This is a genomic window from Desulfonatronum parangueonense (assembly GCF_054656975.1).
This window is the reverse complement of record NZ_BAAHXH010000003.1, coordinates 387,501-444,503: the sequence shown is the minus strand read 5'-3', so window position 1 is coordinate 444,503 and position 57,003 is coordinate 387,501. Positions and strand designations below refer to the sequence as shown.

The 57,003-nt window shown below is 55.0% G+C and carries 54 protein-coding genes, 1 tRNA gene, 2 rRNA genes and 2 pseudogenes (2 of these 59 running past the window's edge); 29 read left to right on the top strand and 30 right to left on the bottom strand.

Going from position 1 to position 57,003, the window contains the following annotated elements:
- Positions 1-576: the end of a ferredoxin reductase family protein gene (locus tag ACYQ15_RS02475; RefSeq protein WP_459935942.1), read on the top strand. It extends 744 nt beyond the left edge of the window; only the last 576 of its 1,320 coding nucleotides appear in the window; its start codon lies beyond the left edge, outside the window; it ends in the stop codon at positions 574-576.
- 9 nt (positions 577-585) lie between these two features.
- Entirely contained in the window at positions 586-963 is a 378-nt protein-coding gene (locus tag ACYQ15_RS02470) for a c-type cytochrome (protein ID WP_459935941.1), read from the top strand.
- A gap of 217 nt (positions 964-1,180) precedes the next feature.
- Here the strand turns inward: ACYQ15_RS02470 and ACYQ15_RS02465 are convergent.
- Positions 1,181-1,275, bottom strand: a tRNA-Ser gene (locus ACYQ15_RS02465).
- A gap of 279 nt (positions 1,276-1,554) precedes the next feature.
- Here ACYQ15_RS02465 and ACYQ15_RS02460 point away from each other — a divergent pair.
- From ACYQ15_RS02460 to ACYQ15_RS02400, 13 genes are all read left to right on the top strand, one after another.
- Positions 1,555-2,745, top strand: coding sequence for an aminotransferase class I/II-fold pyridoxal phosphate-dependent enzyme (locus tag ACYQ15_RS02460; protein ID WP_459935940.1), 1,191 nt, complete (start codon positions 1,555-1,557; stop codon positions 2,743-2,745).
- Complete coding sequence (locus ACYQ15_RS02455; RefSeq protein WP_459935939.1) at positions 2,730-4,034, top strand: homoserine dehydrogenase; 1,305 nt, start codon at positions 2,730-2,732, stop codon at positions 4,032-4,034. Before ACYQ15_RS02460 ends, ACYQ15_RS02455 begins: the two co-directional genes overlap by 16 nt.
- Positions 4,031-4,786: a 3-deoxy-manno-octulosonate cytidylyltransferase gene (kdsB, locus tag ACYQ15_RS02450; RefSeq protein WP_459935938.1), complete on the top strand. Its 756-nt coding sequence runs from the start codon at positions 4,031-4,033 to the stop codon at positions 4,784-4,786. The genes ACYQ15_RS02455 and kdsB overlap by 4 nt, the downstream gene beginning before the upstream one ends.
- 188 nt (positions 4,787-4,974) lie before the next feature.
- The gene (gene carA / locus ACYQ15_RS02445) at positions 4,975-6,108 is read left to right on the top strand and encodes a glutamine-hydrolyzing carbamoyl-phosphate synthase small subunit (protein ID WP_459935937.1); all 1,134 of its coding nucleotides are present in this window, start codon (positions 4,975-4,977) and stop codon (positions 6,106-6,108) included.
- Between the two features lie 11 nt (positions 6,109-6,119).
- Entirely contained in the window at positions 6,120-6,923 is an 804-nt protein-coding gene (locus ACYQ15_RS02440; RefSeq protein ID WP_459935936.1) for a tetratricopeptide repeat protein, read from the top strand.
- 695 nt (positions 6,924-7,618) lie between these two features.
- Positions 7,619-8,269 (top strand): succinate dehydrogenase/fumarate reductase transmembrane subunit, encoded by a 651-nt coding sequence (locus ACYQ15_RS02435; protein ID WP_459935935.1) that lies wholly within the window; start codon positions 7,619-7,621, stop codon positions 8,267-8,269.
- Positions 8,270-8,617: 348 nt separating this feature from the next.
- Positions 8,618-10,456: a fumarate reductase flavoprotein subunit gene (locus ACYQ15_RS02430; RefSeq protein WP_459935934.1), complete on the top strand. Its 1,839-nt coding sequence runs from the start codon at positions 8,618-8,620 to the stop codon at positions 10,454-10,456.
- A gap of 286 nt (positions 10,457-10,742) precedes the next feature.
- On the top strand, positions 10,743-11,489 hold the full coding sequence (locus tag ACYQ15_RS02425) for a fumarate reductase iron-sulfur subunit (protein WP_459935933.1): 747 nt from the start codon (positions 10,743-10,745) through the stop codon (positions 11,487-11,489).
- A gap of 10 nt (positions 11,490-11,499) precedes the next feature.
- Positions 11,500-12,339: a fumarate hydratase gene (locus ACYQ15_RS02420; RefSeq protein ID WP_459935932.1), complete on the top strand. Its 840-nt coding sequence runs from the start codon at positions 11,500-11,502 to the stop codon at positions 12,337-12,339.
- Positions 12,303-12,884: a Fe-S-containing hydro-lyase gene (locus ACYQ15_RS02415; protein WP_459935931.1), complete on the top strand. Its 582-nt coding sequence runs from the start codon at positions 12,303-12,305 to the stop codon at positions 12,882-12,884. The genes ACYQ15_RS02420 and ACYQ15_RS02415 overlap by 37 nt, the downstream gene beginning before the upstream one ends.
- A 10-nt stretch (positions 12,885-12,894) precedes the next feature.
- Positions 12,895-14,508 (top strand): glycosyltransferase family 9 protein, encoded by a 1,614-nt coding sequence (locus tag ACYQ15_RS02410; protein ID WP_459935930.1) that lies wholly within the window; start codon positions 12,895-12,897, stop codon positions 14,506-14,508.
- A 42-nt stretch (positions 14,509-14,550) separates the two neighbouring features.
- Positions 14,551-15,159 (top strand): DUF8043 domain-containing protein, encoded by a 609-nt coding sequence (locus ACYQ15_RS02405; RefSeq protein WP_459935929.1) that lies wholly within the window; start codon positions 14,551-14,553, stop codon positions 15,157-15,159.
- A 1-nt stretch (position 15,160) separates the two neighbouring features.
- Positions 15,161-15,508 (top strand): hypothetical protein, encoded by a 348-nt coding sequence (locus ACYQ15_RS02400; RefSeq protein ID WP_459935928.1) that lies wholly within the window; start codon positions 15,161-15,163, stop codon positions 15,506-15,508.
- Here the strand turns inward: ACYQ15_RS02400 and ACYQ15_RS02395 are convergent.
- From ACYQ15_RS02395 to ACYQ15_RS02365, 7 genes are all read right to left on the bottom strand, one after another.
- Positions 15,492-15,788: a hypothetical protein gene (locus ACYQ15_RS02395; RefSeq protein ID WP_459935927.1), complete on the bottom strand. Its 297-nt coding sequence runs from the start codon at positions 15,786-15,788 to the stop codon at positions 15,492-15,494. The genes ACYQ15_RS02400 and ACYQ15_RS02395 overlap by 17 nt on opposite strands.
- On the bottom strand, positions 15,782-16,648 hold the full coding sequence (gene folD, locus ACYQ15_RS02390; RefSeq protein WP_459935926.1) for a bifunctional methylenetetrahydrofolate dehydrogenase/methenyltetrahydrofolate cyclohydrolase FolD: 867 nt from the start codon (positions 16,646-16,648) through the stop codon (positions 15,782-15,784). Before folD ends, ACYQ15_RS02395 begins: the two co-directional genes overlap by 7 nt.
- Positions 16,648-17,955: a phosphopyruvate hydratase gene (gene eno, locus ACYQ15_RS02385; RefSeq protein ID WP_459935925.1), complete on the bottom strand. Its 1,308-nt coding sequence runs from the start codon at positions 17,953-17,955 to the stop codon at positions 16,648-16,650. Before eno ends, folD begins: the two co-directional genes overlap by 1 nt.
- Positions 17,952-18,755, bottom strand: coding sequence for a type III pantothenate kinase (locus ACYQ15_RS02380; protein WP_459935924.1), 804 nt, complete (start codon positions 18,753-18,755; stop codon positions 17,952-17,954). The genes eno and ACYQ15_RS02380 overlap by 4 nt, the downstream gene beginning before the upstream one ends.
- Before the next feature lie 474 nt (positions 18,756-19,229).
- Positions 19,230-20,549 (bottom strand): hemolysin family protein, encoded by a 1,320-nt coding sequence (locus ACYQ15_RS02375; RefSeq protein WP_459935923.1) that lies wholly within the window; start codon positions 20,547-20,549, stop codon positions 19,230-19,232.
- Positions 20,550-20,606: 57 nt separating this feature from the next.
- Positions 20,607-22,187, bottom strand: a complete 1,581-nt coding sequence (locus ACYQ15_RS02370; RefSeq protein ID WP_459935922.1) for an ATP-binding protein — start codon at positions 22,185-22,187, stop codon at positions 20,607-20,609.
- Positions 22,188-22,618: 431 nt separating this feature from the next.
- Complete coding sequence (locus ACYQ15_RS02365) at positions 22,619-22,903, bottom strand: hypothetical protein (RefSeq protein WP_459935921.1); 285 nt, start codon at positions 22,901-22,903, stop codon at positions 22,619-22,621.
- A gap of 316 nt (positions 22,904-23,219) precedes the next feature.
- Here ACYQ15_RS02365 and ACYQ15_RS02360 point away from each other — a divergent pair, with 316 nt between their 5' ends.
- The gene (locus tag ACYQ15_RS02360) at positions 23,220-23,435 is read left to right on the top strand and encodes a hypothetical protein (protein WP_459935920.1); all 216 of its coding nucleotides are present in this window, start codon (positions 23,220-23,222) and stop codon (positions 23,433-23,435) included.
- Positions 23,436-23,616: 181 nt separating this feature from the next.
- A pseudogene (locus ACYQ15_RS02355) lies at positions 23,617-24,241 on the top strand (ISAzo13-like element transposase-related protein); the annotation flags it as partial.
- 205 nt (positions 24,242-24,446) lie between these two features.
- On the opposite strand, the gene ACYQ15_RS02350 reads toward ACYQ15_RS02355, so the two are convergent.
- A complete protein-coding gene (locus ACYQ15_RS02350; RefSeq protein WP_459935919.1) occupies positions 24,447-25,691 on the bottom strand; it encodes an IS4 family transposase in 1,245 nt (414 codons plus the stop codon).
- A 98-nt stretch (positions 25,692-25,789) separates the two neighbouring features.
- Here ACYQ15_RS02350 and ACYQ15_RS02345 point away from each other — a divergent pair, with 98 nt between their 5' ends.
- Positions 25,790-25,912 carry a hypothetical protein gene (locus ACYQ15_RS02345; RefSeq protein WP_459935918.1) on the top strand — a complete coding sequence of 41 codons (123 nt, stop codon included), beginning with the start codon at positions 25,790-25,792 and terminating at the stop codon, positions 25,910-25,912.
- A 12-nt stretch (positions 25,913-25,924) separates the two neighbouring features.
- Positions 25,925-26,350 (top strand): annotated as a pseudogene (locus ACYQ15_RS02340) (ISAzo13-like element transposase-related protein); the annotation flags it as partial.
- Between the two features lie 181 nt (positions 26,351-26,531).
- Here ACYQ15_RS02340 and ACYQ15_RS02335 read toward each other — a convergent pair.
- The 3 genes from ACYQ15_RS02335 to ACYQ15_RS02325 all read right to left on the bottom strand — a co-directional run bounded on the left by ACYQ15_RS02335 (position 26,532) and on the right by ACYQ15_RS02325 (position 27,970).
- The gene (locus ACYQ15_RS02335; RefSeq protein WP_459935917.1) at positions 26,532-27,041 is read right to left on the bottom strand and encodes a LuxR C-terminal-related transcriptional regulator; all 510 of its coding nucleotides are present in this window, start codon (positions 27,039-27,041) and stop codon (positions 26,532-26,534) included.
- 2 nt (positions 27,042-27,043) lie between these two features.
- On the bottom strand, positions 27,044-27,316 hold the full coding sequence (locus tag ACYQ15_RS02330) for an AAA family ATPase (protein WP_459935916.1): 273 nt from the start codon (positions 27,314-27,316) through the stop codon (positions 27,044-27,046).
- A gap of 447 nt (positions 27,317-27,763) precedes the next feature.
- Positions 27,764-27,970, bottom strand: a complete 207-nt coding sequence (locus tag ACYQ15_RS02325; protein ID WP_459935915.1) for a hypothetical protein — start codon at positions 27,968-27,970, stop codon at positions 27,764-27,766.
- Between the two features lie 586 nt (positions 27,971-28,556).
- Between ACYQ15_RS02325 and ACYQ15_RS02320 the strand changes: the two genes are divergently transcribed.
- The 5 genes from ACYQ15_RS02320 (at position 28,557) to ACYQ15_RS02300 (ending at position 33,745) form a co-directional block, all read left to right on the top strand.
- Positions 28,557-28,694 carry a hypothetical protein gene (locus tag ACYQ15_RS02320; RefSeq protein ID WP_459935914.1) on the top strand — a complete coding sequence of 46 codons (138 nt, stop codon included), beginning with the start codon at positions 28,557-28,559 and terminating at the stop codon, positions 28,692-28,694.
- A gap of 63 nt (positions 28,695-28,757) precedes the next feature.
- On the top strand, positions 28,758-29,021 hold the full coding sequence (locus ACYQ15_RS02315) for a BrnT family toxin (RefSeq protein WP_459935913.1): 264 nt from the start codon (positions 28,758-28,760) through the stop codon (positions 29,019-29,021).
- Positions 29,011-29,268, top strand: coding sequence for a type II toxin-antitoxin system BrnA family antitoxin (brnA, locus tag ACYQ15_RS02310; RefSeq protein ID WP_459935912.1), 258 nt, complete (start codon positions 29,011-29,013; stop codon positions 29,266-29,268). Before ACYQ15_RS02315 ends, brnA begins: the two co-directional genes overlap by 11 nt.
- 761 nt (positions 29,269-30,029) lie before the next feature.
- Positions 30,030-31,103 carry a hypothetical protein gene (locus ACYQ15_RS02305; RefSeq protein WP_459935911.1) on the top strand — a complete coding sequence of 358 codons (1,074 nt, stop codon included), beginning with the start codon at positions 30,030-30,032 and terminating at the stop codon, positions 31,101-31,103.
- A complete protein-coding gene (locus tag ACYQ15_RS02300; protein WP_459935910.1) occupies positions 31,100-33,745 on the top strand; it encodes a cytochrome ubiquinol oxidase subunit I in 2,646 nt (881 codons plus the stop codon). The genes ACYQ15_RS02305 and ACYQ15_RS02300 overlap by 4 nt, the downstream gene beginning before the upstream one ends.
- A 170-nt stretch (positions 33,746-33,915) precedes the next feature.
- On the opposite strand, the gene ACYQ15_RS02295 is transcribed toward ACYQ15_RS02300, so the two are convergent.
- The 5 genes from ACYQ15_RS02295 to pspF all read right to left on the bottom strand — a co-directional run bounded on the left by ACYQ15_RS02295 (position 33,916) and on the right by pspF (position 40,852).
- Positions 33,916-34,593 carry a DUF47 domain-containing protein gene (locus tag ACYQ15_RS02295; protein ID WP_459935909.1) on the bottom strand — a complete coding sequence of 226 codons (678 nt, stop codon included), beginning with the start codon at positions 34,591-34,593 and terminating at the stop codon, positions 33,916-33,918.
- Positions 34,594-34,621: 28 nt separating this feature from the next.
- Positions 34,622-35,857: an inorganic phosphate transporter gene (locus ACYQ15_RS02290; RefSeq protein ID WP_459935908.1), complete on the bottom strand. Its 1,236-nt coding sequence runs from the start codon at positions 35,855-35,857 to the stop codon at positions 34,622-34,624.
- Between the two features lie 133 nt (positions 35,858-35,990).
- Complete coding sequence (locus ACYQ15_RS02285) at positions 35,991-36,215, bottom strand: hypothetical protein (RefSeq protein ID WP_459935907.1); 225 nt, start codon at positions 36,213-36,215, stop codon at positions 35,991-35,993.
- 77 nt (positions 36,216-36,292) lie between these two features.
- Entirely contained in the window at positions 36,293-39,364 is a 3,072-nt protein-coding gene (locus ACYQ15_RS02280; RefSeq protein WP_459935906.1) for a hypothetical protein, read from the bottom strand.
- Positions 39,365-39,793: 429 nt separating this feature from the next.
- Positions 39,794-40,852, bottom strand: coding sequence for a phage shock protein operon transcriptional activator (pspF, locus tag ACYQ15_RS02275; protein ID WP_459935905.1), 1,059 nt, complete (start codon positions 40,850-40,852; stop codon positions 39,794-39,796).
- A 258-nt stretch (positions 40,853-41,110) separates the two neighbouring features.
- On the opposite strand from pspF, the gene ACYQ15_RS02270 reads away from it, so the two are divergent.
- The 3 genes from ACYQ15_RS02270 to pspC all read left to right on the top strand — a co-directional run bounded on the left by ACYQ15_RS02270 (position 41,111) and on the right by pspC (position 42,554).
- Positions 41,111-41,830, top strand: a complete 720-nt coding sequence (locus tag ACYQ15_RS02270; protein ID WP_459935904.1) for a PspA/IM30 family protein — start codon at positions 41,111-41,113, stop codon at positions 41,828-41,830.
- A gap of 95 nt (positions 41,831-41,925) precedes the next feature.
- Positions 41,926-42,174, top strand: a complete 249-nt coding sequence (locus tag ACYQ15_RS02265) for a hypothetical protein (protein ID WP_459935903.1) — start codon at positions 41,926-41,928, stop codon at positions 42,172-42,174.
- Positions 42,171-42,554 carry an envelope stress response membrane protein PspC gene (gene pspC / locus ACYQ15_RS02260; protein WP_459935902.1) on the top strand — a complete coding sequence of 128 codons (384 nt, stop codon included), beginning with the start codon at positions 42,171-42,173 and terminating at the stop codon, positions 42,552-42,554. The genes ACYQ15_RS02265 and pspC overlap by 4 nt, the downstream gene beginning before the upstream one ends.
- A 306-nt stretch (positions 42,555-42,860) precedes the next feature.
- On the opposite strand, the gene gnd is transcribed toward pspC, so the two are convergent.
- Positions 42,861-44,318 (bottom strand): decarboxylating NADP(+)-dependent phosphogluconate dehydrogenase, encoded by a 1,458-nt coding sequence (gnd, locus tag ACYQ15_RS02255; protein ID WP_459935901.1) that lies wholly within the window; start codon positions 44,316-44,318, stop codon positions 42,861-42,863.
- Positions 44,319-44,347: 29 nt separating this feature from the next.
- Positions 44,348-44,737, bottom strand: a complete 390-nt coding sequence (locus ACYQ15_RS02250) for a DUF1622 domain-containing protein (protein ID WP_459935900.1) — start codon at positions 44,735-44,737, stop codon at positions 44,348-44,350.
- Between the two features lie 240 nt (positions 44,738-44,977).
- On the opposite strand from ACYQ15_RS02250, the gene ACYQ15_RS02245 reads away from it, so the two are divergent.
- Positions 44,978-45,451, top strand: coding sequence for a rhodanese-like domain-containing protein (locus ACYQ15_RS02245; protein ID WP_459935899.1), 474 nt, complete (start codon positions 44,978-44,980; stop codon positions 45,449-45,451).
- Positions 45,452-45,470: 19 nt separating this feature from the next.
- On the opposite strand, the gene ACYQ15_RS02240 is transcribed toward ACYQ15_RS02245, so the two are convergent.
- The 9 genes from ACYQ15_RS02240 to ACYQ15_RS02200 all read right to left on the bottom strand — a co-directional run bounded on the left by ACYQ15_RS02240 (position 45,471) and on the right by ACYQ15_RS02200 (position 54,262).
- Positions 45,471-46,319, bottom strand: coding sequence for a flagellin N-terminal helical domain-containing protein (locus tag ACYQ15_RS02240; RefSeq protein WP_459935898.1), 849 nt, complete (start codon positions 46,317-46,319; stop codon positions 45,471-45,473).
- 223 nt (positions 46,320-46,542) lie between these two features.
- Positions 46,543-46,977, bottom strand: coding sequence for a single-stranded DNA-binding protein (locus ACYQ15_RS02235; RefSeq protein ID WP_459935897.1), 435 nt, complete (start codon positions 46,975-46,977; stop codon positions 46,543-46,545).
- Positions 46,978-47,235: 258 nt separating this feature from the next.
- On the bottom strand, positions 47,236-47,580 hold the full coding sequence (locus ACYQ15_RS02230) for a hypothetical protein (protein ID WP_459935896.1): 345 nt from the start codon (positions 47,578-47,580) through the stop codon (positions 47,236-47,238).
- Between the two features lie 36 nt (positions 47,581-47,616).
- Positions 47,617-48,267 (bottom strand): biotin/lipoyl attachment domain-containing protein, encoded by a 651-nt coding sequence (locus ACYQ15_RS02225; RefSeq protein ID WP_459935895.1) that lies wholly within the window; start codon positions 48,265-48,267, stop codon positions 47,617-47,619.
- Between the two features lie 82 nt (positions 48,268-48,349).
- Entirely contained in the window at positions 48,350-50,608 is a 2,259-nt protein-coding gene (locus ACYQ15_RS02220; RefSeq protein WP_459935894.1) for a carboxyl transferase domain-containing protein, read from the bottom strand.
- 342 nt (positions 50,609-50,950) lie between these two features.
- Positions 50,951-52,375: an ATP-binding protein gene (locus ACYQ15_RS02215; protein ID WP_459935893.1), complete on the bottom strand. Its 1,425-nt coding sequence runs from the start codon at positions 52,373-52,375 to the stop codon at positions 50,951-50,953.
- Entirely contained in the window at positions 52,350-52,775 is a 426-nt protein-coding gene (locus ACYQ15_RS02210) for a PilZ domain-containing protein (RefSeq protein WP_459935892.1), read from the bottom strand. Before ACYQ15_RS02210 ends, ACYQ15_RS02215 begins: the two co-directional genes overlap by 26 nt.
- On the bottom strand, positions 52,765-53,517 hold the full coding sequence (locus tag ACYQ15_RS02205; protein ID WP_459939540.1) for an OmpA/MotB family protein: 753 nt from the start codon (positions 53,515-53,517) through the stop codon (positions 52,765-52,767). The genes ACYQ15_RS02210 and ACYQ15_RS02205 overlap by 11 nt, the downstream gene beginning before the upstream one ends.
- On the bottom strand, positions 53,507-54,262 hold the full coding sequence (locus ACYQ15_RS02200) for a motility protein A (protein ID WP_459935891.1): 756 nt from the start codon (positions 54,260-54,262) through the stop codon (positions 53,507-53,509). The genes ACYQ15_RS02205 and ACYQ15_RS02200 overlap by 11 nt, the downstream gene beginning before the upstream one ends.
- Positions 54,263-54,337: 75 nt before the next feature.
- On the opposite strand from ACYQ15_RS02200, the gene ACYQ15_RS02195 reads away from it, so the two are divergent.
- Positions 54,338-55,198 (top strand): purine-nucleoside phosphorylase, encoded by an 861-nt coding sequence (locus ACYQ15_RS02195; protein ID WP_459935890.1) that lies wholly within the window; start codon positions 54,338-54,340, stop codon positions 55,196-55,198.
- 172 nt (positions 55,199-55,370) lie between these two features.
- Here the strand turns inward: ACYQ15_RS02195 and rrf are convergent.
- Positions 55,371-55,485 (bottom strand): 5S ribosomal RNA (rrf, locus tag ACYQ15_RS02190).
- 105 nt (positions 55,486-55,590) lie between these two features.
- Positions 55,591-57,003 (bottom strand): 23S ribosomal RNA (locus ACYQ15_RS02185) (it continues 1,875 nt past the right edge of the window).

The following is a 57,003-nucleotide window of genomic DNA, read 5'->3' as shown; positions in this document are numbered from 1 at the left end:
GTGGAGGAACACCACTGGACCATCTCGTCCAGTCCGGCCCAAAAAGAATACCTCAGCTCCACTATCAAGGCCGTGGGCGATTTCACCTCGACCATCAATTTGACCAAACCTGGGGATACCGCGGCAGTTCATGGTTCTTTTGGACGTTTTTCCTATGTCGTCCACCCTGGAGAACGTGACCTCGTCTTCCTGGCCGGTGGAATCGGCATCACGCCGCTCATGGCCATGCTCCGGCATATGCGGGACACAAACGACTCCCGATCGGTGGTGCTGCTCTACGCAAACAGGAACGCAAAACGGATTATCTTCGGCGAAGAATTGGCTGCCCTGGCCGCCGGAGAACGTCCCCAACTGCGAGTGGTGCATGTCCTCAGCAAGCCTGAAAGCGATTGGGCGGGGGAGACCGGTCACGTGGACCGGGAGAAAATCGAAAAATATTGCGGGCCCAACCTGCAGGGCAAGGCCTTCTATGTCTGCGGCCCGTTTCAGATGTCCGAGGCGATCATCGCGACCCTGCGCAAAATGGGCGTGCAGGACAAGATGATCCGTCACGAAATCTTCACCTTTCTCGATTGAGGAGAAGACATGCGCAAGACAGTGTTGAACAGGACGGTCATCGTCATGACTGGCCTTCTGCTTTTAGCGGCCATCGGTTTCGGCCTTCTCCGGAACCCGGAGATGACGACCCAAAACGATCTCACCACCCAGGCCGAGCGCGGAGCTGAGCTGTTCAGGGCGATGGACTGTTCCGCCTGCCACTCCATCCACACCGCCGGCAATGGCTTCGCCCCCGGCATGAAAGGCCTCTTCGACCGGGATGAACTTCCAAGCAGCGGACGCCCGGCAACCGAGGAGAACGTCCGCACCCAACTCCTGGATCCCATCGGCGAAATGCCCTCCTATGCCGATCGCCTGACCGAGGAGGAAATGGATGAAATAATTTCCTTTCTCAAGACTCTGTAGCCTCAATCCATACCCACATCGAAATCGAAATCGAAATCGAAATCGAAAAAAGCATCACCTCAAAACCGGAAAGTCAAGCAACCCGCAAACTTCGAAGCACGAACGAGCCCAGCACAACCAGGAAGTTGCCACGGATCAAAAAAACAAAAAAAACCGTCCAAGCATCAGCTCGAACGGTTACAGAAATCAGAGTAGGTTTTCAAAACCGGGAATATTTTGGCGGAGAGGGAGGGATTTGAACCCTCGATAGAGGTTTTAGCCCCTATACTCGCTTAGCAGGCGAGCGCCTTCGTCCTGCTCGGCCACCTCTCCCCAAAGACGATGACACCTACTCAAATTCCAAACACAGGTCAAGTTCAGTTACCTTTTGGTCAGACATTTTTCTTCCCAGCTCATCACTTGAATTAAAAATTACTTATCATATTCCGGCTGAAAGGACTATCTGACCGTGACAAGCATGGTTCATCAAGAGGTTTCCCAAACGAAAAAGTAAGCTGCCAGCGCAATACATTGCCTTTGACAGAACCACTCCTCGCAGATACATTCCACGACCGGTTTATCCCTGGACATCTTACCCACAGCAGGCGATTCATGGAACAATTTCCTCGCGTACAAAGACTGCCCCCTTATGTTTTCGCAGTGGTCAACGAACTCAAGGCCCGAATGCGCCACCAAGGAGAGGACATCATCGATCTTGGAATGGGCAACCCGGATCTGGGCACGCCCAAGCATATCGTGGACAAGCTTTGCGAAGCCGCGCAAAAGGCCACCAACCACCGTTATTCCGCTTCCAAAGGCATTCCAAAGCTCCGTCTGGCCATCTGCGACTGGTATTGGCGCAGGTACGGCGTCGAACTCAATCCGGATCAGGAAGCCGTGGCCACCCTTGGCGCCAAGGAGGGCCTCGCCCACCTGGCCATGGTCATGCTCAGTCCCGGCGACGTGGTTTTCGCCCAGGACCCCACATACCCCATCCATCCTTTTTCAGCGATCATCGCGGGGGCGGATGTCCGCAGAATCCCCATCGGACGGGACCGCGACTTTTTTGAGGACTTGATTGTGGCCACCCGGCAAACCTGGCCGCAGCCCAAGGTGCTGATCATCTCCTATCCCCACAACCCCACAACGGAATGCGTGGATCTGGCTTTCTTTGAAAAGATCGTGGACTTTGCCAAGGAACACAAGATGTACGTCATCCACGATCTGGCCTATGCCGACCTGACGTTTGACGGCTACCAGGCGCCCAGCTTTCTGCAGGCCAAGGGCGCCAAGGACGTGGGCGTGGAATTCTTCTCTTTGTCCAAAAGCTATTCCATGGCCGGCTGGCGGGTGGGATTCTGCGTGGGCAACCGGGACATGGTCCAGGCCTTGACCCGCATCAAGAGCTACCTGGACTACGGCATGTTCCAGCCGGTCCAGATCGCCGCGATCATTGCCCTCAACGGCCCCCAGGACTGCGTGCAGGAAATCGTCACCACCTACAAGGATCGTCGTGACGCGCTGATCGAAGGTCTGCACCGCATCGGCTGGGAGGTCCCCTCCCCCAAGGGAACAATGTTCGTCTGGGTTCAGATTCCTGAAGAGTTCCGCAAAATGGGCTCGGTGGAGTTTTCCAAACTTCTGTTACGAGAAGGCAAGGTGGCCGTTTCTCCGGGCCTGGGCTTCGGGAACTACGGCGACGATCACGTCCGGTTCGCCCTGGTGGAAAACCGGCACCGCATCAATCAGGCAATCCGCGGATTGCGCAAGGTCATTACGGGGGAATCATGTCCGGAGAGTTGATCCGTCTGGGGCTTGCTGGCCTGGGCACCGTGGGAACAGGTCTGGCCAAGATTCTTGCCTCCAACGCAGACTGGATCGAACAGCGCCTCGGACGGCGCGTTGAGATCAAAACGGCCCTGGTTCGCGACCCTTCCAAGAAACGCGATCTCCCCGAAAATGCCGCCATCAGGCTGACCGCCGACGTACAGGATCTGCTCGGAGATCCGGAATTGGACATCATCGTGGAATTGATGGGCGGTCAGGATACGGCATACGAAGTAATCACCGGCGCACTGCGTTCCAGGCGGCATGTGGTCACGGCCAACAAAGCCCTGTTGGCCCACCGGGGCAACGAACTCTTTGCCCTGGCCGCGGAGCATCAGGTCGGCCTCGGATTTGAGGCCAGCATCGCCGGTGGCATCCCCATTGTCCAGACGCTCAAGGAAGGACTTGCCGGCAACCGGATCAAGGCTCTGACGGGCATACTCAACGGCACGGCCAACTTCATCCTTTCCGAAATGACCTCCCGGGGCCTGGATTTCCAGTCCGCGCTGCGTCAGGCCCAGGTCAAGGGCTATGCCGAGGCCGATCCGACCCTGGACATTGAGGGTATGGACGCCGCCCACAAGCTGATCCTGCTGATCCGTCTGGCTCACGGCCAGGACTATCCGCTGGCCAGCCTGCCGGTGACGGGCATCACCCACGTTGATCCGCAGGACATCGCATTTGCCGACGAATTCGGCTACCGCATCAAGCTCATTGCCCAGGTTCGGGAAACCAACGGCCTCCTGGAGGCCGGCGTCTTCACCGCCCTTGTCCGTCGGGAATCCATTCTGGGCAAGGTGGACGGCGCTTACAACGCCATTTTGCTGGACGGCGACGCTGTGGGGCCGATCATGCTCTACGGCCAGGGGGCCGGCGATCTGCCCACCGGCAGCGCCGTGCTCGCCGACATCATGAACCTGGCACGCAACGGCCGCACTCCGAACAATACCGGCTTTCGGAACGCATCGCTGCCCATGGCCAGCATTCTCGCTCCGGAACTGGTCAGTTCACGCCATTACTTCCGCTTTTCCGTACTTGACCGTCCCGGGGTCCTGGCAAGCATTGCCGGAGTCCTTGGACAGCGCAACATCAGCATTGCCCAGGTCGTCCAGAAAGGCTCCCCCGCCGGCCGCAGCGTGCCCGTGGTCTTCGTCACCCACAGAGCCCAGTCCCAGGATGTCCAGGCGGCCATCCGCGAAATCGACAACCAGAGCTTTATCGCCGCGCCCACGGTGCATCACAGGATACTTTCATCTCCGGCATGAGCATTCAACCCGACCTGCCGAACTGCCACGGGATCATCCCGGCCCGCTTCGCTTCATCCCGCTTTCCGGGCAAGCCCCTGGCGGACATTCTGGGTCGCCCCATGTTCTGGCATGTCTATCAGCGGGCGCGAAGCTGCCCGGATTTGCAAAGCGTTACCCTGGCCACGGATGATTCCCGAATCCTGGACGCGGCGCGCGCTTTTGACATCCCGGCGCTGATGACCCGTTCGGATCATCCCAGCGGTACGGACCGGGTTCTCGAGGCTGCCGCGGCTCTCGGTCTTTCCGAAGACAGCGTCGTGGTGAACATCCAGGGGGATGAACCGGCCCTGCACCCGGATCTGCTTTCCTGCCTGCTCGCGCCGTTCACGTATCCTGGGACACAGGTCGCCACCTTGGCCAGGGCAGTGGTTGCCGAAGAGGCCCGTAATCCCGACGTGGTCAAGGTGGTGCTGGATTCCCAGGGACGAGCACTCTATTTTTCCCGGGCTCTCATCCCTCACGCCAGGGAAGGCGACGCAGCGTACCTGGGCCACATCGGACTTTACGCCTTTCGGATGCGTGCATTGCGCACGTTCGTCGAACTCGGGCCGGGAAAATTGGAACAAATCGAAAAACTGGAGCAACTGCGTCTGTTGGAAGCAGCCATCCCCATTCACGTCCTGCTCACGGAACATGGCGCCCTCGGGGTGGACCGCCCGGAAGACATTCCCCGGGCTTGTTCCATGCTCCAGGATTTGGGATTTGCCTGAACCAATCCAGCGCCGACAGGATGCTCCACCTTGGGAAGTCCGGCCTTGTCGCACTTGAGGCGTGACACCACGCCATCATTGCTGGATAAACGTAATTCCCACGGCGTCAGTGCCGCGGTTGCTCCGCGACCGCCCGTTTTTCAACGACTCTCAACGATATGATCAACAAGTGACCACGAGGAAACAATATGCGTGCGATATTAGCTCTTGAAGACGGTACCTGGTTTGCCGGCCGGTCTTTTACCGGAGAAGGCGAGGCCGGCGGAGAAGTCATTTTCAACACCGGCATGACCGGATACCAGGAAGTGCTCACTGACCCTTCCTATATCGGACAAATGGTGTGCATGACTTATCCGCTGATCGGAAACTACGGAGTGAATCCCGAGAATGTCGAATCCGACCGCGTGCAGGCGGAAGCCATGATCGTCAAGGAGTGCTGCAAGCAGCCATCCAACTGGCGCGCCACCCAGTCCCTGCCGGACTACCTGCGGGATGCCGGAATCGTCGGATTGGAAGGTATCGACACCCGCGCTCTGACCAGACATATCCGTATTCACGGCGCCAAACGAGGGATCATTTCCACCAGAAACGTCCCGGTGCAGGAACTGATCGACCAGGCCCGCTCCCTGCCGTCCATGGAAGGCGCCAATCTGGTGCAAAACGTGGAGGTGCCGGGCCCATACGTCTGGGACGGCCGCCGGCCTCGTTTTGTAACCCTGGACCAGGGTAAATACGCCTGGCCCGGACCAGGCCACCGGGTGGTGGTTTTCGATTTCGGCATCAAGTGGAGCATTCTGCGGATTCTCCAAGAAAAAGGGCTGGACCTGCTGGTGGTCCCGGCCTCCTTCACGACGGACCAAGTGATGGCCCTGCGGCCGGATGCCGTATTTCTGGGCAACGGACCTGGAGATCCGGCGTCTCTGACCGACATCGTCCAGACCGTCACCGAATTGACGGACAAGCTGCCCATGGCCGGCATCTGCCTTGGCCAGCAAATCATGGGACGCGCGCTGGGCGGCACCACCTACAAGCTGAAATTCGGTCACCACGGGCTGAACCATCCGGTCAAGGAACTGGAAACCGGCCGAGTGGAGATTTCCTCGCAAAACCATGGTTTTTGCGTGGACTTCGGCTCTGCCGATTTCTACCATCCGACCCACGTCAATCTCAATGACAACACCCTCGAAGGATTCCGTCACAAGACCAAACCATTGATGGCCGTTCAACATCACCCTGAGGCCGGACCGGGTCCCCATGACTGCCGCTCGTTTTTTGATCGTTTTGTGACCATGCTGGACGAAACCCTCGGCAAAAAACACTAGGAGGACACATCATGTCCACGGAACTCATCAAGGCCCGCTCCGCATTGTCGGGGATCGGCACTCTTCTCAAACAGGAGAAGGTGTTGCCCGCTGTTTTGGCCTTGCACGACGCCTTGGGTCTCATCACCCGTACGCCTCTGATCAAGAGTGAACGCGCCGAATTTGAACGTTCCGTGGAAGCCTCCGTATACAAGCTCAACAACGACCCGAACCTGCGCAAGGTGTATCCGATCCTGTTGAGCTACACCCCCGGAGCCGAATCCGAGCTCCAGGGAATGCTTCGGGAACTGCTGGGCGAACTGCAGGAAAGTGCCGTGGCCGACGCCCGTAAACTGCTGGCTGATCGTGAACGCCAGAAACAGGAAGGGCTGGCCAAAGGCCGACAAATGATCACTGAAGGTCAAATCGAACAGGCATCGCACCTGTTTGAAAAGATGATAAAATACTATCACGATGACATGGAGTTGAAGGTCGATATCGGGGAGCTCTTCCTCGAAACCGGACATTTCGAAAAGGCCTTTGATTACCTGATCAAGACCTTGGAGCACAATCCCGAATCCGTGCATATCTTGAACCGCATCGGCATGGGGTTGCGCAAACTTCGAAAGTATTCCGAAGCAGAGGAATGCTTTTTACATGCCTTGAAAATGTCTGATGACGACGAGCGTCTTTTTTTCAATCTGGGTCGTGTCCATATCGACTCCTGCCAATGGGACAAGGCCGCGGAAGCGGCCTCCAAGGCATTGAGCATCAATCCCGAGTTGGAACACGCTCAGAAAATGCGGGATTTCGCTTTGCGCAAAAAGCAATCCTGAACACTGCGAGCACATCACGTGCCTGCCCGTACTCCAGACCGCTTGTGAGAGGCATGTATTGCGTCGCCGATAAATCAGTCATGCCCGCGCATGATTTATCCTTATCCTCTTCACCCTTCACTTTTCTCCGCACATTCTGATCCCGGAACAAGAACAGTGCTGTTCCCTGCTTTTGTGGCATTGCTGACCTGACAGGGTCAAAGTTGGTTTATCCTCCTCTACATCTGGCCCCTGCTCTCCCGTTGCGTTCTGTGCACATTGGAATCGGATGACAATGCAACAAAATCCCAAAGTAACTACTCAGCTCAAAAATATTTTCAAAATAATGAACAAAAAGCTTGACAAGGTTTTGGGTTGAAAAATCAAAATTCAGCCGTAACTATTCAGCTCATCCAAGAAAATCGGACTGGATACCGGCTTTCGCCGGTATGACTTAACTTGGAAAGGACGTGGTATGATACGTCATTCCGGCGAAAGCCGGAATCCAGCTCTGGCGAGTGACTACAGAGTGTGTGCTGAATAGTTACATCCCAAAACAACAACTCTGACAGAGCTCAAGATACATTGAGCAACGGATGAGTTGTGAGCTGATTTTTTGGGCATACATTGACAATGGCTCCAAAATCTCATTAGGTGATCGACTTTTTATGCTGAGTCCATCCCGGTCACTCTTTCCCGCCAAAGGATGAAAATCAATGTCCATTGATACCGCCATCCATGTACCAGCGCCTTCACGCAACTCCGCGTACCTTGATTGGTTGCAAATGCTCACCGGAGCGGGGCTGATTCTGTTCATGTGGGCGCATATGATTCTGGTAGCCAGCGTGATCATCGGTCCGGGGGTCATGAATGCCATTGCCCATTTTTTTGAAGCCACCTACATGGCTCAGATCGGCGGTCCGATCATCGGATTGATCTTCCTCCTCCATTTCATGCTCGCCGCGCGCAAGATCCCGTTTCAGGCCGATCAACAGTCCAGAATATGGAAGCATTCGCGAATGCTCGCCCACCGGGATACCTGGCTTTGGCTTGTACAGGTGGTTACGGCGATGATCATCCTGATCATGGGATCCATCCACATGTGGGTGGTGCTTACGGACCTGCCCATCACCGCCGCCAAAAGCGCCGCCCGCATCCAGGGTGGCTTCTGGATGGGGTTCTACCTAGTCCTGCTGCCCCTTGTGGAATTGCATGTGGGCATCGGCCTGTATCGCATCGCGGTAAAATGGGGCTTTATCAGGCGCGACAAGCGGGCCGGAATGCAGCGCTTTGAACTTGTAGTAACAGGTGTGTTCATCTTTATCGGCCTGATGGCGCTGTTGCGTTTCTATTTCCTGGCCATTTAAGAGCTTGTCCCGTCGAGATGGTCCTGTCGGTAAAATCCAGCTTTAGGTGCGCCGTTTGCGATTCCACGGGTTCGGCATTGTCTTGCGATCAAACTCGGGATGCACCACCAGACGAACATGCCTGACCGCCTTTGCAAACTCCAACACCCAGTTTCAGTCATTGATTGCATAAGCGACTTCGTCATCTGATATGAGGCCACTGCAAAAAGTCCGAGGATTGAATCCACAACCTTGTGAACTTCCGGCAACATGTTGATTTACTGACCACTAATCACTGATCACTGACCACTGCTTGGTGCAAAATGGCTTTTTGCACCAAGCTCTGATATCCGCCAAAGGAACACAACCATGCAGACGTTTCAAACAGACCTCCTGTGCATCGGCGCCGGTCTTGCCGGGGAACGCGTGGCCATCGAGGCCGCGGCTGCCGGTTTCGATGTAACCTGCCTGAGTCTCGTACCTGCGCGCCGTTCACACTCTTCCGCGGCCCAGGGCGGCATGCAGGCGGCGCTGGGCAACTGCGCCATGGGAGCAGGAGATTCCCCGGACGTGCATTTTGAAGACACGGTCAAGGGTTCCGACTGGGGGTGCGATCAGGAAGTCGCCCGGCTCTTCGTGGATAATGCGCCCATTGCCATGCGCCAGCTCGCGGCCTGGGGCGTTCCCTGGAACCGGGTCGTTTCCGGCAAGTCCACCTATTTCAAGGGCGGCAAACTTTTCGAGAAGGAAGAGAAAAAAGAGAATGAGGGGCTGATCACGGCCCGCGCCTTTGGTGGAACAGCCAAGTGGCGGACCTGCTACACTTCCGACGGCACCGGCCATACCGTTCTCTACACCATGGATAACCGGGCGGTACAACTGGGCGTGGCCGTGCACGACAAGATCGAGGTTCTCAGCCTGATTCACGACGACGAGAACTGTCTTGGCGCCGTGGCTCGCTGCCTGAAGACCGGAGAACTGCGCATCTATCTGGCCCGGGTCACACTGATCGCCACCGGGGGGTTCGGACGGATATACAGGGAGTCCACCAATGCCGTGATCAACGACGGTGGCGGACTGATCGCCGCCCTGGATACCGGTGTCGTTCCACTGGGCAATATGGAGGCCGTCCAGTTCCATCCCACGGGCATCGTGCCCACGGACATCCTGGTCACCGAAGGATGCCGCGGCGACGGCGGTACGCTGCTGGACAAGGACGGGCATCGCTTCATGCCGGACTATGAGCCGGACAAGGCCGAACTGGCCTCCCGGGATGTCGTATCGCGCTGGATGACGCACCACATGCGCCAGGGCAAGGGGGTCGAAAGCCCCTACGGCGAACATCTCTGGCTGGACATCCGCCACCTGGGTTGCGCGCACCTGGCCACCAAGCTGCGGGAAGTGGATGAAATCTGCAAAAACTTCCTGGGCATCGACCCGGTTCAAAACCTTATCCCTGTCCGCCCCACGCAACACTACAGCATGGGCGGAGTGCGAACCAACAAGGATGGTCTGGCTTATGGCCTGAAGGGACTCTTTTCCGCCGGCGAAGCCGCCTGCTGGGACATGCACGGCTTCAACCGATTGGGGGGAAACTCCCTGGCGGAAACCGTGGTTGCCGGAATGATCATCGGAGCCAAAGTGGTGGAATACCTGCAACACCACCAGGTTTCCTACCCCACCGGCCTGGTGAAGGATTTTGCCGCTCGGCAGCGGGATCGGATCAAGCGGCTGATCATGGGCAGCGATGGCCGGGAAAACACGTTTGATGTCCGCAATGCCATGTATGACGCCTTGATGCAGGGTGCGGGCATTTTCCGCAACGGCAAGGACCTTCAGGTCTGCGTCGAGACCCTTCAGGGCGTCCATGAACGCGCCCGAAAGTTGAAACTGCGCTCCAACGGACTGGGGGCCAACCCGGAACTGGCCATGGCCTTGCGTCTGCCGGGAATGGTCCGGCTGGCGCTTTGCGTGGCCCAAGGGGCGCTGCAACGCACGGAAAGCCGCGGCAGCCATGCCCGGGAGGACTATCCGGAACGCAACGACCGCGACTGGCTGGTGCGCACGCTGGCCACCTGGCAACCGGGCGCCGCACTGCCCACCCTGAACTATGAACCCGCATCCGAGGTCTGGAACATTCCTCCCGGCGAGCGAGGCTACGGCGGCGGCAAGATCATCACTGCCGAGCCCAAGGCCGAAAAGCACTAAGGCGGGCTGTGCCCGCAACCCAGTTATCAGTTATCAGTTATTTGTTATTTGTTATTTGTTATCTGGATTTTCCTGATAACTGATAACAAATAACTGATAACAATTACTTTTTATGACAGGCTTGAAGCAGTAAATCACGAAAGTTGTTCCGCGACAAGCGACCTGATACGGCACGCGGACGAGGAAGAGCACCAGGACGTTCACGATTCGGCTCAGGGCGTTTTGTCGGCTGAGCGCGTTTTTTGTCATTTGTTGGACCGTTCATATCACGCAAAAGAGGAATCGCATGGCCAGGAATCTGACCTTTTCCATTTTCCGGTACAATCCCCAGGATCCCATTTCCACTCCCCACACGGACACGTTCGTACTGGATGAAACCAGCCACATGACCCTGTTCATCGCCCTGAACAGGATTCGAGAGGAACAGGATCCGGGGTTGCAGTTCGATTTCTGCTGCCGGGCCGGCATCTGCGGCGCCTGCGCCATGGTCATCAATGGCCGTCCGGGATTGGCCTGCCACACCAAAACCAAGGACCTTCCGGAAAACATCACCTTGATGCCTCTTCCCTTTTTTACGCTTGTGGGCGATCTCTCCGTGGACACCGGGACGTGGTTCCGGAACATGGCGCAACGGGTCAGGTCCTGGGTGCATACGGACAAGACCTTCGATCCCAAGGCTCAGGAAGAACCCATGGATAATGCTTTGGCCGAAGAAATTTACGAGCTGGAACGGTGCATTGAATGCGGCTGCTGCGTCGCCGCCTGCGGCACGGCAATCATGCGTCCGGATTTTCTCGGAGCTGCAGGCCTCAATCGACTCTCCCGCTTCGTTATTGATCCTCGAGACCAACGAACGGAGCAGGACTACTTTGATATCGTCGGCAACGATCAGGGCATTTTCGGCTGCATGGGCCTTCTGGCCTGCGAAGACGTCTGCCCCAAGCACCTGCCGCTGCAGGACCAACTGGGCATGTTGCGCTGGAAAATGGGTTGGGCCGGAATAATGAATCTTTTGCCGTGGAAGCGGAAATAGGGGAACAATCATGCGCACGGTGAACGCCGCGACAATTGCGGATCAGGTGGCTCAAATGGTCGTGCGGGCGAATCGCATTTTGCCAGAGGATGTCCTTGGAGCCATTGGTCGGGCCAAGGACGTGGAAAGTTCTTCAGCCGGCCGGGAAATTCTGGCCCAGCTGGAGGAGAATGCCGCTTTGGCCAGGGAAAGCGGCCTGCCCCTTTGCCAGGATACCGGCATGGCCGTGTTTTTTGTTGAGTTGGGCGAGGACTGCCGGGTGGAGGGCGCCGGATTGCGTGACGCCATCACGGAAGGCATGATCCGCGGCTACCAGGACGGACTTTTGCGCAAATCCATGTGCCATCCCCTGACCCGCAAGAACACCGGCGACAATTCCCCGGCCGTGATCCATGTCGATCTGGTGCCGGGGGACGGTTTGAAAATCTCGTTCATGGCCAAGGGCGGCGGCAGCGAAAACATGTCCCGGGTGACAATGCTCTCCCCGGCCCAGGGGTGGAAGGGCGTCAAGGACTTCGTTCTGACCCGGGTGGCTGAAGCCGGTCCCAATCCCTGCCCGCCCATCATGCTCGGCATCGGGATCGGCGGCTCTTTTGAACTCGCCCCCAGGCTGGCCAAACAGGCTCTGCTTCGACCGTTGAATCAAGCCCATCCTGAACCGGAAATCGCCAAAATGGAACAGGAGTTGCTAACGGAGATCAATGCCCTCGGCATCGGCCCCATGGGCCTGGGCGGAGATGCCACCTGTCTGGGCGTGCGCATCGCCATGGCCCCCTGCCATATCGCCAGCCTGCCTCTGGCCGTCAACGTTCAATGCCATTCCGCGCGCCACGAGGAGGTGGAACTGTGAACAAGGAATACCGATTGCGGGCGCCTCTGCGCGACGAGGACGTGATTCAGCTCAAGGCCGGAGACCGGGTGCTGCTTTCCGGAATCATCTACACGGCGCGGGATGCCGCGCATAAGAAAATCATCCAGGCCCTGGAGGCCGGTACGGTGTTGCCGTTCCCCTTGAAAGGCGCGGTCATCTATTATGTCGGGCCCTCACCGGCCCCGGAGGGCCGCCCCATCGGCTCAGCCGGTCCCACGACCAGCTATCGCATGGACAGCTATACCCCCCGGCTGCACAGCCTCGGCGTCAAGGCGACCATCGGCAAGGGCAAACGCAACCAGGACGTCAAGGACGCGCTGGTTCGCCATAATGCCGTCTATTTTGCAGCCACCGGCGGCGCCGGAGCCCTGCTCTCCCAGCGCATTGAAACCTCCAAGGTCATCGCCTTTGAAGACCTGGGACCGGAAGCCGTCCACGAACTGGTCGTCCGAGATTTTCCGCTCCTGGTGGTCAATGACGCCTTTGGCGGCGAACTCTACGCCACCCCCAACCTTTCAATATAGTTTTCCCCAGATGAACACCCTGATCCTGAACCTGACCCGCTTCGGCGACCTGCTGCAAACCCAGCCGGTCATCGCGGGGCTTCAGGACCAGGGGCGTTGCGTTGGACTGGTCTGCCTGGACAATTTCGTCGGAGCAGCCCAGTTTGTGAAGGGCACGGACCATGTGTTCGCCCTGCCCGGTGCGGCTCTTTTGTCCAGTCTGGATCGCGGCTGGCCACACGGCCTGGATCGGCTTGTGCGCTGGCGCCAGGCGCTGCAATCAGACTTCCCCCCCCACTCCCTCCTGAACCTGACGCCGATACAAAGTTCCCGGCTCCTTGCCCGCTTCCTGCACGACAATTCAATTGGCGGATTCGGACTGGATGAACAGGGCTTCGGGTATTACGGCAACAGTTGGGCCGCATTTCTTCAGACCTCCACCATGAACCGCGGGTGCAGCCCCTTCAACCTAGTGGACCTGATGCTGCGCAGCGCGGATCTCCCGGTTCGCCGCCGGGATCTCGACCTGGTCCGGCCGGGGCCTGAGGTCATGGAGCGCATCCACGGCATCTTGACGGCAAAGATCCCCGAGGACGCCAAGCCGGAGTGCCGCGGCTTCGTGGCCCTGCAACCCGGCGCCAGCGAACCCCGCAGGCAGTGGCCGTGGGAATATTTTGCCCAGCTCGGCACGATGCTCTGGGATCACTTCCGATTGTGCCCCGTTCTGCTGGGCGCCTCCGGCGAGAGGCCCCTGGCTGAAGGATATGCCAGGCATGCCGCAGCCCCGTTTATCGACCTTGTCGGGCGCACTTCCCTGCCTGAATTGGCCGCCGTGCTCTGCCATGCCGATCTTCTCGTCACCAACGATACCGGCACCATGCATTTGGCAGCCGGCCTGCATCGCCCCATTGCCGCCATTTTTCTGGCCACGGCCCAGCCATGGGATACCGGCCCCTACCATGCGGGAAGCATTTGCCTGGAGCCGAACCTGGCCTGCCATCCCTGCGCATTCGGAGCCACATGCCCGCATCAGGAAAAATGTCGCTGGGAAATCACGCCCGACCACGTTTTCCAAATGATTTGCGACCACCTTCTCATCCCGGATAGGGAACGACTTTCGCCTGCCTCCTCTCCCAGTTCGGATGCAACACGGGTCCGAGCCTGGCTGACCTGTCGCGATGAGCACGGATACCTGGATCTGGAGTCCCTCTCGGGGCAGGAAGAGAACTTGCGCACCCAGTGGATCCGCATCCAGCGTCACTTTTATCGTCAATTTCTTGACCGATGCTCCGTCATCCATCCTCCCAGCGGTTTGCCTGTGCTTCCGGTTGCGCAACGCGACGAAATACGGTCATCCCTGGATCAAGGCATCGCCTTGTTGCGCATCCTGGAAAGCCAGGCCCAGGTCCTGGCCGCCAACCCCATGGAAAAGGTAAAGCAAAAATTTCTGGCATATTGGGAACGCCTCCAGTCCCATTGGCAAAACGATGCATATTTTACCGTACTTGGCCGCCTGTGGCTCACGGAGTCCCAGGACCAGGGCCGCAACCTCGCCGATATCCTCCATCTCACCCGCCGCTACCTCGCCTTGACGCAGGCCTGGAAGACCATGTTCGAAAGCCAAAACAATCGGCATGAAAATTGAATATTGCGAAACAAATCCGCCACCCTCAAGGAGGTTTTCGCAATGATCATTATCGACGGGCAAAAATCTGATTTCAACATCACCAACTTCACCAACCTGGACGAGTTGCTCGTCGGCCTGATGAGCATGGAGCATCTGGACAACCGCATTGTGACCGACGTCCTGGTCAATGACGAGGCGTTCTCGGAAATTTATCCCCATCAGGCTGAAGACGTGGATTGCCGCGACATTCAGAAGGTGGAAATCAAGACCATGGGCGTTCCGGAAATGGGTGTGAACATCGCGCGGGAACTGTACAAGGTCATCCGTCTGATGAGCGAGGGGTCAAAACAGATCGCCGACCTGTTCCGCCGGGCCGACGACGCCGAAGCCTTGGAAATGTACCAGGATCTTTTGGATGTGACCCGGGACTTTTTGAGCATGATCGGCGCCTTGCGGGACGAGTTTTCCCTGACCAGAAATCCTCAGTTCGAAACAGCCATCAATGAGTTGTCCGAACTGTTCACGGAAATGATGGAAGTCCAGGAAAACGAAGACTGGATCCTGCTGTCCGACCTGCTGGAATATGAGTTCCACCCCTTGGTTGAGCGCTGGAAAAGCATCGTCGCCCAACTGCGTGAGGATGTGCGCAAGTCCATTCGGGAGAATTAAGATGCAGTCAATCGAGTCCTGTCTGGATGAGGCCCTGGACCTGGGCAAGATGGAACTGAACATGCTCGTGGAAGGAAATATCGAAGAGGCTGAAGCCCTGGCCAACGACCGGGGCCGCCTCCTGGATATGGCATGGCAGGGCAGGGGACGTGTATCGCCGGAGGTCTTCCTGGACAAGATGGAAAAATTGCGGACCGTTCATTCCATGGTCAACACGGAAGCCCGCCGCCTGCACAAACTGCTCAAGGAAGACCTGATCCGCACCCGCAAGAAAGGCCAGGGTTTCTCGGGCTACCGCGGCGGCATGTCCTCCGCGCAGGAAGCGAGATTCATCAATAAAACAGGTTGACGATCATTCGGGTTGTTCCAGGAAAGATGACTTTTTGAAACGGGAAATGAAATGGAAGCGGCAAGTATTCAGCACATACCTGTGTGGTCACTCGCGAGTACTGGATTCCGGCTTTCACCGGAATGACGTCGGAATGACGCCGAAATTCCGTATCGTATGATACCATGTCCTTTGCAAGTTCAGCCATACCGGCGAGGGCCGGTATCCTGACCAATTTTTCTCGGACACGCTGAAGCAGTTGCTGGAAGCGAACCGATTTCATCCCCCGGATCTTCAACAAGGGACGGCTGCTCGATATGCCTGGACCGTATTGCCCAGCAACTGGGCAATCGTCATTGGACCGACGCCGCCGGGCACGGGCGTGATGGCTGAGACCGTCCCCAGCAGCGAGGAAAAATCCGCATCTCCCACGAGTCCCTGGTCCGTGCGGTTGATGCCCACATCCACCACCACGGCTCCGGGAGCAACCATTTCCGTAGTCGCGAACCGCGGACGGCCAACGGCCAGGAACAGAAAATCCGCCCGGCGCATTTCCGCGGCTAGGTCCGGTGTACGGGAGTGGCACAGCGTCACCGTGGCATTGCCCCGGGAGTCCGGCTGAGCCAGCATCATCGCCAACGGTTTCCCCACGATATTGCTGCGCCCGACGATTACGGCCTTTTTTCCGGCAACGCTCAGGTCATGGCGGGCGAGCAGTTCCAGAATCCCCGCGGGCGTGCAGGGCCGCAGACCGGGCAGTCCCAGGGTCAATCGCCCCATATTCTCGGGGTGAAATCCGTCCACGTCCTTTTGCGGAGCAATCAATTCCAGGCAACGCTGGGCCTTGAGCCCTCCAGGCAAAGGCAATTGCAGCAGGATTCCGTGGATTTGTTCGTCCGCGTTCAGATCCCGAATCAGGCCTTCCAGATGATCCTGGGAGACATCCCCGGGCAGACGCAGACTGCGGGAGGCGATGCCCACCTCGGCACAGGCCCGTTCCTTGTTGCGGACATAGACCTGGGATGCGGGGTCCTCTCCGACGAGAATCACGGCCAACCCGGGAAAAAAACCGCGGGAAGCGGCCAAATCGGCCACTTCCCGCTGCAGCTCCAAACGGATGTCCGCGGCTGTTTTCTTGCCGTCCAGCACCAATACGGCCATCAATTCTCTCCCGGTTCCTCATCCAGCCACTGTGCGATCATGCTCGGGCCGAAGTATGCGCCCTGCTCTTCCAGCACCTCTTCGATGCGCAGCAATTGATTGTACTTGGCCAGCCGATCGCTGCGGCACAAGGAGCCGGTCTTGATCTGTCCGGCATTCAAGCCCACTGCCAGATCCGCGATGAAGGCGTCCTCGGTCTCGCCGGAGCGGTGAGAGATGACCGTACCGTATGAAGCCGCCTTGGCCATTTCTATGGTGTCCAGGGTTTCGGTGACCGTGCCGATCTGGTTCAGCTTGATCAGAATGGCATTGGCAATGCCCTCCTGGATGCCTTCGGCCAGAATGTCCGGGTTGGTCACAAAAATGTCGTCGCCAACAATCTGGATCCGGTCCTCGAAGGCCAGGGTCATTTTCCGCCAGCCGTCCCAGTCGCCTTCGGCATGACCGTCCTCGATGGAGATGAGCGGAAACTCGGCAGTGAACTGGCTGTAATAGTCAATGAGTTCTTCCGAGGACAGCTCGAGATTTTCTCCCGTCAGCCGGTACTTGCCGTCCTTGTAGAATTCCGATGCCGCGGCGTCGATGCTCAGGGCGATCTCGATTCCAGGCTGGTATCCGGCGGCTTCAATGGCCCGGATGATGTACTGAAAAGCCTCCTTGTGGCTCTTCAGGTTCGGAGCAAAGCCGCCTTCGTCGCCCACTGACGTGATGTGTTTGTCCTTGACCAAAATGCTTTTCAGGGCGTGAAACGTTTCCGCGCCCATGCGCAGGGCTTCGGAGAAGGATTGAGCGCCCAGGGGCAGGATCATGAATTCCTGAATGTCCAGATTGTTGGGGGCGTGCGCTCCACCATTGAGAATGTTCATCATCGGAACCGGCAGAATTTTGGCATTCACTCCGCCCAGGTATTGAAACAGCGGCAGTCCGAGATAATTTGCCGAGGCCCGGGCCGTGGCCATGGAAACACCCAGTATCGCATTTGCGCCCAGACGGGACTTGTTTTCGGTTCCATCAAGATCAAGCAGAACCTGATCCACCTTGAGCTGACTCAAGGCATCAAGTCCTACAATCGTGTCCGCTATCTCCTCTCGCACATGCTCCACGGCGGTCATCACACCCTTTCCGGCATAGCGGCGAGCGTCATTGTCCCGCATTTCCAGGGCTTCACGGGAGCCGGTGGACGCACCGGAGGGCACCGCGGAACGGCCGGTGGCTCCAGACTCGAGGGAGACTTCCACCTCAACAGTGGGATTGCCGCGAGAGTCAAGGATCTCTCTGGCCCAAACGCCGACAATAGTGCTGCTCATACTTGTACTCCTTTTCGTAACATGTGTGCGTGATCGCGGTATGTCATCAAGAGGCCCTGCATCAACAAGTCCGGGCAGTGATGATCAATGCCCATAGTGATGCCGGTCATGGCCTTTGCCGGTCCGCCGGTGACCACAACGGCAACGGGCGGGGTCAGCAGCGGCTTCAAACGCCCGCAGAGACCTTCCACCAGGGATGCAAACCCGAAAACCATGCCTTGGCGCAGACTTTCCGAGGTATTTTGGCCAATTTTGGGTTCTGCTTCGACACCATCAACGGAAATGGTGGGCAGTTTGGCGGTTTTTGAGGCCAGGGCCGCGGCGGAAGAATAAATTCCCGGGCAAATCAATCCGCCAAGATAGGCGTTATCCTGAACACAGTCAAAGGTGGTCGCCGTACCAAAGTCCACGACGATCAGCGAAGTACTTGAAAAAAGGCGCCTGGCGGCAAATGCGGCCACCAGACGATCAGCTCCGACTTCATGGGGTCTGGCATAATGATTTTCCAGGGACACAGGCATGTCTTCCGGCACGAAGAGTACGGGGCATCCGCAAAAGCGCTCTCCAGCCGTGCGCACCAGAGCGCTGACCGGCGGGACCACCGAACAGATTATCCATCCGGACAGATCATCCGGATAGAGTCTGTGCAGCTGAAGAATCTGCAGAATTTGCAGTCCCCATGCATCTGCCGTGGACTCGGACCGGGTCGGCAGACTGTAGCTGCCGAGCATCGTCCCTTCCTGAGCAATGCCGATTTTCGTATTTGTATTGCCGATATCAAAAAGGAGAAGTTTTTGCATATTCAGTACTTTGGTTGTTGAGTCGAGTTGCAGGATGAGATTGCCGTTTTCACAAAACACCTGGATTGTCGGATGCTTGACGGGAGATCACGTAACTGCTCGAAAACTTTCGACCAACGGGTTAATCCTGGGGCACCGCATCCCAGTGCTTCAGCGGTGCAACGCACTCAGGACAAAGCCCCGGCTGGAGCGTGGTCCCCCTAGCTGAATCACGAGTAACTGCTCAATAAGGCAGGGCAACCAACCACCGCGGATCCGTGCTGCCTGGATAGCGGAACGCGCCGGCCTGGGCCGGTATGACGGAGTGGAGTATCTCGAAAGCGAGTTCTCTCGGTCGTCACCCCGGCGCAGGCCGGGGTCCAGGTGTTTTTTCTATGGTTCACTGCCCGGAGTTATTGAGTAGTTACAATCACGAAACTTGCGCAGCCGGGAATCCTGGCATGGCAAACCGCATCGGCCGACCTTTTTGAGCAGTTACGAGATCACTTCCCTCCCCTTGTCAAGCGGAACAACCAGTATCCTGTCGATCCGCCTGCCGTCCATATCCACGATTTCAAAACGATGGCCCTCCCAGTCGAAATGCTTGCCCATCATGGGTTCGCCGCCGTGAGCCAGCATGAAGCCGGCCAAGTTGTCGAAAGTCTGTCCCTCTTCGCGCATCGGCCTTTCGATACCCAGCCGGTTCCGCACCTCGTCCAGAGACATGAAACCGTCCAGGAGCCAGGATCCATCCTCCCGTCGCACCGCGGCCGGTTCCGGTTCCGCCTGGACCGTGGGCACGGCCCCGACCATGGCTTCCAGGATGTCGTTGAAGGTGACCACGCCCAGGGGTGCATTGTATTCGTCCACCACCAGGACGAAATGCATCTGTTCTTTCTTGCGGAACAGTTCCAGAAGACGCAGCACGCGCATGGTCGCGGGCACGGATTCCAGCTTGTGCAAATGTGCCTCCAGACCCGTTTCCTTCCCCTGCAAGCGAGCGCCCAGATACTCCTTGGCCTTGATCACGCCGAGAACGTGAAACGGCTCCTTTCGAGCCACGGGAAAACGGGAGTGGGGATGCGTGAGGATTATTTCCAGGTTTGCCTGCTCCGAGTCGTCCGGGTCGAGCCAGACGATCCTGGAGTGGTGCGTCATCAAGGAGCCCACCTGGAGATCGTCCAGTCGGAACACCCGCTCCAGAATTTCCCGCTCGGTATGCTCCACCTCACCGTAGACCACGGCCTCCCGGATCAAAGCCCGGATGTCGTCCTCGGTCACCTTGGGTTCTCTGGGCGGCGAAATGCCCAGCACGCGGACCACGGCCCTGGTGGAGGCGGTCAACACGAACACGGCTGGCATGGCCAGCCGCATCAGCAGATACATCACGGGCGCCGTGAAACCGGACATCTTTTCCGGATAGCTCACGGCCAACTTCTTGGGAACCAGCTCGCCCAGGATCAAGGTCAGGTATGTGATGGGCACGACCACCAGTACCAGCCCCAAAGGTCCGCTGTAGGGTTCCAGGGCTGGAAACCCGGCCAGGAAGTTCTGGACCCTGGCGGCGATGGTCGTTCCGCTCACGGCCCCGGTCAAAATCGCCACCATGGTGATCCCGATCTGGGCCGTGGACAGAAACTTGTCCATTTTGTTCTTCAGCAGCAACGCCACGCGGGCCCTGTGGCGTCCCTTGTCAGCCTGGGCCTCCAGCCGGGCCTTGCGCGCCGCCACCAACGCCATCTCGGACATGGCGAAAAAGCCGTTGACCAGAATCAGGATCAGAATAAAAACGGCTTCAAGTGAGGCGTAGGACACGTGACCTCCTGTTCGGGCAGCACGCTGAAGTCGGTATTGTGCTCCGGAGACAGAAAATCATTCCGGACTGTCCTCCTCCACACTCCACTCGCTCACATTGCGCTTCCCCGTGTCAAAGCTGATCCCCAGCAGGATGATCTGCTTGCCAAGACCTCGATAAGCCAGGGCGTAGCCCTTGTCCTTGATCTGGGCCAAGGCCGCGTCCGCGCTCTGGTTGCACTTGAACTCAATGATGTAGATCCGCTCTGCCACGTGCATCACCAGGTCGATCCGGCCGTCGCTGGTCAGCACCTCGCTGCGGGCGTCCACGCCGGAGGCGCTGACCATCAGGTAGAACACCGTATGGAAATAGGCCTCGTCGCGTTTGGTTTCCAGGGTGTAGGCGAGGTCCTTGAAGATGGCCGCCACCGTGTCCATGAAGGCGGGCAGGTCATCCTGGTGCAAATATTTGGCCAGCATCCTGAACCGGAAAGATTGAGGCAGGCCCTGAGTGAGAGAGTGCAGCAGCATCTCCAGGAAGGCGGTCTTCACTTCCTGGTTGGGATAGTCGAAATAATAGAGGCCGTAGTCGATATCCTTGATGGTCACGTAGCCGGTCTGAAACAACAGGGCTTCGGGCTGGAGGTTCTCCAGATCGTAGGTGCTGAACATGCTCACCGTGGCCTGCATGTTCTCGATCCGCGGCAGATACCAGTTCTCCTCCCGGAGCAGGTTGACCAGGAACGTCGGGGTCCCGGTCTCGAACCAGTAGTTGCGGAAAGCCTGTTCCTGAAGAGCGCCCAGGACGGAAAAGGGATTGTAAACGCGCACATCCCGTTCGGAAAAGCGGTACCCGTTGTACATCAACCGCAGCATGTCCCATATTTCTTGGGTCGTCTGGCCGGTCTCCCGTGCGAAACGGGCCACGTACTCCGCGAAGCGGGTTTCCAATTCCTCCTGGGTGTAGCCGAGCATTTCCGCGTAATGGCGGCTCATGGTCAGGTCCGTGAGATTGTTCAGCTCCGAAAAGATGGACACCCGGCTGAACTTGGAGACCCCGGTGATGAACACGAAACGCAGGACGTCGGCCACGTTGCTTTCCTTGATCACCCCAAAAAACTGTTTCAGTTTGTCACGGTTGCCCTTAGCAATGTTTAGTTCCTTCTCGCCCTTGCCCAAGTGATCGATGAGCGGCTTGTCGTATTCGTCGACAAGGATCACGACTTTCTGGCCGGTCTTTTGATGCAGGGCGATGATCAGTTCCATGAACTGCCCTTTGAGCATCGTGGTCTGAAGCGGTATGTCGTTGGCTTGTGCGATCAGGCCGATGTGCTCGTGCAGGCTGGCCGTCAACATGTCCGGAGTCTCATGGCTGATCCCGTTGAAATCCAGCAGGATCACCGGATGCTCCCGCCAATCCCACTCCCCGTGCTCCGCGATCCACAAGCCCTCAAACAGTTCCCGTCGGCCCTCGAACAGGCAGCGTAGCGTGGACACGGTCAAGGATTTGCCGAAGCGCCGGGGCCGGGACAGAAAGTAGTACTCCCCTTGGCTGGCCATCTGGTGGATCCATCGGGTCTTATCCACGTAGAGATCCTTGTTTTCGCGGATGCTTTCAAAAGAGGATTTGCCGACAGGCAGGTTGGGGAGTCTGGGCATGATGGGCTCCTGTGACGTATCGAGGCAAAAGATGGACGGTTGCCGGTTTGCGCAGCGTACTGAACCATGCCTTTGAAGATTGCCGGTTTTATTGGCCTTGATCAAGTTTCGGTCACGGGGTGCGCGAAGACTGTTTTGAGTTGCCATGAAGTACGAGTTTCATAAGAGCTTGGCTCTTTATGCGTTTCGGACAGGTATATCAACAGGGTACGGTTATGATGACCGGCTCATGCCTCAACGAGGCTATGTAACCCAGCCCAGGGTTGGGCAGCCAAGGGCTGGGCTACCTTGGGCGAAATACGAGGTGTAGGTGTGGTTCTTGTGCCGGAGGTGGGAGGCGTCGTCCACTTTCAATCCCACATCATGCCCGTGACATTGTTCAGGGTGCAGGCCCAGTCATCCGGATCGCTGCCCAATGCGGCGTCTTCAGGCTACGGGTTTCCGCTGTTGGAGATCTTGGTGAAATCAAACCAGGCCATGCCCAAGCCGACCTTGGGCTGCAGGCCGCCCACCCTGGCCAGAGCGTCCCGCCCGGAGTGGGCGTCCTGGCCCGGTGGCTCATTGCCCGTACAGGGTTCGTTGTTGCCCCAGGAGGCTTCGCCGCAAAACTGGATGCCGGTGTCGTTGAGTGGGTACCAGGCGTGGGAGAGGGGGGCGGGGAGCAGGAGCAACAGGGTCAGGGCCAAGGCCAGGGGAATGGATCGGGGGTGTTGCATGATGTGGTCCTTGAATGTTGAGGCACGGGACATTTTTTGAAATATTCGAACGGCTGGTTCCTTCAGATCGCGACCAATCTGCTGCTTGACTTGCTCCTGACGCAGACAGGGCACGAAAATCAGGGCGTGGTTGCCGCTCTCGAATGCAGGAACAAAATTGGGAGCAAGATCAACCCCCTGAAGAATTATCAGCTGTTTTGGGAACTACCGTGAGGGCTTCAATCCGGAGTTTGATTGAAAATAATCTCTAACCATGCAATATTTTTTTTTTTTGCAGCACTTGATGTAACGGAAAAATTTCACCAGGAGTTACGCCATGCAGCACCTTGATGCCGTTATTGATCAGGCTATGTCCTTGCCTTATGAAACAAGGCTGACCCTGATCGATATCATTAGGAAAAGGACCATTGAAGAAGAACGAAGTCGCATTGCGGAGCAGGCCCGCATGGCGGATCAGGAATTCGCTTCCGGAAAAATGATGTGCGGCAGTGCCGAGGATCTGGCTCGTTACCTGGAGAGCGATGATGACTGATGTGAGGGAACTCTTTTGGACCTCAAGCTTCAAGAGGGCTTACAAAAAGGCTCTCAAGAAAAATCCGGAGGTCAAGGGCGCTCTTTTGCCGACATTGCAAACCATGCAAACCGATCTCTTCAGTCCTGATTTGAATACTCAGGGACTTGGAAAATACTAAATTACCGTTTATGATGTTTTCATGCAACCAATCTCAACCAAAGAGGTGCAATGCATGAAGACATCGACGTTGACACAAAACAAGGTTCCTGAACAAGTCGTACCCTTAATCTCTCGCCTGGTTAACTTAATCCCTTGGCCCCTGCGACGGCAAGCAATGGCAGATGTGACCTTATCGCTCCTCAAAGGCAAGCATCGTGCCGCCGAAGAAGCATTTGGCTGGGGACGTTCCGTGGTCGAATTAGGCATGAACGAACTTCGAACGGGGCTTTTATGTTTGAATGACATCTCTACTCGGAAAAGGCCCAAGGCAGAGGAGAGAGAACCTGAATTGCTTGCTGATATTCGTGAAATCATGGAGCCTCACTGCCAATCTGAATCACATTTACGAACAACGCTGTTGTATACGAACATGACGGCAAAAACAGTATATGGCGCTTTGCTGGAAAAGGGCTGGTCTGAAGAGGCATTGCCGACCATGCGGACAATTTCTAACATTTTGGAGCGCCACGGTTATCGGTTACGCACAGTTGAAAAGACAAAGGTTAAAAAAAACGGCAGATACCGATGCGATCTTCGCAAACGTCAGGGAGGTGAATATGATGGCCGATGCGGACCCTGCAACGTTGCGAATCAGTATGGATACGAAAGCGACCGTCCATGTTGGCGAATATTCAAGAAGAGGTCAGTCCCGTGGCCTTAAGGCCAATACTGTTCATTTAAACAATCTCGATACAACTTTTATAACTTGGTACGGGCACAGGCTTAGAATTTCTCGGCCTCACCAAGTAGCTGCTCATCTTACGTTTTACGCCCCGTGGACGTTTACAATTTCGACTCGAGACAACACGTTCATCCAAGATTTCCCTCAGCATTGGTTTGTGAAACTCCATCCACTGTTGAGGGGGGGAAAGCGCCGAAAAGCGGAAGCTTCCGGCGCACAACCTTTACTGAATGAACAAACGACAATTGATCAGGATCAATGTCCTCGCTCAAAGCCGCTTCATGCATCAAGCCACGAATTGCAAAATGAGTCATCAAGAGCCCGTAAAATTCTTGTCTGCACAAATCCGGAGTCTTGCTCCGAAGAACCACCCTGGCTCCTCTCAAATGTGTCTTGAGTTCATCAAGGGCCGTCTCAATCTCCCAACGCTCATGGTACAGTGCTGCCAATTCTTGCGCCGGTGCCTTGGCCGGATCCAAAATCGTGGTCATGAGTCGATACAATGGCTCCGCATCCGTAATTCCGACAAGTTGATATTCAATCACTCTCACCTTCGTTCCAACCCCATGACGGCGGTCCTTGGCGGTTTTGAATACCATGCTGAGGTAGGAACCGTCGGACAAGCGTTCCAAGATGGGCAAATCCAAGTTCTTCTTTACTCGCCACAGCAAGTCAGCCCCGGTGGCATGGGAAGAATTCCAGAGATCATATCCAAAGAAACCACGGTCGGCCAAGCAGAGCATCCCTGGCTGCAAGTGCTCTATCACCTGCGCCGCCAGCTTTCGTTCACTCGTTCCGTAGGAACCCATCTTCGTGCCAAACAACACGTGCGTTCCGTTTTCCACAAGCGAAACAAATCGCATTTGTGGAAAGCCGCTTACGCCTTTCTTCGAGGCAGGACGACCAAACTCCTCAGCATTCACGCTTTCGTCCGCTACGTCCATGCAGCTCCCATCGATGCTGACCACGCGCCACGATCGATACCAAGCCCCGCGGGTCGCTTCGGTTGCAATCGGCTTGACCAGTTCGTCATGCAACCGCATCATTGGCTCCACTCCCAGGCGAGTACGTGCTTGGGATATGCCCGACTTCCCTGTAATCTTCAGGTTGACGTCTTCTCTCCTCAACCATTGAACTCCCTCAAGCAAACACCGAAGAACTTCTCGGTAAGAGGACTGCATATACAAAGCCAGGGCCATGACATAGTAAATAACAACATGAGCCGGAAGCTCCCTTTCGCGGATGCTTTTCTTTCCGGTATCGGAAAGAATCTGCTTGACCTTGTCCAGGGGGAAAGTAGTGGCCAATACTCCAAATCCAATATAATCTGTAATCCGACTCCCCTTGGGAAGTTCTGCAACCGTGCGTGCCATCTCGCCACCTCCTATGGTTGAGATGGCTCATTGTAGACATTTTTTTGATCAAAGTGAACAGTATTGGCCTTAAGGCCGTCAAGGCATTGGATCATGACATGTACACCAAGGAAAAACTTGTTCCTGGCGGCATCCTTGAACCAGTGACTGGCAAAGCCTTCATTTTTTACACCGACAGCAACAAAACTAGCGATTTTATGGTTGATGGGCTTCTGCTTTAGTGGAATGAAAATAAGGCAAAGCAGCATTTTTCAAAAGTGACAAATCTTGTGGTCAATATGGACAACGGTCCGGAGTGCAGTGGGCGCCGCAGTCAGTTTTTGTTACGCATGGTTGAGTTTGCCGACATGACACAACTCACTGTCCGGCTCACTTACTATCCGCCTTATCATAGCAAGTACAATGCAATTGAGCGCTATTGGGCTGGGTTTGAAAAATCATGGAATGGTTACCTGTTGGATACGCCAATAGCTGTTATAAACAGAACCGCTAATTTTGTTTGGAAAGGTTTTCGTGCCACGGTGAATCTGATGAGCAGTATTTATGAAAAAGGTGTCACTCTTTGCAGAAAGGAGAAGGCAGCCCTTGAGCAACGTTTGAAGCGCTCCTCAAAATTCTCACTGTACGATATCCTCATCCAGCCAAAAACGGTAAATTAGTATTTTCTATACCCCTCACAAGCTCAGCGGCAATCTCTCCGGGCTCTATGCCTGCTCCTGCGGTTACGACTGCCGGATCATTTTTTCACTAAAAAAAGGAGAATCGGGTTACGTCATCATGCTCATAACTTTTGGATCGCACGATGCCGTTTACTGATCAGCTCTCACCCCGTCATACCACTCAAAGCGCCAAGTCCGAAGCCATCTCCGCCTTGATCACCTGCAACATGGCTCGCATCTTGATCCGATCATCCGCGCCGAGCCTTCTCATGGCATTATGGCGATGCTTTTCCACGTTCTTGATATGCAGGCCCGGTGCTTGGGCGATTTCCGAATTTTTCAGCCCCTTGACGGCAAGACCCAGTACCTCCTGTTCCCGGTCCGACAATTTGTCGCGCCATGAGGGGGGTGTCCCTTTCGGCAGGTCGGACAGGAGCATGCGCTTGACCAGCACGTGGAGCATGGACGTGCTAATGTAGAACTTGCCCTGCAACACGTTGCGCACGGCAAAAATCATTTCCTCGGCCGGATTCGCCTTCACCACATAGCCATTGGCCCCGACGCGAATGGCCTTGTTCACGTATTCCTCGTCACGATGCACGGTCAAAACCATGATCCAGGCCTGCTCGTCCTTTCTTAGCAGTCTCTGAATCAAAACAATGCCATTCTCTTCCGGTAAAGACAGATCCACGATCACTGCGCCGAACTTTTGGCGCTGGTAGACGTCCAGGGCTTCCCGTACTCCGCGCTCCAGAGCCCTTCGAACAGCTCCCGCCGGCCCTCGAACAGGCAGCGTATGGACACGGTCAAGGATTTTCCGAAACGCCGCGGCCGAGACAGAAAGTAGTACTCACCCTGGCTGGCCATCTGGTGGATCCATCGGGTCTTATCCACGTAGAGATCCTTGTTTTCGCGGATGCTTTCAAAAGAGGATTTGCCGACAGGCAGGTTGGGCAGTCTGGGCATGATGGGCTCCTGTGACGTATCGAGGCAAAGTTGGACGGTTGCCGGTTTGCGCAGCGTACTGAACCATGCCTTTGAAGATTGCCGGTTTTATTGGCCTTGATCAAGTTTCGGTCACGGGGTGCGCGAAGACTGTTTTGAGTTGCCATGAAGTACGAGTTTCATAAGAGCTTGGCTCTTTATGCGTTTCGGACAGGTAGCTCAACAGTGCGGTTATAATGACCGGCTCATGCCCCAACGGGGCTATGTAACCGAGCCCAGCCAGGGTTAGCCAGCCAAAGGCTGGGCTACCCTGGTGTGGTCCTTGGATGTTGGGGTACGGGACATTTTTGAAATGTGCGAACGGCTGGTTCCTTCAGATCGCGACCAATCTGCTATTTCGTTTGCTTCCTGACGCATTTTCAGAAAATACTTCAGGTTTGGATTTGGCATCCGGGATTCGTCACTATTTCAACTTGTCACGTCTTTCGACGTCAGCTTATCACTGAACAAGCTGACCTGCTCCGGGATCACCACGCCGTTACGGGTACAGTAGTCCCGGATCATCACTTCGAGCATGTTCGCCAGGCTGCGGTGTTCCTTGTCCGCGGCTTTTTGCAGGCCGTTTTTTACGGCTGGGGCCATTCGGACCGTGACTGTTTGCGTCTTGATTGCCATTTCCGCCTCTTGAGGAATTTGGTTGTGTGCAAGTGAATGTACTGCACATATGATGTAAAAGGCTTTAGGTCAAGAGCAGGGAAAGGTTGCCTTCAAAATCTTGTGCAAGCTTTGCCTGGATCCCGCCTTTGCGAAACCGACTTGTTACTGAATGCCGTTTCCGGTTCAGTCATTGCACAAGAAGTGAGTATCCAGTCGCTTATGTCAGATGCGCCGATGGTTACGAAAAATCGGCCTTTACCAGGATATTTCATAACTGCTCAAAAAGGTCGGGCGATGAGATTTCCTGTTCCCATCGACGCGGAGTTTCGTGACCAAGCTACAGGGGCCAGATTCCAGCCGGAACTTAACTCTATGTGCGTTACACCGTTGCCGCACTGGGGTGCGGCGCTCCCAGAATTAATCCTGTTGATTGCCACAAGTTTTTTGAGCAGTTACGGTTTTCCAGTGCAAAGGTTCGCACCATCGCGGAGTTTCGTGATGCAGCCATCGGGGCCATGCTCCTGCCGAAATTTGGTCCTAAATACGATACCGTTGCCGCAAGGTGTACGAGGAATTCCGGGTTTCAAAGGGATTTATCAGCTGCATGCGCAGCCTTGGAGGCATGTTGGAGCTGATGATCCATTGCCATTTTGTCGTAACCGTCGAAGGGGTGGAACTGGACATGCCCGAAGTTACCCTGCCGGCTCCCGGGCATGGAAGGCTGCCATTGACCCTTTCGTAGAAGCCGGGATCAGCAATTCTTGACTAATTGCAATGCCCACCTAAAAGGTATAAATTCTATACCATGAATCGGTTTGAATATGATCTCTCCAAGAGCCAGGCTAACCTGAAGAAGCATGGCATCGACTTTGAGGATGCTCAGGAGCTTTGGAAGGACCCGGATTTTGTGGAAATTGACGCCAAAACGATCGATGAGCCCCGAGCGTTGGTTATTGGCACCATTGGGACGAAGGTATGGTCGGCAATAATCACCTATCGGAACGGCACGATCCGCATTATTTCGGTCAGAAAGGCGCGTAAATCAGAGGTAGCATTGTATGAAAGCTGAAGAGCTGGATAAAAGGTTCGACGATAACGAGGAAGACCTGCTGGAACACCTTGATCTAAAGACCGCTAAGCGTCCGAATCTGGTGCAGAAGCGGGTCAACGTAGACTTTCCCACTTGGATGATCGAGTCGCTCGACCGGGAAGCGAGCCGCTTAGGTGTAACCAGGCAGTCAATCATAAAGGTATGGCTTGCCGAACGCTTGGAAGAAGCGGCTGCCAACAGGGCATTACAGCGGACAAGCCGCTGAAACGGACATTCCCGAAGAGAAAGGAGGATCAAGATTGAAAGCGTAAGTCGCAAGTCATTAATAGCACAATAAGAACACCATCCATACCCGATGACGTGGCGCGTCGGTTCCTGGCGGCCGTACCCTCCCGACCACGGTCGCGTCTTGTCACTCGTCTCCTGGAATAGGAGCCACCCGAACGTGATGATTCGCCGGCGGTAGCTTGCCGAGCCGCAAATCGCGACCAGCCGCTGGTGCGCAAGATCGGCGAATGGCAAGCCTTTCCGCTCCCGATATGTGCTACGCCAAGACTTCATCCAACGCCCGACATAAATCCTTCATCACCGGCAGCTGCACAAGGCTGACCCCGATCCAGCCGGGGAAGCGGAACCTGGTCATGGTCTAAATCAGGATGCCTTTGTGGGCCGGCTTGCGGTAAGCAGGGTATCCGGAACCGGGGTGCGGATCATCATGAAGTTGCCTTCTTGGCAGACGAATTCCCCCACGTGCATTAGCAGATCGATCCAGCTGTCGCAGGTTGCACTTCGCTACGAACGTCAATGCCGGAGTTGCCGATCATCAGATAGAACACGGTATAAGGTTTGCTTTGCCGGCCAGACTTTGCCGGAAAAGCAACATTCTTTCGTTGCGCTATTGATCCATTCGATGCAACACGCTATCACGAACCACATTTCATGCCGTGTTAAATACTTGTCCACTGTTCCGGGTCGAGTACATCTATCCGGCTTGCCTCCACCAAAACGCCAACCTTGGAGCGACACATGGATCCCGCCGCGTTGATCCCCGAGGCCCTGCCCATTCCCGTGGAATGGGGCTGGTTTTATGCATTCCTGCTGCTGACGTTCGTTCTTCATCTGCTCTTCATGAACGTCATGCTCGGTTCCTCCGTCATTGCGCTGGTTCATCATTTGCGCGGCAAGGAGGAGAGTGAACCGCTGACTGTGGACATTTCCCGCAAGCTGCCCTTGATCGTTGCTTTTACCGTGAACTTCGGCGTGGCCCCACTACTGTTTCTGCAGGTTCTGTACGGACAATTTTTGTATACCAGCAGCGTGCTGATGGCGGTGTACTGGCTGGCTGTGGTCGGTCTGGTCATGGCTGCCTACCTCAGTGCATATATCTATGATTTCAGCTACGTCTCTCTGGGCAGGTTTCGCACGGTTTTCATTGCCGTCACTGCTCTGTGCCTGCTCTTTACGGCCTTCATCTACACCAACAACATGACCTTGATGCTTCGTCCCGAGGCGTGGCCGACCTATTTCGATAATCCCGGAGGCACCCTGCTCAACCTGGAGGACAGAACCCTGATTCCCCGCTACCTGCACTTCGTCGTGGCATCCCTTGCCGTTTCCGGCCTTTTTCTGGCCTTGCTCTGGCAACGCAAGGCCGCACGAGGCGAGGAGGGTGCCGGGCGCTGGGTGGATCACGGAATGAAATGGTTCGCCTACGCAACCATGGCCCAGATCCCCGTGGGAATCTGGTTCCTGGTCGCCCTGCCTCAGCCCATTCTGCTGCTGTTCATGGGCGGCTCCGGAGTGCATACCCTGATCCTGCTGGCCGGGATCACCCTGGGCGTGGTCAGCATCGCCACGGCTTTCCAACGCCGCGTTTACCTGACAACGGCCTTGCTGCTGGCAACCGTTATCCTGATGGTCTACCTGCGCGACCTGGTCAGGGAAGCCTATCTCCATCCGTATTTCCACGTCAGCGAGCGAATCGTGACCGATGATCATCTGCCGCTCTACCTGTTCATCGGGACCCTGGTACTGGGCCTGGGCGCCATTGCCTGGATGCTCAACCAGGCAGCCGTGGCCTTCAGGGAGGTGCGCTCATGAACTATCCAGTCTGGGAACTCTACTGGGCCGGCGGTGGCCTGCTGATTGCCGTCATCGCCATCATCCACGTCTTCATCGCCCATTTCGCCATTGGCGGAGGGCTGTTTCTGGTCCTGACCGAACGGAAGGGACTGCGGGAGAACAACCCCGGCATCCTGAACTATGTCCACCGTCACGCCAAGTTTTTTCTGATCGTGACCCTGGTCTTCGGAGCCCTGACCGGAGTGGGCATCTGGTTCACCATCTCCCTGGTCGCTCCGGCCGCCACCTCCCAGTTGATCCACACCTTCGTCTTTGCCTGGGCCATAGAATGGGTCTTTTTCCTGGCCGAGATCATCGCCATTTTCGTCTACTTCTACACCTTCGGCAAAATGGAGCCCCGTCGGCACATGCTCATCGGCTGGCTCTACTTCTTCTTTGCCTGGATGTCCCTGTTCATGATCAACGGGATCATCGGCTTCATGCTCACGCCGGGGGAATGGCTGACCACCCGGGATTTCTGGGACGGGTTCTTCAACCCCTCTTTCTGGCCGGCCCTGGCTTTCCGAACCTTCATTGCCCTGATCCTGGCCGGATTGTACGGGTTCGTCACCGCTACCTGGGAAAAGGATCCCGTTTTGCGCGAAACCCTGGTCCGGCACTGCGCCGGATGGCTGCTGGCGCCGTTTGCTTTCCTGCTTCTTTCCGGCTGGTGGTACTTCTCCGTCCTGCCCGAGGGGCCGGCGGAAATGATCCTGGGCCGCAACCCTGAAATCGTCTTCTTCTTCCAGGGATTCATCTGGATCTCGGCCCTGCTCTTCGCCGGCGGACTGATCATGGCCGTGCGCATGCCCGCCGCGATCAAGCGGCCCATGGCCCTGGTGCTCCTGATCATCGGCCTGTTCTACATGGGCAGCTTTGAAATGATCCGCGAGGCCGGCCGCCGGCCCTACGTGATCCACGGCTTCATGTATTCCAATGCCATGCTCAAGGGGACGGAGGAGGCGATCACCGAGGCCGGATACCTCCAATTTGCCAGATGGTTCCAGCACCGGGAGATCACGGCCGAGAATCAGGATGCCGTTGGGCGCGAACTGTTTCGCAACCAGTGCTCTTCCTGCCACTCCGTCGGCGGCCCCCTGAACGACATCCGCCCGCTGACGGCCAAATTCAACGTCTTCGGCATGGACGCCGCGCTCTCGGGCATCGGCCGGGTCTATGAATACATGCCCCGCTTTGCCGGAACAGCCCAGGAACGCGGTGTCCTTGCGAACTATCTGGTCAATGTCCTGCATGAACCACGGAACAACCCAGACACGCCTCGCCCGCCCCAGCACGCCGACGTGGAGATTCCGCCCTTTGATCCTGACCGGGATGAATACGTGCTCCTGGCTTGGTGCAACCTGGGCGAGAAATGCATCACGGACTGCGATGCCCACTGGTCCCTTCTGCCCCCCGGCAGCACCCTCTACGCCCAACTGGTACGCCGCGGCTTTCAACCGGAAATCGTGACCCAGAACGTGGAAATCACTTACACTCCGCCCCCGGAATCGGTGAATCCGGCTTCCCAGGTTCGGTTCTGGGACTTTGCCCATTCCCTGGTGGGCAAGGAACTGCCGCTGAACATCGGCATGAGCGGACTTGGCCTGAAAGGCGTCATGACGCTGAACGTGGCCCTGGGCACCTTCATGGCCGGCGGCATTCCGGTTCTGCCATATGCCGACGACGGCACCCTGAATCCCTATCCGATCTTCACCATCGAGGCCAAGGATACCGTCACCGGCGAGGTTCTGGCCATGACCCGGGTGGTGGCTCCGGTCTCCACGGAAGTGGGATGCCACAACTGCCACGGCGGCACATGGCGGCGGGACGGGGCCATGGGCATTGCGGCGGACACGGCCACGGACATCCTGGCCGTGCACGACCGGAGGCACAAGACCACGCTGCTGGCCCAGGCCGAGCAGGGCAATCCCGTGCTGTGCCAAAGCTGCCACCCGGATCCGCTGCTCAATGCCGAGGGCAACCCGGCACTGCTCAACCTGCCCGCGGCCATCCACGGGTTCCATGTTCATTACCTGTCCGACCGACCCGGCCCGGAACCCTGCCATTCCTGTCACCCTACCGGGCCGGACAGCTTTACCTACTGCGCCCGGGGCGTCCATGCCAGCTCGCTGGGCCTGACCTGCACCAATTGCCACGGCACCCTGGAAGATCACGCCTTGACCCTGCTCCGCGCCGAGCAGCTGGCAGGCAAGCCCAAGGCGGAACGCCTGATGCGGGGGATTCAGCCGCGACTTGTCAACGCGGTGGACGAAGTCAATCCGCGTACTCCATGGAACGATCAGCCGGACTGCCTCTCCTGTCACGTGGATTTTGAGCGCCCAGCCAGCAGGGATGTCTCCGCCTTCAACAAGTGGGTTCGCGGTCCGGCCGCCCTTTACCGGTTGCGGACCGACGAAGCCGGGCTGATGTGCCAGTCCTGCCATGGCCCCACCCATGCGGAATATCCTGCCGTGAACAAGTTCCACCCGGATTTGGACGCCATCCAGCCCCTGCAATACCAAAGCGATCGTAATGTGATCGGGGCCAAAGGCAATTGCGGAGTCTGCCACATCGGAGACATGCACTACGACTTCCATCACCCGAACACGGTGAAGTTTTGATATTGATAACAACCCGTCAATGCCCAACCAAAACCATGAAGGCAGCCTGTAAGGCTGCCTTCATGGTTTTCATGGCGGCCATATGCCGCCTGAACTTGTTATTTTTTTCGCAAATATAATGGGAGTAATGGAAAAATTATCCACCTCATCCTCGCCTGCATCTTCCCCAATTACCTCGCAATCATTGCCCGCAGAATATCCGCGCAGCCTTCTGCGTTGTGACTCATTTCATGCATGTATTCGAAAAAGTGCAGAAGCTGGAAGACGTCCTTGAATTCCATTTCCGCGGTGAACAGCTCCCGGAACAGCAGGGATTTCATTTTGCGCACGTCATTGTGCTGGCTGCGAACTACCCGGTAGCTTTCCTTGACCGCTTGCCGATCCGTAAAATCCGTGTGCAACAGGCGAATGGTCCCTTCCAGGGCCGGCTTGAGCAGTTCCACGGTCCGGATGGCGCCCTCGACGATGGTCAGGCCGCCGGTACGCAGGGTTCCGGGGATTTTCACCGTATGAATGTTCAGCCAATCCAGGGCGTCTTGGGCCGAATCCAGAATGTTGTCCTGGGCCCGGGTGTAGTTCAGAAACAAGGTCTTATCCACGGACATGAACAGGCCGCGGGGCAGGTGGTTGCGGGTGTTGCGCTTGATCTTGTCCGCCTTTTCCTCCAACTGATCGAGTTCCTGCTTCAGGATTTGAAAATCCTTGCACGAGCTGCCTCCTCCAATATAGCACAGCAACGACTCGTTGATGATCGTCATGGAGGCTTCCACCTGACTGTAATGCTCCAGTAGACCGTCCATGGGCGAGCGCCCGCCGATCATGCTCAAAAAAGGAATCCGAACCCGCATGTGTCACCTCGTTTGCGCGCCGTCGAGCCTAAAGCACGAACCAGCGCAATAATTGAAAAATTACCACGGACGTAAAGGCCGCCACGGGCACTGTCAGCAACCAGTACATCACGATTTTCCCCAGAACGCGAAAATCCACCGCGGCGAAACCACGGGCCAATCCTACCCCGACCACGCCGCCCACCGTTGCATGGGTGGTGGACACGGGCATGCCCAGGTTCGAGGCCATCAAGACCGTTGTGGCCGCGCCAAAGCCAACGGAAAAACCGCGGGTGTTGGTGAGCAAAGTGATCCGCTCGCCCACCGTGGCCATGACCCGTCTCCCAAGCACCATGACTCCCACGGCGATGCCCATGCCGCCAAACAGCAAGAGCCATATCGGCACCTCGGCCGTGGCCGCCAAGCCTCCGGTCCGGGCAATGAGCCAGATGGCCGTCACTGGACCGATGGCATTGGCCACGTCGTTGGCCCCAAGAGACAGCGCCATATAGCAGGCCATGCCGATCTGCATCCGTCGAAACAGCTCCTCCATGCTTTCCGGCCCCTGTTCCACGCCATGCAACAACCGTCCCACCACCAGGTAGCCAATGCCCCAGATCACCACCGCCACGGCGCAGACCATGGCAAAAATGAGGTATATGCTGACTCCCAGGGCCCGCCCCATGGGCATCTTCAGAAAAAAGGACATCATCACCAGGATCACGGTCATGGCCAGCCAAAAAGGAGCCCACAACTTGGCACTGCGAACGAAGTCCCGGGCGCTGAGCACCTTTTTGCGGATGTGAATGAAGACCAGATAAGCCAGCAGTGCGCCGAAAAAGGGCGAAACGATCCAGGACAGGACGATGCCGAACATCGTCCCCCAACGGACCACCTCCGGTCCGCCGGCTACGAATCCGAACCCGAGAATGCTGCCGACGATGGAATGGGTGGTGGAGACGGGAAAACCGAACACCGTAGCCAGAAGCACCCACAAACCGGCCGAAAGCAATGCTCCCAGCATGCCCAGCATGAGCAGGTTCTGATCCTCGATCATCTCCGGGTTGATAATGCCCCGGGAAATGGTCGCGGCCACGTTCGCCCCGAGAAAAACAGCCCCGGCGAAGGCCAGGACGGAGGCGATCACCACGGCTTGGCGTACTGTAATGGCCCGGGAACCTACGGAGGCGGCCATGGCGTTGGCGGCATCGTTGGCGCCGATGCTGAAAGCCATCAACAAACCGCCGAAAACCGCCAGGATGAGGACAATGGTTACAATATCCATTGATTTTTCATTTGATTGAGTGATGTGAGATGAGTTGAAGGGCGGCCAGAAAAGTGCCCTGAATTGCCGAATAGCTGACGAAGGACGGTTTCGCTTATCAGTCAAGGCGCATTACTGAAAAATTGTTGCAGTGTCAAAAACTATGACCAGCCTGAGAAGAATAGGAGCAAAAACGTATCATTTCAGCATGTTCAAAAACCATATAACTGCTCAATGAGACCGGAGAATAAACCACCGTGGTTTCCGTGCTGCCTGGATTCCGGCCTTCGCCGGAATGACGCAATGGTGTACCGTGTTGAAGAATCTCTTCGCCCGTCACCCGGCGCAGGCCGGGATTCAGGTGTTTTGTGTAGTCCATTTGTCCGGAGTTGTTGAGCAGTCACAATGCCATGCATCAACGAGGGATTGCTTAACACTTTTAATTGCTCATCGCCGTCACCCGCGGCACTGCGTGCGTCTTGGTTTGGGAAGAGACATGCTGAACGACGGCAGACGCAGGGCCATTCGCTGAATGTCTTCCAGGTATCTTCGCCAGTTATGAAGATAAAACGCCAAGGCTCCTGAAAAATTCTTGCCTACCAGCCCGTCAAGAAACAACTGGGATATGTCACGCTCCCGTTGCAGGACATATTGCGACAGCAGGAAAACCCGACGCTCTTCCGTGCTCATCTGACGCATCATCTGTTCCAGAACATGCCTTGCCCGCGGTTGATACATCCAGAAATACATCAGATCGAGGGCGTTGACGATGGCAGTCAGGTTCAAGCTCTCCTCCTCCAGGCTGACCGAGCAGACGAATCGCTCCGGCGTTTCGAGTACGCTCAACACCGCGGAATCGGGATGCTGCAACTCAAGCCTGGCATAAACATCAAATACCTGCCGCATTTTTTGGGCGTAATCCAGTGTTCGCTCCCGGAAATTGACGCCCCGATCCGCGAGTCCTTCAATGAATCCGGCAACAATGTCCGACGCCAGTTTGGAAATGATGGCAGCCCAGACCTGCAACACCGACTCCACGGCCGGAACTCCCGCTGACGACAACGCCATTCCGAACAGAAAGTTCAGGGCCAAAGCCACGGGAATGGAGAGGATTGTCCGAAAAAGATTGCCGACAGCCGCGGCCTTGGGCAAGCCTCTAAAAAGATTGTGCCCCGCGAGATACAGGCCGTTGACTACGGCCATGACGGTAAACAGAAGAACAGGAGCTGTGGCGACAGTAATGCCCATGCCCTGCTCCAGGGCCAGCGTCTTGACCAGAAAGTCCAGAAGAGGGACGGAAAAACCCGTGTACATCAAGGAGTCGGAGATGCGATTCCACTTGACGTACTCGCTCCAGTGCAAGAACGGCGTTCGCCGTAATCCGCCTGCTCCAAGTACGGATTGAATGATGTTTCTAACCCCGGTGATTCCAAACCAGATCAGGGCGCCGAAATACGCCAGAAGCCACCAGTCCTTGGTGAGAGCGAAGGTGGCGAAGGCGGGAATAAAACCAATCAGTATTTTCAGCCAGTTTTTGATGTTCGTGTTCAAATACCTGGGATGGAGACGTTTTTTGGCCTTGGGCACGGCACTGCAGTCCAGTTCCAGGCGACTGTCATTGATGTCGGTAAAACCGCCAAGGATACGAATATTGCTGTGCTCCGGCGGAACGTTCTCGTAGTGCTCGACCTGCCATTCATCCTTGTACGGGCAAATGAATGGAATAATCCGGCTCCAGCCGCAACGCTGCCCGGTGCCGGCCAGGAGCCCCTTTTTGCCATGGGGGCGCAAGGACTCGTAAGTTCTGCGCAATACCACGTTGACCTGGATCGGTATCCCTCCCCTGGAGCCCTTCAATCTGTTCATCTGCCGTCGACATCGCCGCGGCAGCGTATCCACGACAACCATGCCCATGCCCGGAACCTTGGCCGATCCTCCAGTGGAATCCGTTCCAATACGTGATTCCAGATTTATATTTTGATAATCATCCCGAAACGTTTCCAAATCATTGAGTATCGATCGCAGGCTGGCTTTTTGGTCGTCGCTGCGATCCGGGTCAGCGAGAACCTTCAGGACGATGTCCATTACCACCCGTTTCAGGTGGACGGCATTTCCTGAATTCAATGCGGATTGCAATTCCAGAATTCGGCTGTTGTCCGGACAACGATTGTATGCGAAATCCTTGAAGTTGAACGCTTCCAGCCGGGTGATACGGCCCTGGCTCTGATAGAGAATCTCGAGCACGTCCTCAGCCCACAATCCGCTCAGCCCCAGGGTGATGCGATATCGTGGATGCAGGCGATCCAGCTTGGCGAGCATCTCCTGCAGGGAGGCCCGCAACAGTGCGGGTGCATCGTCGTCCTCGGAAGGAACAGCGAGATTGGGAAGATCCGGATTCCTGTTCGGTCGCAGATACTCTTCGATGATGGTTTCGGTATCGAACCGACTCATGCTTTCCGCCAGTTGCATGCCTGCCTGACGCTGCTCCTCGCCGCCGTACGCACAGCATTCATGAAGATCGTCAAGCCGTTCGCGAAACAGCGGCAGGATCTTGTCGTAAATCAATTTCGCCAAGTGATGCAGTGAAGGTTGCCCGGTTCCGACAAGATCCAGCAGTTCATCCTTGGACAGCAGGGGTGTGAGAATGCCGAAGCGGCGATTGATTTCCAGCCGGTGCTTCTGATTGAATGCCTCCATTACCGCGAAAACATACGCCTGCTTGTATTCGGACGCGGCTCGTCCCTCATCCATGAACTGCTGGACCTCAGGCCGGTTTCCGAAAACCAGAAAGTCGCTGGGTTCGTTGAACCCGCGGGGGGTCCAGATCAACCGAATGTACCGGCCCCGATATCGCGGCGTGAATTCAAGACCGACCCGAACATCGACTTCCATGATCGCGGCCGCACGCAGCAATTCATCCACGACTTCCTGGGTCAGATAGTTGTAGTAGATGACCCGTAACCGGCGGATGCCCTTGATCCAGGCATCCATGATCAGGTGAGTCGCGGTTTTGCGACCTTTGGTGTTGGCGTCGTGAACATGATCGTCAAAGGCAATCTGATTCCACTCCTCGGGCATTTCCACAAGATGATACTTCTTCAACTGGCGGGCGATGGCCCGGGGACGTCCCGTGGCCGCTTCACGAAAATCACGCGCCAGTTTCAGCTTCTGTTCCTCATCCTTGGCCCGAACCAGCTCCTTCATGATCTGCAGCAGGACTCTCGCCGTGTTCTTTCGCATCCCCACACCGGACGAAGAAAACACTTCTTCCCGCAGAGCGCTCAATGTGCGCAGACGCTCATTGACATTGCTGCGCTCAAGGGAACGAAACAACCGCACCACGGCGTAAGCAATCCGCAAACCCTTGGAAGCGGCCATCCCCTTGATGCCATGGGGATGCAAGTACGGCTTCAGCAGGCTTTTCAAACTGGGCGCATCCTCGCCCTCGAGAACATCATTGACGATGCTCAGCAGCTCATGATCCTTCTGGTCGAAATACAAACGATCTTGAATGTCTTGAAATTTCATGGATATTATCTCGAATAATTATCGAATTTTTAACTACTCAGCTGATCCGAGTAAAAAGCGGACTGGATACCCGCCTTCGCGGGCATGACTGACCTGGAGGCGGCATGAAAAACTAAGTCATTCCCGCGAAGGCGGGAATCCAGGTCATGCTTGCCACAGATTTTTGTGAAACCACCCTCTTCCTCTCTGAAGCTGAGTAGTTACATCCGCGCACTGGTTCGATTTACGAAGCCGACAAAAGAGTTTGCGAGGCCGCAAAACGGCCCTCGGCTGAGTGGTTACCGAATCTTGTGCTCTATCAAACGAGTAGGCCTGCGTGACCAGTCAACCACGATACTTCGATAGTTTCCCGGATACACAAGCCTCTCCACCGTGGAAGATGCGCGGGGGCGACTTCGAAAAGGTCGTTCGCAGCGGGAACAATATGCATCATTTCCCTGCATCTTGAGCTTTGTTGCCCCCCGCGTGTTTTCGGTACAGCCCCCGGAACTGGTGGTAGCGCAGGCCCAGGATTTCAGCGGCCTTGCGCTGATTGAAGCGGGCTTGGCGCAGAGCGTGTTCCAGATACCGACGCTCAAGATCAGCCAGGGCATCAGAAAGGGTCAAGGATTCCGGGATCTCGTCCCCTGCCGCCCTGCTTGCATCATCTGGCTGTTCGGCAACGGAGGTCATCGGTGACGTGATGTTTCTTTCCCGTCCATCCCAGGAAAAGGGATCAATCACCACCTCTTTGATTACCTCCGAGCCTTGGGATCGAAATACGGCTCGCTCGACAACGCTTTTCAATTCCCGAACATTGCCCGGCCAGGAATAACTTACCAGCAACTCCGTCATGGCCTTGCTGAACCGCGGCGGGTTGCCCAGCCCCAATTCAACGGCCATACGCGAGGCAAAGTGCTCGGCAAGAAGCAGCACGTCCCCCTCCCGCTCGCGCAAAGGAGGCACATGCAGCACTTCAAAGGCCAAGCGGTCCAGCAGATCACTCTTGAAGCGTCCATCCTCAGCCATGGCCTTCAGATTGGCATTGGTCGCCGCGATAATTCGGACATCCACCTCGATGGGACGGTTTCCGCCAAGGCGCTCCACAACCTGATACTCCACGACCCGCAAGATCTTTTCCTGCATGGTCAAGGACATTGTCCCAATTTCATCCAGAAAAAGTGTCCCTTGATGCGCGGACTCGAATCGGCCCTGACGCAAACGCACGGCCCCGGTGAATGCTCCTGGCTCATGCCCGAAAAGCTCCGACTCCAGGAGAGCTTCGGACAAGGCGGCACAGTTTACCGTCACCAGTGGAGCTTGCCAACGTCTGGAATGATAGTGCAGTCGCACAGCGGCCAGTTCCTTGCCCGATCCACGCTCACCAATGATGATCACCGGTCGATCCACCCTGGCCACCGCGCCAAGCTGCTCTTGAAACGAAAGAAAGGCGTCCGAACCTCCCAAAGCCTCGTTGAACAGCGCATGTGTTTTGGTATTTCTTGCCATATGTTAAATCAGCATGCCAACCTCTGGCACTGAATGTCAAGCAAGATTGCACCCTCAACTCCAACCATTTCAAATATTGAGCAAAATATATTGGCACAAAGGATGCTTAGTGTCCTCAAATTAATTGATCACGCAAAACCAGAGACCAGTTACTCGACTCGCGGACTTTCCGCGATATGGAGTTGACGAACAACTCGCCACTGCTTTGTGGTTCAAGATTTTTGGCATCAGATCAATAACATCTTTAAGGAGATAATCATGGGTATTTTCAGTCGTTTTCGCGATATTATCAGTTCCAACATCAATTCCATGCTGGAGCGGGCCGAGGATCCGGAAAAGTTGTTGCGCTTGATGATCCAGGAAATGGAGGAGACCCTTGTGGAACTCAAGGCCTCCTGTGCCGGGGCCATGGCTTCCACGGTGAAAATCCGCCGGGAATGGGAAATGCTGGAGTCAAAGGCTGCCGGATGGCAGGAGAGAGCCGCTCTGGCTGTGGAGAAAGGGCATGAAGATCTGGCGCGGGAAGCATTGATGGAACGCCGGCGCCTTGAATCCAAAAAGGAATTGCTTTCTCGAGAACTTATCGAAAATGAGGGAATCATCGATGGGTACAAGGCCGATCTTGCCGCGCTGGAGGAAAAACTCCTTTCCGCCAAGGAGAAGCAACGTCTGCTGGTTCAGCGTCACATCCGGGCCAAGGATCGCAAGCGGGTCGGAAGCGATCTGCGCAAAGCCGATTCCCAGGCCGCGATGATGCGGTTTGAGGAATTCGAGCAGCGTATTGACCGCATGGAAGCCGAAGCCGAAATGGCGGGACCGTGGGTAAAGGACGACTTGTACCGAAAAGATCGCAAGGCAGAGTCCTTTACGCTTGAGGAAAAATTCGCCATGCTGGAAGTTGATGAGGACATTGAACGAGAAATCGCCGCCCTGCGGACACGAACTGCTCCGAAAAAACAGGATGACTCATCGGCTTAAAGGGGGGGGGACTCCTTTCTTCTGTTCACAACAGGGCGAGGAAATCAGCCGACCACGCTTCCACCGCATAAACACGAAACATTGAGGAACAACGTATGATGGGTTTTTTATCAACCCTTGTTCTTGTCGGCGGCGCAATGATCATTGTCTTTTTTCTGGGCACCATCGCATTGATGGCGTTCCGATTCTATCGGCCAGGTTCTGAATCGCGTCTTTCTCCCGAAGAAGAGAACGAAGCCAGGATGATCCAGGAAATTTACCAGAGCCTCGAAAAACTGGATTCCCGGGTGGAAAATCTGGAATCCATCCTGATGCGCCAGGGAAAGAAAGGTGACACACCATGAAAGAATACGTAAACACTCCGCAAGATAGACTCTACCGCTCCAGAAGCGGGATCATCCTTGGCGTCTGCAAGGGATTGGCGAGGTATCTGAACATCTCGGTTTTCTGGACGCGATTCATCGCCGTCATGCTGCTCTTCTTCACGGGCTTCTGGCCGGTGGTGGGCATTTATCTGCTGGTTGGCTTTCTTCTCAAACCCGAACCTGTGTTGCCGCTGAACACCGACGAGGAAAACGATTTCTACCAGGTCTACGCTCGCTCCAGAAATGAAGGATTTTCCAGGATAAAAAGCAAGTTTGACCGCCTGGACAAAAGAATCCGGCGTCTTGAGGATGTGGTTACGTCTAGGGAATTCGACTGGGATCGTCGTTTCAAGAGATAGCTTGATCTGAAGTAACTACTCAACCGCCGTTCCGGCTTGTATCGATTTTTTGGCCTCGCAACTCCTTCGACGGCTTCGTAACATCGACCCATTGCTCGAATAAACATCAAATGGTGCTTCAGGCGTTTTGCAATGGTTCGATGAACGAATCCTGTCTCAGTCAGACAGGCGAGGACAAAAAATCGAGACAAGCCGGAACATTCCGAGTCTGATCATGAAAAGTGCTGAATAGTTACGGATCTGAATTTCGAAATTCTCCGCAGAGGCGGCTCCATGCCGCCTCTGCTTTTTTTTGTCGAATCATCTTTACACGTTGTATGTTGTCGAGGAGGTTGCTCCTCCCTTCCCGGTCCAGTTGGTATGAAAAAACTCCCCGCGAGGCCGATCGATTCGCTCGTACATGTGCGCGCCGAAGTAGTCTCGTTGCGCCTGGAGCAAGTTAGCGGGCAGGCGGGCGCAACGGTATCCGTCATAATAGCTCAGGGACGAAGCCATCACCGGCATGGGGATTCCGAGATCCAGGGCGGTTTTCAAGACATTGCGCCAGGCTGGCTGCGCATTGCCCAAAACGTCCCGAAATACAGGAGCCAGCAGCAGATTGGGCAGGGAAACATCGGCATCGTACGCCTTTTTGATGTCTTCCAAAAACCGCGCTCGAATAATGCATCCTTCCCGCCAGATCTGGGCAATCTCGCCGTACTTCAAATTCCACTGAAACTCCTGGGAAGCAGCGCGCAGCAACTGGAACCCTTGGGCGTAGGAGCAAATTTTTGCCGCATAGACTGCCTGCTCCAACTGTCCCACAAGCAGATCGGCATTGCCGTTGAATTTTGGATCAGGACCGCTGAGCTTTGAATGCGCAACCGTCCGCTCATCCTTGGCGGCGGAAAGGCTCCGGGCAAAGACGGCTTCGGCAATCTGGGGTATGGCCACCCCCAGATCCAGGCCGACCTGGGACGTCCACTTGCCGGTCCCTTTTTGTCCCGCCGCATCCAGAATCACGTCCACTACCGGCTTTTGACTGTCAGGATCAACCTGCGACAAAATATCCGCCGTGATCTGGATCAGGTATGAATCCAGCACTCCCTCATTCCAGCGGGCGAAAATGGGCTGCATTTGAGCCGCGCTCATGCCCAGCCCCTGCGACATGAGGTGATAGGCTTCGCATATGATCTGCATGTCGCCGTATTCGATCCCATTATGGACGGTCTTCACAAAGTGACCGGAACCGTCAGGACCGATCCACTCACAACACGGCGTCCCATCCGCCACCTTGGCGGCGATGGCCTGAAAAATCGGCTGTAATGCAGGCCAAGCCTCAAGGTTTCCGCCAGGCATGATGGAGGGTCCATGCAAGGCCCCCTCTTCGCCTCCGGAAACACCGGCACCGACATGGAATACCGCCTTGGTCGCCAGTTCGCTGCACCGCCGCGTAGTGTCCATGTATGCGCTGTTCCCCCCATCGACAATTATGTCACCGGGATCAAGCAGGGGAACAAGCATATCAATCAAGACGTCCACGGCATCTCCGGCACGGACCATGAGCATGATCTTGCGGGGTCTGGCCAGATTCGCCGCCAACTGCTCCAGAGTGTGGCAACCGACCAGGTTTTTGCCGGCGCCACGGCCATTTACAAAGGCATCAACCTTGTCCACTGTCCGATTGTAGCAGGCGACCCGGAATCCTTTGCTCTCCATGTTCAGGATCAAGTTTTCGCCCATCACCGCCAAACCGACAACTCCGATGTCCGCAAGTCTGTTCATGTCGTTCCTTCCTGTCTTTTCCCTCCGCATCAAACATAATCTTCATCCCGTTCCTGTGCGCGAGGTCGTTTCCAGGGCAGGTGCCCGTTCAATTCAATTTCCAGGGAAAAACTGAGAAATGTTCGAATCAGAACCAGCAGCCCCAGCAAGGCAACATGCTGAAAATTGAAATTATGCGTTGCCGTGAGAATGATATCCCCGGCAACCAGCAACTCCAGCCCCAGTAAAATGGCCTTGCCCATGCCCCGCCGGTACGTTTTGTAAAAAGGATCCGTACTCTTGTGCTTCCAGGAGCGGTATAAGAAAAACGCCGTGGAGGCCACCACCCCCGTACAGATCACCACCACTCCCAAAGCTTCAATGCTCCGAGCGGCATAGAACATGAAATCAAGGAAGAGACCGCCTGGTTCATCGACCATGCCAACCTCGTATATGCTTACCGGTTCGTAAAAGGACTACAAAAAGCTTTGATCCAAAGGAACTCCAACCTGCCTTCATCAATCGCCAAAAATACTTGACCCTATCCAGAAACAGCTTACCCTGCTCCTGGAGCACGGCAGTGTGCCGTTCATGGCATGTCCAAATGTTCGGGCCACGTATGAACTCAACGACTCCCCAGGCACCTCATTGATCACCTTTCGCATGAAAACAGGATGAATATGCCCTCGCTTTCCAGAACACATCTGCTTCTCATTTTCGCGTTCATTGCCACGGCGATCTTCATCGTTGCGGCATTCTATCAGCCGGCCCAAAGCCCTGCCACCCCGAACCACTCCAGAAATATTTCTGCTGAACAGGCCTGGACTCTGCTGCAAAACGCGGAAATCAAAATCATCGACATCCGGCGACCCGAAGAGTGGCAGCAGACGGGAACTCCTCAAGGATCCTTGCGCCTTTCATTCGAGCAGCACCCTGGCGGCTCTGAAGGATTTCTCCGTGACCTGCAACTTGCCTTGGATGGAGACAAGACGAAACCGTTCGCCATCATCTGCCGCACCGGAAACCGGACTGCAATGCTGCTGTCCTTTTTGCATGCCAATGGCTTTACGGCAGCCATGGCCATTCCGGAAGGCATAGTCGGAAGCAGCCATGGTATAGGATGGATACGCAGTGATTTGCCTTTGGATCGCTGAAAAACTCGGTATCGATGGGTTATCCCATCTGGTCCACTATTGTTCCCGAGTTCCGAAACAGCAATTGAAGCAGGATTTCTTCCAGGGAAAGCGTGGGAGTTTGTCGCCTGGCCTCCACGGCCTGATCCAGCAGATCGGCTTGTGATTCCAGGGCTGCACCCTGATACTCCAGTCCGTCTCTACGCCTGGAGTAAATGTCCTCCACAATGGCCATGTCCCCAACGTATCCTGACAAGAGGTTTAATTGCTCCTGAAGATTACCGGGCGAATCATCGTCGCCCAGTTCAGCCCCGTCGAGTTTGTTCCAGTCGACGCTGTCCAGGTCACGAAAAACCACACTGAATCCACCGTCTAAAAACGATTGGATATGGACCTTGCCCTCGTCATCGATTTGATCATTGCCCCAATTCCTGCTGTCCAGCAATGAAATTCCATTATACCGGGTGTTCTCGACAATGCTCTTGATTTTATCACGCAAGGCATTGTATTCGTTGGAAACGTTTGATCCATCGACCTCGTCGTCTTCGAGAACCTTCTTGGCCAGAACCTGCATCTCTTCCAGAGTACTCTTGATGGTTCCGACTGCACTTGCCGCAACCCCCATCATGGCGGCGGCTTCCTTCACATTTCTTGCATTTTGACGAATTGTCGCAGTATCCGCACGCAGCTTGCCGGTGATGGCCTCATCAAAAGGGTTTGTCAGCGGCTGCACCGGTTGACGTCCCAGGATCATGGCGCGCAGGTTCGCGCCCACCGTGGAACCGTGAAAATACGTGTTCATCAGCAGGTCTTGCTGCCACAGCTGTGTGGCAGTGTCGTACACCACCATGCGCTGCAAATCGCTCAAGGCCATGGAATCCCCCGTCAAGAAAGTTTCCCCTCTTGAAGCCAAAAACACCACACTCCGCTCAGCAGGCTTCAAGTCGGGTGATTTGCTCAAACTCTGAAGAGCATGTCAAGCAATATCCATGGTGGTGCGAAGGAGCACTTCGCCTTCTCTTCTCAAACTGCAATCAATAAAAAAGCCCTGATTTCTCAGGGCTTAAACTACATTTCCTTCTTCTTTCTATACAAAAATAGAAAGGTGGGTTTCAAAAAGGCACGTCATCCATCCCACTGACTTCAGAAGGTTGCGGGGAACGATCCTGGGCATTGCGATCGTCGGGCATGGGAGCTTCTTCAGTGCGCTGGCCCTTGGAATCCATGGCCTGGACACGCTGGGCGACAATTTCAGTGGTATAGCGATCCTGGCCCTGCTGGTCCTGCCACTTCCGGGTTTGGAGCTTCCCTTCAACCATCACCAGTCGTCCTTTGGACAGGTAATTGCCGACGAATTCCGATTGCTTGCCCCAGACCACGATCCGGTGCCACTCCGCCTTGTCCACTTTTTGTCCGTCTTTGTCCGTATAGGACTCATCCGTGGCCAAAGAAAAATTGGCCACAGGCTGTCCGCTCTGGGTATAGGCCAATTTGGGGTCTTGCCCGAGTCTTCCGACGAGGATGACCTTGTTCAATGATCCGCTCATTATTCCTCCACGTACAGGACAGACTGCATTTGTGAAAGTGCAGTACCTGTCCGAAATAATCTATATTCCGGGAACTACCCAGGATTGTTTGATTACAAGGGCCTGCATGCGGCTGAACCTGGATTTGTTCATCGAACCATCGGAGGACTCACTTCAAATGTCGCGACTGTTTGACGCGAATTCGATGGTCCGAAGTCGACGAGGTCAGCTTGTGGACCACATGATCAATCCAGGCCGGACCCCAGGCAGGCTCCAAAGCTATTTCACCAAGCCTTCCAGTTCGTCCAAGGCATCCTCAATTTCATAGGATATTTTATCCGCCTTCTCGGCATCGCGATTTGCCAGAGCCGACTCCAATCGTCCGTCAAGTTCCTGCAGATTTGGAACGGCGTTGCCGATCATCGTTTTGGTATCATCGGGCCACTCGTCTCCGAACTTCCACAGATCTTCCAAATCAGCCACAAGTTCCCGGACACCAATAGGCTTTTTTCCGGCGAAACGTTTGTCGCCCCAGGCCAGTTTGCTCAGCCTGGGCCATGTTTTGTAGACATCATCGGCATCATACGTGCTGGCAATGACGCGGATTTGAAGTACTTTTCCCATGAGCTTTCTCCTAATCCGCTGGCGGATTCAGGACGATCAATCTTGTTCCGTCCACTCGCTCTGCACGCGACTGACGACATCCTGAATCGCGGTCAGCTGATCCTTTTGGCAGACTCCGATCAATGGAGAACCTGCGTCGATATTCTGGTTCGACTCAAAATAGACCGCGTAAATAATCCCTTCCGGTCCGGAATAATTCAGTTGGGATTCGCGTTTCATGCGGGAGAGGATAAACAAATCCATGTCGGAACGGACTTCAACGGACTGACATCCCTTGGATTTAACCTTGATGTCGATATCCGGCCGAAAATAATACTTGGCACGTTCAGGAGCGTTGAAAAGATAAAGGGTCTTCCTGAGGAGCCGGTCCAATACTTCGTCCTTGCTCAAGAAGTGACGCAGGGTCATCAATCGCGTTCCAGCCTGAACAAATTGCCCGGCCAGTTCTACATGAACGTGTTCCACCACGCCCTTTTGAGCGGCATGGATAGGTTTTTTATTTTTTTCGCGCTCCAACCGGGCGAGCAACGTTCCCGGCTTTTCCTTCCACTCTCCCGACGGGCCAATGACCTTTGCCCCCGGCGTATCCGTGACAAATTCCACAATTCCAGTGTGCGACGCTGTAATGACGATTTCCTCGAACGGGGAAGCTTTAATCTCATCCAGCAGTTCGGTAATGTTCAACAATTATGCACCCTCAACTTCCTCAAGTTGATATCAAGATTTTGACAATGATTGTTCACGGGGCCATGGCGCATGCAAATCATCATTAACGGTAATAGAGATTTCTGCCACCCACGGTCTGAAGAGCCTGATACACATTCTTGCGCATCTCCCGCCTGTCCCAGACGCCTTGAATATGGCCGCGGGACAAAGCCTGATAGGCGCCATGGTACTGAGGGTCAACCGGCATGCCCGTGGTTTCCTGAATGACGCCCAGCCCCGCGAAGCCGACACGGGAGGAGCGAATGGCAAACTGGTAAGGAGAACAGCCCAGAAAGCTGGCCACAGGGCCGGCATAGGAGTTCGTATCGTAGACGACCATATACAGGCCGCCATCCTCCAAATAACGCCTCACTGCCATGGTGCAACGCGGCATCTGGATTACCCCCAAGGTTCCTTCCTGGATTCGTATCCCGGCTGTCCCATGAACATAGGCCACAAAGGGGAAATGTTTCTTGCGCGCTCTGTCCACTGCACGGATGAATTTCTCACCCTCGGCGGCACCAACCGATCCTCCACGAAAACCGGCGGCCAGCATGGCCGTCACGACATGAACTCCATTGATCGTGGCTTCGAATGTCATGCAGGAGCTTTTCATTCCGGTTTTGCTCTTGGCCTCCTCGAGCTTCAGATCCAGCCCTTCATACCCAAGCGGATTTTTGGCTTCGATCTGCGCGTTGAATTCCCTGATGGAATCCTTGTCATAGACATTGTTGAGATACCACTCATATTCCATGGGAAAATGATGACCGCAGTGAATGCACACTCCCGCCCACTCACCGAACAAATCCGGCGCCCACATATCCAGACAGCCATGAACTGGCGTGTTGGGGCATGTAATGGTCGCGTCACGCTTTGCCTTGGGACTGAGGTATTCCTTCTTCGATTCAGCCTCTTGCTCTTCCCAGCGCGTCAACTGCGTCAACTGACACTGCTCATTGCCGTTGGCATCTCCTTCTGTCGTGGCTACCGAACCTCTGATCCGTTTGATGGGCGCAAAGCATTTATTGAGAATCACCTGAAATTCCGCACCAACGTCTTCGGCAAGATTCGTGAACTTTTTCTGGTGCTTACGCCAGAAATCATACTTGAAAAAGGAGTGTACCGACCACCCCAGACCTACACCGAAATCAATCACTTTTTGGCCCAGGGATCTGCGATCCAGCACGGCATGCCTGCTCAAGCGCATGAATCGCTGGTAGCGTTTCCAGAGCAGGCGATCCCGGGCGCCGCTTCCCAGCTTCCAGCGGACGAATATATTTTCGGCATTTGCACCCGGCGACTTCTTTTGGCGCATGATGGCCTTGGCTCGGAAATAATTCATGCCACGGACATTGAGAATAATCTCATCCGTGGCGTTGATAACCTCCTGACGCAGAGTCCTGAAGAAATCATAGTGCTCCGTCCTGGCGCCGAGTACGGGCTCCTGAACGATTCGGTCAATCAGGCCCAGCGAAAGATTGTCTTCCGCGGTGATTTTCAATTGCTTCGCGCATGTCTCAACCAATTCCGGAGGGACACGCTGTCCCTGTTTGATCCGCCCTTCAATAGCCGCTGCGCCTTCGGGAGAGATAACCGAGTAGTAGCCATGAGACAGCATCAAGCGCACGTCCGCCAACCCGATAGCCTCGGCTCCCCCGGATCCACCTTCGGAAAAGATGGCGATCACAGGCACCCGTAGTCCGGCCATTTCATAAAGATTTCGAGCAATTTGCTGTGCGGCGCCGGGATAATCCTCAATGGGAAAAGCGCCAGGAGTGTTCACATAGGCATGAATGGGAATATTTTCCGTTTCCGCGACCTTCATGTACTGCAATGCCTTGGCATTGCCCCATGGCTTGACCGAACCGCCGTTGCGAAACTCCTGCCCATGGCCTTTTTCTTGGCCGATGACCATCACGGATTGATTGAAGACCTTGTTGCCTACCCTGCGGGTTATGTATGCACGGGCAATAAGCATGCTGGGATCGACGCTGTATTCATCCTGCCCGCCGATCTCGGTATAGTTGTCGTAAACATGCTCCAGAATATCCTTCAACGATATTCGTTGAGGATGGCGAACGATGCGGACCTTATCCATGGGAGAAAGCTGACGTTCCAGCTTTTTCTCCAGAAAGACGAAAAGATCCTCCAGGGATGAAAGCTGACGAATCTGTTCGGCCGACTCCAGCCTTGGGAGTTGGTCCTCGAACTCCTGCAGTTTCGCCCGCAAGAGCAGGACGTTTTCATTTTCCTTGGGACCAAAAATATCCTGAATATACTTCAGGCGTTCACGCAATTCGATGACACTCTTATCTATATCCATCGCTATTGTTTCTCAATATGCTCTCCATTTACGGCGGGCCGAGCTCATGAAACCGGATAACTGAGCGGGGCGGTACCAAAGGGAAAGGTTCACGAACATATTTACCCGTATTCCATGAAGAGCAGATTCTATTAAAAGGTTGTCGTTTACGCATGCCCACGACATTTGCACTTCCCGACGTCTCTACTTGAACGTCGTCTGGACATGAAGTTTCACCAAACATGACATTTCCGCGAAGGCAGGAAATCCAGTTCATGCTTGTCACAAGTTTGTGCCAAGCCAACCACTTCCCGCACTGAAGCTAAGTAGTTACGAATTACAAAAAAATCTCTGATTTCTGATCTAGAACATCAGCAACGTTTCCGTCTTCTCACGAAGATAGACAATATTGGACTGCAACGGTTCACCTCTGGCGTTTCGTCCTTCCAATACCAGATTATCCAAAAAGGACTGGCCTCGCTCACGTGCTTGATGCAGCGTTTCTCCCCAGACGATTCCCAAGGCAAGATTCGGGTCGAATTCCGTAGGAATATCATAGGGTTTGTCAGTGGGAACGTGGGAATAAACCCGTACCCATGGCTCATCCTTCCATTGAAATTTTTCAATCAGGCCAACCCAGGGTGCAAACTTGTTGTGCGGCTCCTCTGCGATGATACGATACTCGATTCCCACACCGTCAAAGACAATATCCTTCTGAGAATAACCCAACGAATCACCCAGTCCAAGGCGGATCTGTTCGGCAATCAAATCCACATGTTCTTTCCCGGGCACTCGGGAAATGATGGCGCTCACTCCATTTTCCACCTGGATACGAGTATTAACCTCCAAAAGGAAAGGCTGGCCATTCGGAGTAACAATCCATTCCCATGTGCCGACATTGTCGTAGCGGACTTCTCTGGCCATGGAAAGAGAATGGTTGATGATGGAATCCAGAACCTCTGCCGCGTCAAAGGCATAGGTCACAAATTGGGGCGCAAAACCCGGGGCGACTTCTATGCGCTTCTGGCGGCCGATACTCTGCACGGAACAGTTCCTGGTACCGAAATGAACGACATTCGTTCCATTGCGTTCAGCAACTATCTGTACTTCAAGGTGATTGAAATCAAATATTCGTTGCTCCACCAGTACGCCTTCATCGCGGAACTGACGTTTTGCATAGTTGCGAATACGACGAAAAACACCCCGGAACTTGTCAGGATCATTGACTTCCTCAATACCCATGCCCCCACCGCCGGCCGAAGCCTTGACCAGTACGACCGGCTTGTGAATCCCCTGTTCAACTTGAAATGAAAAAAGCGCCTGGGCTATGGCTTCGGCCTCGATTTCATCATACAGGGGCCTGTCCGACCCAGGAATGGTCGGAATATTCAAGCTGCGGGCAAGGCGCTTGGTATTGATCTTGTCTCCGAGATTACGGATGACGGACCATGACGGTCCAATGAATACAAGCGGGCGTGTACGTTCGCTCGCACGCCGGGCAAAGCGATGATCCTCCGCAAAAAAACCATAACCCGGATGAACTGCCGTGGCGCCGGATGCGTCGGCCACGGAAAACATTTCATTGGGATCATAGTACGAGCTGATCGTGTACAATGCCTCTTCGCCGCCAACCTCGACAGCCAATCTGCAATGCCCGGAGGCGGCGTCCTCTTTGGTTGTAACGCAAACAAATTCAAGACCTAATTGCTGACATGCCCGAATGATTCGGATAGCAATTTCGCCACGATTGGCGATAAGTATTTTATGAATGGCTCGAGTTTTCTTCATCCTCGCCCTGCTGTTGCTTTTGACGTTTTCGGTGCTCAATCCACCGCTTTTGAATTTCAAGGGACAATTTGTCCATCCTGATTTCCTGAAGTCCCGACAACTCTTCAAAGTTGCAGGCCACCAGCGCCTCGTTACGAATCCCGACGACTTTGGCTTTCAAGCCAGCCACCCAAGCTTTACCTTGAACATTGATGTCCATCAGCATCTGTTGCCCCAAGGAAAATTTCTTTTCCTCATCGCGAAAGCACACGCCAAATGTACTTAAATCGATCACTGAATAGTATGACTCTTGCTCCGGGATCCACACCGTCAAGCCGGGAAAATGGACACGGTAACCACGACGGCGCTGACTATCCGTCTCGTCAAAATCGATTGAAAAATCCAACAATTCAACTGCCAATGCGCTTCTCCAAAACAAACTCAACCCGCCGATTTTTGGCGCGATTGTCTGGGGATGTGTTTGGAAAGAGCGGATACATATCCGCCAACCCCGTAGATGTCAGCCTGACCGGCTCAACCCCGAGTTCGATAAGATAGCGTAACACATTGACTGCACGCAAGGCGGAAATTTCCCAATTATCCTCGAACCGCCCACCTCTTGACGGCAGCACGTCGTCCGTGAATCCGCGGATATTGATGACTTGATCATGATAACGCACAAAAAAATCTTTCAAATCGGCAACAACGGCTTTTCCGGCAGGCGTAAGCGAAACTTGGCCCGAAGCGAATAGAACATCTCCAGGTACCCGCAGCGTGATCGTTCCTTCGTCAAAAACAGCTCCAACGACACCTTCCAGTCCTTTGGTATTCTGAAAATATCGAAAGTCCGAAAAAATTTTATGTTGGTTTTCCACAACCTGCCGATGCAGCATGGCTTGATCAATGAATACTCCAAGATCTTCCGAAGGAATTCTGTCGGCTCCAAGGCTGCCTCCCATCACATCGCCGAGAGCCATGCGCACGGAATAAAATGATTCCTTAAATCGAACATCATCCAATCTGGACATGCTGAACAACAAGATGAAAAACACCAGAAGCAACAAGCACAGGTCCGTGAAAGTAACCATCCAATCCCTGTTGTCGTCGTCATTATCATCAAATTCCAGGAGATTGTTGGGTGAACCGGTTGAGCTATCGTTCATTGCGTCGATCCTTGGGAGGTACAAATGACGACAATTTTTCGTAAACAAGGCGTGGATTGTTGTTCTCCAGAATACATTTCGCCCCCTCAAAGATGATCTGCAGGTGCAAAATTTCCTCCTGGCTGCGGCTTTTCAACTTGCCGGCCATGGGGAGAAAGAAAAGGCTGGCCATCATGGCCCCGTAAAACGTGGTAAGCAGAGCAACAGCCATGGCTGGTCCAATTGAACTTGGATCGTGCAGTGACGCAAGCATTTGCACCAAACCGATGAGGGTCCCGATCATGCCAAATGAAGGAGCATAGGCCCCCATTCGCTTGAATACATCCTGAACCATGTGATGTCTGCGTCTCAAGGACACTATTTCAATGGTCAACATCTCCCGAATCATCATCGGGTCTGCATTGTCGGCGATCAATTGACAGGCTTTTTTCAATATCATGTTCTCGGTCTTGACATTTTCCAAGGCCAGCAAACCTTCTCTCCGACTGATGTCCGCAATCTTTACCATGGTGTTGACGACATCGATCTCACGTGCTTTTCGAGTCACGAAAATTTTGTATGCAGCCGTATGCGCCTGTATAATCTCATTGAGCGGATAATTGACGGATATTGCCGCCAAGGTCCCCCCAACCACGATCATAAAGCCGGGTATGTTGACGAACGTATCAATTGATCCGCCGAGGATGATCGCGGCCATGATGAGCGATGTACCGGCAACTATCCCGAAAAGAGTCGTCTTATCCATTGCTTTTTTCGCCCATTAGCTTCAAAATAACACTCTGTTTTCAGGGATATATTTAACGGAATGAAAGGGGAAATCATGGGAACGAACAAGATCGACACGTCGAAAGAACAACCTCTTGCGCAGGTATCGGCCGCAGTGGATACTCTTCGCTCCCGAATCAAATCATATCTGCATTCACCTGTAGGGGTTATTCTAGGAACAGGCTTGGGTCAATGGGTGGAAAGTCTTGAGGGACATTTCCGGATTGACTACAAAGATATTGACGGCTTTCCGCGATCTACAGTGCGAAGTCACGCAGGCAATCTCTGCGCCGGGTGGGTAGGCAAAACTCCGGTTCTGGCTCTTCAAGGTCGATTTCATCTCTATGAAGGCTATTCCCCGGATCAGGTCTGTTTTGGTGTTCGCGCATTGTCCATGCTCGGTGTGAAAAAATTGATCATCACGAACGCTGCCGGTGCTCTCAATCCTTTATTTGAACCCGGCGAAATTATGGTCATCAGTGATCAAATCAACATGACCGGACACAATCCCCTGATTGGTCTTTCCTACGGGGAACCACAATTTCCGGACATGAGCCGATTATACTCAAAAAATTTTATGAAACTCGCGCATTCCAAGGCCCTTAAACATGATTACCGGCTACAAGAAGGAGTATATATAGGCATTCTTGGTCCAAGTCTAGAAACACCGGCGGAAACACGAGCTTATCGAGCGCTTGGAGCTGACGCGATCGGCATGTCCACCGTTATGGAAACCATAGCCGCATGCCAGATGGGAATGGAAATTCTCGGCCTGTCCTGTCTTACAAACAAGAACCTGCCGGATTGCATGGCGCCGACTTCACTCGAAGAAATTATTGGTGTTGGGCAAGATATTGAACCAAGGCTTTCTGCCTTGCTGAATGCGGTAATCCCGGAAATGCATGCAATGGCGTGAGCATGAGGTAGATGCGAAAACTCATCACTAAGACACACGTGCCGCACTGGGGTGTGAAGTGGACCGGTGGAAGTTGCTTAAAGATGGCAGTTGGGGTGGATAAGAATTCCCGACAAATCCAAAACAAAAAGCCCGCTTCTGCTGAAGCGGGCTTTTTGTTTTGGAAAGAAAGTTCTGGCGACGTCCTACTTTCCCACGGTTAGAACCGCAGTATCATCGGCGCTGGAGGGCTTAACTTCCGAGTTCGGAATGGGATCGGGTGTGTCCCCTCCGCCCAGGTCACCAGAACTAATTTTGTATAGGTGGTTTTGTGAGGTGTTTTTGTATGATCTGACTGATCAGTTGGAATCACTCATCACAATTCACCTTTTTCATAGGGAATGAAGAATAGAGAGGTTAAGACTCACGGTCTATTAGTACTGGTCAGCTGAGCGTATTGCGACGCTTACACCTCCAGCCTATCAACCTGGTGGTCTACCAGGGACCTTTAGGGAATTTCTTCCAGGGAGACCTAATCTTGAGGCAGGCTTCCCGCTTAGATGCTTTCAGCGGTTATCCTTTCCGAACATAGCTACCCAGCTGTGCCGCTGGCGCGACAACTGGTCCACCAGAGGTTCGTCCATCCCGGTCCTCTCGTACTAGGGACAGGCCCTCTCAAGTCTCCTCCGCCCACAGCAGATAGGGACCAAACTGTCTCACGACGTTTTAAACCCAGCTCGCGTACCACTTTAAACGGCGAACAGCCGTACCCTTGGGACCTGCTCCAGCCCCAGGATGTGATGAGCCGACATCGAGGTGCCAAACCGCGTCGTCGATGTGAACTCTTGGACGCGATCAGCCTGTTATCCCCGGCGTACCTTTTATCCGATGAGCGATGGCCCTTCCATGCGGGACCACCGGATCACTAAGACCGACTTTCGTCCCTGTTCGAGATGTCTCTCTCACAGTCAAGCTCCCTTATGCCTTTGCACTCAACGGCTGGTTTCCAATCAGCCTGAGGGAACCTTTGCACGCCTCCGTTACATTTTGGGAGGCGACCGCCCCAGTCAAACTACCCGCCTGGCACTGTCTACGGTCAGGCTTCACTGACCAGTATTAGAGTTTTAGAATAACAAGGGTGGTATTTCAAGGATGGCTCCGCCCATACTGGCGTACAGGTTTCACAGCCTCCCACCTATCCTACACATGATATCCCAAAACCCAATGCCAGGTTATAGTAAAGGTGCACAGGGTCTTTCCGTCTTGCTGCGGGTAGACGGCATTTGCACCGCCACTTCAATTTCACTGAGTCTCTGGTCGAGACAGCGCGGAGATCGTTACGCCATTCGTGCAGGTCGGAACTTACCCGACAAGGAATTTCGCTACCTTAGGACCGTTATAGTTACGGCCGCCGTTTACCGGGGCTTCGGTTCAAAGCTTCGGTTGCCCTAACCTCTCCCCTTAACCTTCCGGCACCGGGCAGGCGTCAGTCTGTATACCGCGTCTTACGACTTCGCACAGACCTGTGTTTTTAGTAAACAGTCGCCCCCGCCGTTTCTCTGCGACTCCTTGATGCTCAGGGAGCAAGTCCCATCACAAGAAGGAGCACCCCTTCTCCCGAAGTTACGGGGTCATTTTGCCGAGTTCCTTGACCAGAGTTTTCTCAAGCGCCTTGGGATACTCTCCCCGCCCACCTGCGTTGGTTTGCGGTACGGTCCGCGAAACATCTCGTTTAGAGGCTTTTCTCGGCAGCATGGGATGAGTCACTTCTGTCTTGCGACACGTCATCACCTCTCGGCCTTAAAGCTTCGCGGATTTGCCTACGA

Excerpts from the sequence above, each read along its gene's own strand:
- ACYQ15_RS02470 (WP_459935941.1), top strand. The coding sequence starts at position 586 with ATGCGCAAGACAGTGTTGAACAGGACGGTCATCGTCATGACTGGCCTT.
- ACYQ15_RS02460 (WP_459935940.1), top strand. The coding sequence starts at position 1,555 with ATGGAACAATTTCCTCGCGTACAAAGACTGCCCCCTTATGTTTTCGCA.
- ACYQ15_RS02455 (WP_459935939.1), top strand. The coding sequence starts at position 2,730 with ATGTCCGGAGAGTTGATCCGTCTGGGGCTTGCTGGCCTGGGCACCGTG.
- kdsB (WP_459935938.1), top strand. The coding sequence starts at position 4,031 with ATGAGCATTCAACCCGACCTGCCGAACTGCCACGGGATCATCCCGGCC.
- carA (WP_459935937.1), top strand. The coding sequence starts at position 4,975 with ATGCGTGCGATATTAGCTCTTGAAGACGGTACCTGGTTTGCCGGCCGG.
- ACYQ15_RS02440 (WP_459935936.1), top strand. The coding sequence starts at position 6,120 with ATGTCCACGGAACTCATCAAGGCCCGCTCCGCATTGTCGGGGATCGGC.
- ACYQ15_RS02435 (WP_459935935.1), top strand. The coding sequence starts at position 7,619 with ATGTCCATTGATACCGCCATCCATGTACCAGCGCCTTCACGCAACTCC.
- ACYQ15_RS02430 (WP_459935934.1), top strand. The coding sequence starts at position 8,618 with ATGCAGACGTTTCAAACAGACCTCCTGTGCATCGGCGCCGGTCTTGCC.
- ACYQ15_RS02425 (WP_459935933.1), top strand. The coding sequence starts at position 10,743 with ATGGCCAGGAATCTGACCTTTTCCATTTTCCGGTACAATCCCCAGGAT.
- ACYQ15_RS02420 (WP_459935932.1), top strand. The coding sequence starts at position 11,500 with ATGCGCACGGTGAACGCCGCGACAATTGCGGATCAGGTGGCTCAAATG.
- ACYQ15_RS02415 (WP_459935931.1), top strand. The coding sequence starts at position 12,303 with ATGCCATTCCGCGCGCCACGAGGAGGTGGAACTGTGAACAAGGAATAC.
- ACYQ15_RS02410 (WP_459935930.1), top strand. The coding sequence starts at position 12,895 with ATGAACACCCTGATCCTGAACCTGACCCGCTTCGGCGACCTGCTGCAA.
- ACYQ15_RS02405 (WP_459935929.1), top strand. The coding sequence starts at position 14,551 with ATGATCATTATCGACGGGCAAAAATCTGATTTCAACATCACCAACTTC.
- ACYQ15_RS02400 (WP_459935928.1), top strand. The coding sequence starts at position 15,161 with ATGCAGTCAATCGAGTCCTGTCTGGATGAGGCCCTGGACCTGGGCAAG.
- folD (WP_459935926.1), bottom strand. The coding sequence starts at position 16,648 with ATGGCCGTATTGGTGCTGGACGGCAAGAAAACAGCCGCGGACATCCGT.
- eno (WP_459935925.1), bottom strand. The coding sequence starts at position 17,955 with ATGAGCAGCACTATTGTCGGCGTTTGGGCCAGAGAGATCCTTGACTCT.
- ACYQ15_RS02380 (WP_459935924.1), bottom strand. The coding sequence starts at position 18,755 with ATGCAAAAACTTCTCCTTTTTGATATCGGCAATACAAATACGAAAATC.
- ACYQ15_RS02370 (WP_459935922.1), bottom strand. The coding sequence starts at position 22,187 with ATGCCCAGACTCCCCAACCTGCCTGTCGGCAAATCCTCTTTTGAAAGC.
- ACYQ15_RS02365 (WP_459935921.1), bottom strand. The coding sequence starts at position 22,903 with ATGCAACACCCCCGATCCATTCCCCTGGCCTTGGCCCTGACCCTGTTG.
- ACYQ15_RS02360 (WP_459935920.1), top strand. The coding sequence starts at position 23,220 with ATGCAGCACCTTGATGCCGTTATTGATCAGGCTATGTCCTTGCCTTAT.
- ACYQ15_RS02350 (WP_459935919.1), bottom strand. The coding sequence starts at position 25,691 with ATGGCACGCACGGTTGCAGAACTTCCCAAGGGGAGTCGGATTACAGAT.
- ACYQ15_RS02345 (WP_459935918.1), top strand. The coding sequence starts at position 25,790 with ATGTACACCAAGGAAAAACTTGTTCCTGGCGGCATCCTTGAACCAGTG.
- ACYQ15_RS02330 (WP_459935916.1), bottom strand. The coding sequence starts at position 27,316 with ATGCCCAGACTGCCCAACCTGCCTGTCGGCAAATCCTCTTTTGAAAGC.
- ACYQ15_RS02325 (WP_459935915.1), bottom strand. The coding sequence starts at position 27,970 with ATGGCAATCAAGACGCAAACAGTCACGGTCCGAATGGCCCCAGCCGTA.
- ACYQ15_RS02320 (WP_459935914.1), top strand. The coding sequence starts at position 28,557 with ATGCGCAGCCTTGGAGGCATGTTGGAGCTGATGATCCATTGCCATTTT.
- ACYQ15_RS02315 (WP_459935913.1), top strand. The coding sequence starts at position 28,758 with ATGAATCGGTTTGAATATGATCTCTCCAAGAGCCAGGCTAACCTGAAG.
- brnA (WP_459935912.1), top strand. The coding sequence starts at position 29,011 with ATGAAAGCTGAAGAGCTGGATAAAAGGTTCGACGATAACGAGGAAGAC.
- ACYQ15_RS02305 (WP_459935911.1), top strand. The coding sequence starts at position 30,030 with ATGGATCCCGCCGCGTTGATCCCCGAGGCCCTGCCCATTCCCGTGGAA.
- ACYQ15_RS02300 (WP_459935910.1), top strand. The coding sequence starts at position 31,100 with ATGAACTATCCAGTCTGGGAACTCTACTGGGCCGGCGGTGGCCTGCTG.
- ACYQ15_RS02295 (WP_459935909.1), bottom strand. The coding sequence starts at position 34,593 with ATGCGGGTTCGGATTCCTTTTTTGAGCATGATCGGCGGGCGCTCGCCC.
- ACYQ15_RS02290 (WP_459935908.1), bottom strand. The coding sequence starts at position 35,857 with ATGGATATTGTAACCATTGTCCTCATCCTGGCGGTTTTCGGCGGTTTG.
- ACYQ15_RS02285 (WP_459935907.1), bottom strand. The coding sequence starts at position 36,215 with ATGGACTACACAAAACACCTGAATCCCGGCCTGCGCCGGGTGACGGGC.
- ACYQ15_RS02280 (WP_459935906.1), bottom strand. The coding sequence starts at position 39,364 with ATGAAATTTCAAGACATTCAAGATCGTTTGTATTTCGACCAGAAGGAT.
- pspF (WP_459935905.1), bottom strand. The coding sequence starts at position 40,852 with ATGGCAAGAAATACCAAAACACATGCGCTGTTCAACGAGGCTTTGGGA.
- ACYQ15_RS02270 (WP_459935904.1), top strand. The coding sequence starts at position 41,111 with ATGGGTATTTTCAGTCGTTTTCGCGATATTATCAGTTCCAACATCAAT.
- ACYQ15_RS02265 (WP_459935903.1), top strand. The coding sequence starts at position 41,926 with ATGATGGGTTTTTTATCAACCCTTGTTCTTGTCGGCGGCGCAATGATC.
- pspC (WP_459935902.1), top strand. The coding sequence starts at position 42,171 with ATGAAAGAATACGTAAACACTCCGCAAGATAGACTCTACCGCTCCAGA.
- gnd (WP_459935901.1), bottom strand. The coding sequence starts at position 44,318 with ATGAACAGACTTGCGGACATCGGAGTTGTCGGTTTGGCGGTGATGGGC.
- ACYQ15_RS02250 (WP_459935900.1), bottom strand. The coding sequence starts at position 44,737 with ATGGTCGATGAACCAGGCGGTCTCTTCCTTGATTTCATGTTCTATGCC.
- ACYQ15_RS02245 (WP_459935899.1), top strand. The coding sequence starts at position 44,978 with ATGCCCTCGCTTTCCAGAACACATCTGCTTCTCATTTTCGCGTTCATT.
- ACYQ15_RS02235 (WP_459935897.1), bottom strand. The coding sequence starts at position 46,977 with ATGAGCGGATCATTGAACAAGGTCATCCTCGTCGGAAGACTCGGGCAA.
- ACYQ15_RS02230 (WP_459935896.1), bottom strand. The coding sequence starts at position 47,580 with ATGGGAAAAGTACTTCAAATCCGCGTCATTGCCAGCACGTATGATGCC.
- ACYQ15_RS02220 (WP_459935894.1), bottom strand. The coding sequence starts at position 50,608 with ATGGATATAGATAAGAGTGTCATCGAATTGCGTGAACGCCTGAAGTAT.
- ACYQ15_RS02215 (WP_459935893.1), bottom strand. The coding sequence starts at position 52,375 with ATGAAGAAAACTCGAGCCATTCATAAAATACTTATCGCCAATCGTGGC.
- ACYQ15_RS02205 (WP_459939540.1), bottom strand. The coding sequence starts at position 53,517 with ATGAACGATAGCTCAACCGGTTCACCCAACAATCTCCTGGAATTTGAT.
- ACYQ15_RS02200 (WP_459935891.1), bottom strand. The coding sequence starts at position 54,262 with ATGGATAAGACGACTCTTTTCGGGATAGTTGCCGGTACATCGCTCATC.
- ACYQ15_RS02195 (WP_459935890.1), top strand. The coding sequence starts at position 54,338 with ATGGGAACGAACAAGATCGACACGTCGAAAGAACAACCTCTTGCGCAG.